At 40.5% G+C, this 57,671-nt stretch carries 52 protein-coding genes, 3 pseudogenes and 1 riboswitch (2 of these 56 running past the window's edge); of the genes and pseudogenes, 17 read left to right on the forward strand and 38 right to left on the reverse strand.

Translation table 11 applies throughout. The features are described from left to right. From uvrA to ACSVDJ_RS16300, 7 genes are all read right to left on the reverse strand, one after another. Positions 1-2,614 carry the 5' portion of an excinuclease ABC subunit UvrA gene (uvrA, locus tag ACSVDJ_RS16270; RefSeq protein WP_439167256.1) on the reverse strand. It extends 233 nt beyond the left edge of the window, so 2,614 of the gene's 2,847 nt are visible here — the first part of the coding sequence; its start codon is at positions 2,612-2,614; the stop codon falls past the left edge of the window. A gap of 7 nt (positions 2,615-2,621) precedes the next feature. Then, complete coding sequence (gene uvrB, locus ACSVDJ_RS16275) at positions 2,622-4,592, reverse strand: excinuclease ABC subunit UvrB (protein WP_439167258.1); 1,971 nt, start codon at positions 4,590-4,592, stop codon at positions 2,622-2,624. A gap of 203 nt (positions 4,593-4,795) precedes the next feature. Next, positions 4,796-5,581 carry a sulfite exporter TauE/SafE family protein gene (locus tag ACSVDJ_RS16280; protein WP_439167260.1) on the reverse strand — a complete coding sequence of 262 codons (786 nt, stop codon included), beginning with the start codon at positions 5,579-5,581 and terminating at the stop codon, positions 4,796-4,798. 27 nt (positions 5,582-5,608) lie between these two features. Further along, on the reverse strand, positions 5,609-5,869 hold the full coding sequence (locus ACSVDJ_RS16285) for a metal-sensitive transcriptional regulator (protein ID WP_439167261.1): 261 nt from the start codon (positions 5,867-5,869) through the stop codon (positions 5,609-5,611). 51 nt (positions 5,870-5,920) lie between these two features. Next, positions 5,921-6,151, reverse strand: coding sequence for a glutaredoxin family protein (locus ACSVDJ_RS16290; protein WP_439167263.1), 231 nt, complete (start codon positions 6,149-6,151; stop codon positions 5,921-5,923). After that, a complete protein-coding gene (locus ACSVDJ_RS16295; RefSeq protein WP_439167265.1) occupies positions 6,148-7,572 on the reverse strand; it encodes an MBL fold metallo-hydrolase in 1,425 nt (474 codons plus the stop codon). Before ACSVDJ_RS16295 ends, ACSVDJ_RS16290 begins: the two co-directional genes overlap by 4 nt. 193 nt (positions 7,573-7,765) lie before the next feature. Next, complete coding sequence (locus ACSVDJ_RS16300) at positions 7,766-8,410, reverse strand: YfbR-like 5'-deoxynucleotidase (protein WP_439167267.1); 645 nt, start codon at positions 8,408-8,410, stop codon at positions 7,766-7,768. A gap of 282 nt (positions 8,411-8,692) precedes the next feature. Here ACSVDJ_RS16300 and ACSVDJ_RS16305 point away from each other — a divergent pair, with 282 nt between their 5' ends. Continuing rightward, the gene (locus ACSVDJ_RS16305; RefSeq protein ID WP_439167269.1) at positions 8,693-9,523 is read left to right on the forward strand and encodes an undecaprenyl-diphosphate phosphatase; all 831 of its coding nucleotides are present in this window, start codon (positions 8,693-8,695) and stop codon (positions 9,521-9,523) included. Positions 9,524-9,551: 28 nt separating this feature from the next. Here ACSVDJ_RS16305 and ACSVDJ_RS16310 read toward each other — a convergent pair whose 3' ends face one another. The 3 genes from ACSVDJ_RS16310 to speG all read right to left on the reverse strand — a co-directional run bounded on the left by ACSVDJ_RS16310 (position 9,552) and on the right by speG (position 12,033). Further along, positions 9,552-10,880, reverse strand: coding sequence for a hemolysin family protein (locus ACSVDJ_RS16310; protein WP_439167902.1), 1,329 nt, complete (start codon positions 10,878-10,880; stop codon positions 9,552-9,554). A 309-nt stretch (positions 10,881-11,189) separates the two neighbouring features. Further along, positions 11,190-11,408 carry an SH3 domain-containing protein gene (locus tag ACSVDJ_RS16315; RefSeq protein WP_439167271.1) on the reverse strand — a complete coding sequence of 73 codons (219 nt, stop codon included), beginning with the start codon at positions 11,406-11,408 and terminating at the stop codon, positions 11,190-11,192. Between the two features lie 109 nt (positions 11,409-11,517). After that, positions 11,518-12,033, reverse strand: coding sequence for a spermidine N1-acetyltransferase (gene speG, locus ACSVDJ_RS16320; protein WP_439167272.1), 516 nt, complete (start codon positions 12,031-12,033; stop codon positions 11,518-11,520). Positions 12,034-12,145: 112 nt separating this feature from the next. Here speG and ACSVDJ_RS16325 point away from each other — a divergent pair, with 112 nt between their 5' ends. Next, complete coding sequence (locus ACSVDJ_RS16325; protein ID WP_439167904.1) at positions 12,146-12,607, forward strand: GNAT family N-acetyltransferase; 462 nt, start codon at positions 12,146-12,148, stop codon at positions 12,605-12,607. Between the two features lie 171 nt (positions 12,608-12,778). Here the strand turns inward: ACSVDJ_RS16325 and ACSVDJ_RS16330 are convergent, their stop codons facing one another. The 19 genes and pseudogenes from ACSVDJ_RS16330 to hpf all read right to left on the reverse strand — a co-directional run bounded on the left by ACSVDJ_RS16330 (position 12,779) and on the right by hpf (position 35,497). After that, a complete protein-coding gene (locus tag ACSVDJ_RS16330; RefSeq protein ID WP_439167274.1) occupies positions 12,779-13,834 on the reverse strand; it encodes an ABC transporter substrate-binding protein in 1,056 nt (351 codons plus the stop codon). Positions 13,835-13,850: 16 nt separating this feature from the next. Beyond that, positions 13,851-14,612 (reverse strand): ABC transporter ATP-binding protein, encoded by a 762-nt coding sequence (locus ACSVDJ_RS16335; RefSeq protein WP_439167275.1) that lies wholly within the window; start codon positions 14,610-14,612, stop codon positions 13,851-13,853. 3 nt (positions 14,613-14,615) lie between these two features. Further along, positions 14,616-15,695: an iron chelate uptake ABC transporter family permease subunit gene (locus ACSVDJ_RS16340; protein ID WP_518619401.1), complete on the reverse strand. Its 1,080-nt coding sequence runs from the start codon at positions 15,693-15,695 to the stop codon at positions 14,616-14,618. Between the two features lie 255 nt (positions 15,696-15,950). Further along, the gene (locus tag ACSVDJ_RS16345) at positions 15,951-18,803 is read right to left on the reverse strand and encodes an ATP-binding protein (RefSeq protein WP_439167277.1); all 2,853 of its coding nucleotides are present in this window, start codon (positions 18,801-18,803) and stop codon (positions 15,951-15,953) included. Next, positions 18,796-19,158 (reverse strand): response regulator transcription factor, encoded by a 363-nt coding sequence (locus ACSVDJ_RS16350; RefSeq protein ID WP_439167279.1) that lies wholly within the window; start codon positions 19,156-19,158, stop codon positions 18,796-18,798. Before ACSVDJ_RS16350 ends, ACSVDJ_RS16345 begins: the two co-directional genes overlap by 8 nt. A gap of 13 nt (positions 19,159-19,171) precedes the next feature. After that, the gene (locus ACSVDJ_RS16355; protein WP_439167281.1) at positions 19,172-20,803 is read right to left on the reverse strand and encodes a GGDEF domain-containing response regulator; all 1,632 of its coding nucleotides are present in this window, start codon (positions 20,801-20,803) and stop codon (positions 19,172-19,174) included. 235 nt (positions 20,804-21,038) lie between these two features. Continuing rightward, complete coding sequence (locus tag ACSVDJ_RS16360; protein ID WP_439167283.1) at positions 21,039-22,223, reverse strand: PDZ domain-containing protein; 1,185 nt, start codon at positions 22,221-22,223, stop codon at positions 21,039-21,041. A gap of 95 nt (positions 22,224-22,318) precedes the next feature. After that, entirely contained in the window at positions 22,319-23,746 is a 1,428-nt protein-coding gene (locus ACSVDJ_RS16365) for a S41 family peptidase (protein WP_439167285.1), read from the reverse strand. Between the two features lie 587 nt (positions 23,747-24,333). Further along, a complete protein-coding gene (locus tag ACSVDJ_RS16370; RefSeq protein WP_439167286.1) occupies positions 24,334-24,915 on the reverse strand; it encodes a peroxiredoxin family protein in 582 nt (193 codons plus the stop codon). After that, on the reverse strand, positions 24,908-25,492 hold the full coding sequence (locus ACSVDJ_RS16375; protein ID WP_439167287.1) for a hypothetical protein: 585 nt from the start codon (positions 25,490-25,492) through the stop codon (positions 24,908-24,910). Before ACSVDJ_RS16375 ends, ACSVDJ_RS16370 begins: the two co-directional genes overlap by 8 nt. Positions 25,493-25,887: 395 nt before the next feature. Next, a pseudogene (locus tag ACSVDJ_RS16380) lies at positions 25,888-25,977 on the reverse strand (YjcZ family sporulation protein); the annotation flags it as partial. A 167-nt stretch (positions 25,978-26,144) separates the two neighbouring features. Then, positions 26,145-27,476 carry a murein hydrolase activator EnvC family protein gene (locus ACSVDJ_RS16385; protein ID WP_439167288.1) on the reverse strand — a complete coding sequence of 444 codons (1,332 nt, stop codon included), beginning with the start codon at positions 27,474-27,476 and terminating at the stop codon, positions 26,145-26,147. A gap of 20 nt (positions 27,477-27,496) precedes the next feature. After that, positions 27,497-28,381, reverse strand: a complete 885-nt coding sequence (gene ftsX, locus ACSVDJ_RS16390) for a permease-like cell division protein FtsX (RefSeq protein ID WP_439167290.1) — start codon at positions 28,379-28,381, stop codon at positions 27,497-27,499. Then, complete coding sequence (ftsE, locus tag ACSVDJ_RS16395; protein WP_439167292.1) at positions 28,371-29,057, reverse strand: cell division ATP-binding protein FtsE; 687 nt, start codon at positions 29,055-29,057, stop codon at positions 28,371-28,373. Before ftsE ends, ftsX begins: the two co-directional genes overlap by 11 nt. Positions 29,058-29,303: 246 nt before the next feature. Then, positions 29,304-29,630, reverse strand: a complete 327-nt coding sequence (gene cccB / locus ACSVDJ_RS16400) for a cytochrome c551 (RefSeq protein ID WP_439167906.1) — start codon at positions 29,628-29,630, stop codon at positions 29,304-29,306. Positions 29,631-29,843: 213 nt separating this feature from the next. Then, positions 29,844-30,942, reverse strand: a protein-coding gene (gene prfB, locus ACSVDJ_RS16405) for a peptide chain release factor 2 (protein WP_439167293.1) whose coding sequence is annotated in 2 segments (ribosomal slippage) — positions 29,844-30,869 and positions 30,871-30,942 — 1,098 coding nt in all. Because the reading frame shifts where the segments join, the coding sequence is not laid out codon by codon here. Positions 30,943-31,087: 145 nt separating this feature from the next. Then, on the reverse strand, positions 31,088-33,601 hold the full coding sequence (secA, locus tag ACSVDJ_RS16410) for a preprotein translocase subunit SecA (RefSeq protein ID WP_439167295.1): 2,514 nt from the start codon (positions 33,599-33,601) through the stop codon (positions 31,088-31,090). Between the two features lie 151 nt (positions 33,602-33,752). Further along, on the reverse strand, positions 33,753-34,802 hold the full coding sequence (locus tag ACSVDJ_RS16415; RefSeq protein WP_439167296.1) for an SEC-C metal-binding domain-containing protein: 1,050 nt from the start codon (positions 34,800-34,802) through the stop codon (positions 33,753-33,755). 134 nt (positions 34,803-34,936) lie between these two features. Beyond that, positions 34,937-35,497 (reverse strand): ribosome hibernation-promoting factor, HPF/YfiA family, encoded by a 561-nt coding sequence (gene hpf / locus ACSVDJ_RS16420; RefSeq protein ID WP_439167297.1) that lies wholly within the window; start codon positions 35,495-35,497, stop codon positions 34,937-34,939. A 215-nt stretch (positions 35,498-35,712) separates the two neighbouring features. Between hpf and ACSVDJ_RS16425 the strand changes: the two genes are divergently transcribed. Beyond that, on the forward strand, positions 35,713-35,892 hold the full coding sequence (locus tag ACSVDJ_RS16425; protein WP_439167299.1) for a hypothetical protein: 180 nt from the start codon (positions 35,713-35,715) through the stop codon (positions 35,890-35,892). A 66-nt stretch (positions 35,893-35,958) separates the two neighbouring features. Here the strand turns inward: ACSVDJ_RS16425 and ACSVDJ_RS16430 are convergent, their stop codons facing one another. Next, positions 35,959-36,357, reverse strand: coding sequence for a flagellar export chaperone FliS (locus ACSVDJ_RS16430; protein WP_439167300.1), 399 nt, complete (start codon positions 36,355-36,357; stop codon positions 35,959-35,961). A gap of 130 nt (positions 36,358-36,487) precedes the next feature. On the opposite strand from ACSVDJ_RS16430, the gene ACSVDJ_RS16435 reads away from it, so the two are divergent. Beyond that, positions 36,488-37,300, forward strand: a complete 813-nt coding sequence (locus tag ACSVDJ_RS16435; protein WP_439167301.1) for a flagellin N-terminal helical domain-containing protein — start codon at positions 36,488-36,490, stop codon at positions 37,298-37,300. 62 nt (positions 37,301-37,362) lie between these two features. Here the strand turns inward: ACSVDJ_RS16435 and fliT are convergent, their stop codons facing one another. The 5 genes from fliT to ACSVDJ_RS16460 form a co-directional block, all read right to left on the reverse strand. Then, positions 37,363-37,707, reverse strand: a complete 345-nt coding sequence (fliT, locus tag ACSVDJ_RS16440; protein ID WP_439167302.1) for a flagellar protein FliT — start codon at positions 37,705-37,707, stop codon at positions 37,363-37,365. Continuing rightward, positions 37,707-38,111, reverse strand: a complete 405-nt coding sequence (fliS, locus tag ACSVDJ_RS16445) for a flagellar export chaperone FliS (protein ID WP_439167304.1) — start codon at positions 38,109-38,111, stop codon at positions 37,707-37,709. Before fliS ends, fliT begins: the two co-directional genes overlap by 1 nt. Positions 38,112-38,136: 25 nt before the next feature. Further along, positions 38,137-39,630, reverse strand: a complete 1,494-nt coding sequence (locus tag ACSVDJ_RS16450) for a flagellar hook-associated protein 2 (protein WP_439167305.1) — start codon at positions 39,628-39,630, stop codon at positions 38,137-38,139. A 12-nt stretch (positions 39,631-39,642) separates the two neighbouring features. Then, positions 39,643-39,975: a flagellar protein FlaG gene (flaG, locus tag ACSVDJ_RS16455; protein ID WP_439167307.1), complete on the reverse strand. Its 333-nt coding sequence runs from the start codon at positions 39,973-39,975 to the stop codon at positions 39,643-39,645. 179 nt (positions 39,976-40,154) lie between these two features. Beyond that, the gene (locus ACSVDJ_RS16460; protein WP_439167308.1) at positions 40,155-40,346 is read right to left on the reverse strand and encodes a YwbE family protein; all 192 of its coding nucleotides are present in this window, start codon (positions 40,344-40,346) and stop codon (positions 40,155-40,157) included. A gap of 131 nt (positions 40,347-40,477) precedes the next feature. On the opposite strand from ACSVDJ_RS16460, the gene ACSVDJ_RS16465 reads away from it, so the two are divergent. Further along, a complete protein-coding gene (locus ACSVDJ_RS16465) occupies positions 40,478-41,026 on the forward strand; it encodes a glutathione peroxidase (RefSeq protein ID WP_439167309.1) in 549 nt (182 codons plus the stop codon). Between the two features lie 278 nt (positions 41,027-41,304). On the opposite strand, the gene ACSVDJ_RS16470 is transcribed toward ACSVDJ_RS16465, so the two are convergent. The 3 genes from ACSVDJ_RS16470 to ACSVDJ_RS16480 form a co-directional block, all read right to left on the reverse strand. Beyond that, positions 41,305-43,098 carry a methyl-accepting chemotaxis protein gene (locus ACSVDJ_RS16470; protein WP_518619418.1) on the reverse strand — a complete coding sequence of 598 codons (1,794 nt, stop codon included), beginning with the start codon at positions 43,096-43,098 and terminating at the stop codon, positions 41,305-41,307. Between the two features lie 119 nt (positions 43,099-43,217). Beyond that, positions 43,218-45,683: a bifunctional 2',3'-cyclic-nucleotide 2'-phosphodiesterase/3'-nucleotidase gene (locus ACSVDJ_RS16475; RefSeq protein WP_439167907.1), complete on the reverse strand. Its 2,466-nt coding sequence runs from the start codon at positions 45,681-45,683 to the stop codon at positions 43,218-43,220. 220 nt (positions 45,684-45,903) lie between these two features. Further along, a complete protein-coding gene (locus tag ACSVDJ_RS16480) occupies positions 45,904-46,884 on the reverse strand; it encodes a methyl-accepting chemotaxis protein (RefSeq protein WP_439167312.1) in 981 nt (326 codons plus the stop codon). A gap of 311 nt (positions 46,885-47,195) precedes the next feature. Here ACSVDJ_RS16480 and ACSVDJ_RS16485 point away from each other — a divergent pair, with 311 nt between their 5' ends. The 12 genes and pseudogenes from ACSVDJ_RS16485 to ACSVDJ_RS16540 form a co-directional block, all read left to right on the forward strand. Further along, the gene (locus tag ACSVDJ_RS16485; protein WP_439167313.1) at positions 47,196-47,516 is read left to right on the forward strand and encodes a YbjQ family protein; all 321 of its coding nucleotides are present in this window, start codon (positions 47,196-47,198) and stop codon (positions 47,514-47,516) included. A gap of 4 nt (positions 47,517-47,520) precedes the next feature. Continuing rightward, entirely contained in the window at positions 47,521-47,745 is a 225-nt protein-coding gene (locus ACSVDJ_RS16490) for a hypothetical protein (protein ID WP_439167315.1), read from the forward strand. A 383-nt stretch (positions 47,746-48,128) separates the two neighbouring features. Continuing rightward, positions 48,129-48,713: pseudogene (locus ACSVDJ_RS16495) on the forward strand (cache domain-containing protein); the annotation flags it as partial. A gap of 303 nt (positions 48,714-49,016) precedes the next feature. Then, positions 49,017-49,655, forward strand: a pseudogene (locus ACSVDJ_RS16500) (methyl-accepting chemotaxis protein); the annotation flags it as partial. 218 nt (positions 49,656-49,873) lie between these two features. Further along, complete coding sequence (locus ACSVDJ_RS16505) at positions 49,874-50,476, forward strand: glycerol-3-phosphate responsive antiterminator (RefSeq protein ID WP_439167317.1); 603 nt, start codon at positions 49,874-49,876, stop codon at positions 50,474-50,476. Between the two features lie 262 nt (positions 50,477-50,738). After that, entirely contained in the window at positions 50,739-52,040 is a 1,302-nt protein-coding gene (locus ACSVDJ_RS16510; protein WP_439167320.1) for an ABC transporter substrate-binding protein, read from the forward strand. 166 nt (positions 52,041-52,206) lie between these two features. Beyond that, on the forward strand, positions 52,207-53,106 hold the full coding sequence (locus ACSVDJ_RS16515) for an ABC transporter permease subunit (protein ID WP_518619424.1): 900 nt from the start codon (positions 52,207-52,209) through the stop codon (positions 53,104-53,106). After that, the gene (locus ACSVDJ_RS16520; RefSeq protein WP_439167324.1) at positions 53,096-53,920 is read left to right on the forward strand and encodes a carbohydrate ABC transporter permease; all 825 of its coding nucleotides are present in this window, start codon (positions 53,096-53,098) and stop codon (positions 53,918-53,920) included. Before ACSVDJ_RS16515 ends, ACSVDJ_RS16520 begins: the two co-directional genes overlap by 11 nt. Before the next feature lie 12 nt (positions 53,921-53,932). Continuing rightward, positions 53,933-55,033: an ABC transporter ATP-binding protein gene (locus ACSVDJ_RS16525; protein WP_439167325.1), complete on the forward strand. Its 1,101-nt coding sequence runs from the start codon at positions 53,933-53,935 to the stop codon at positions 55,031-55,033. A 3-nt stretch (positions 55,034-55,036) separates the two neighbouring features. After that, complete coding sequence (locus ACSVDJ_RS16530; RefSeq protein WP_439167326.1) at positions 55,037-55,837, forward strand: sugar phosphate isomerase/epimerase family protein; 801 nt, start codon at positions 55,037-55,039, stop codon at positions 55,835-55,837. A 17-nt stretch (positions 55,838-55,854) separates the two neighbouring features. Further along, positions 55,855-56,646: an HAD-IIA family hydrolase gene (locus ACSVDJ_RS16535; protein WP_439167328.1), complete on the forward strand. Its 792-nt coding sequence runs from the start codon at positions 55,855-55,857 to the stop codon at positions 56,644-56,646. 339 nt (positions 56,647-56,985) lie between these two features. Continuing rightward, a riboswitch (cyclic di-GMP riboswitch) is annotated at positions 56,986-57,076 on the forward strand. 98 nt (positions 57,077-57,174) lie between these two features. Beyond that, a protein-coding gene (locus tag ACSVDJ_RS16540; protein ID WP_439167330.1) for a helix-turn-helix domain-containing protein crosses the window boundary here: on the forward strand, positions 57,175-57,671 show its 5' portion. 91 nt of this gene lie beyond the right edge of the window; only the first 497 of its 588 coding nucleotides appear in the window; the start codon lies at positions 57,175-57,177; the stop codon falls past the right edge of the window.

A 57,671-nucleotide genomic window follows, 5' to 3' on the forward strand; every position in this document is an offset into this window, starting at 1 on the left:
CATGAAGCAAACGAGAAATGTCATCTACATGCAAGCCGGTCGTTGGTTCATCTAAAATGTAGAAAGAGCGTCCATTCGAGCGGCGGTGCAATTCAGATGCCAGTTTCACACGCTGAGCCTCTCCACCAGAAAGAGTCGTCGCCGGTTGGCCTAAAGTAATATAATCTAATCCCACATCGGCAATCGTCTGAAGCTTGCGTTTAATTTTCGGGATGTTTTCAAAAAATTGCAGCGCATCTTCTACCGTCATCGCTAACACATCGGAAATATTTTTTCCTTTATACTTCACTTCAAGCGTCTCACGGTTGTAGCGTTTCCCATGACACACTTCACACGGCACATACACATCCGGTAAAAAGTGCATTTCAATTTTGATAATGCCATCTCCGCGGCAAGCTTCACAGCGTCCGCCCTTCACATTAAAGCTAAAGCGCCCTTTCTTGTAGCCGCGAACTTTCGCTTCATTCGTTGTCGCAAATACATCGCGAATATCATCAAACACTCCTGTATATGTCGCTGGATTGGACCTTGGTGTTCGGCCAATCGGAGACTGATCAATGTCGATCACTTTTTCAAGATGTTCGATTCCTTTCACTTCGCGGTGTTGTCCTGGCTTGCTTTTCGCATTATGTAGCTTTTGCGCCAATGATTTATGAAGAATTTCATTGATCAACGTACTTTTTCCGGAACCCGATACCCCTGTCACCGCAGTAAACAGACCGAGTGGAAACTTTGCTTTAACGTTTTTTAAGTTATTTTCCTTTGCCCCCATCACTTCAATCCAGCGACCATCTGGCTGACGGCGCTCCTTCGGCAATGGAATGTATTTTTTTCCTGATAAATATTGACCTGTCAATGAAACGGGGTCATTCATCACTTGTTCAGGTGTTCCGGCAGAGACGATTTCTCCCCCATGAATGCCTGCCCCTGGCCCCACATCGATTAAATAATCAGCCGCAAGCATCGTGTCTTCGTCATGCTCAACAACGATCAACGTGTTACCGATATCGCGCATCTCTTTCATCGTATGAATTAAGCGATCATTATCTCGTTGATGCAAACCGATGGATGGCTCATCCAAAATATAAAGCACTCCAGTTAACCGCGAGCCAATTTGCGTCGCTAACCGAATGCGCTGCGCCTCTCCACCAGACAATGTTCCCGCTGATCGACTGAGCATTAAATAATCTAAGCCAACATTAATTAAGAAGCCGAGCCGCTCATGAATTTCTCGTAAAATTAAATGAGCAATTTTCATTTCTTTTTCCGTTAACGTCAGCGAGGCAAAGAACTTCTCCGCTTCCTCAATCGAATCATTCGTCACTTCACTAATGTGACGGTCGTTAATTTTGACGGCGAGACTTTCTTTTTTCAAGCGATAGCCTTTACATGTCGGACATTTTTGCTGCGCCATATATTTCTCCATCATCTCGCGAATATAATCGGAGCCCGTTTCGCGGTAACGGCGCTCAATATTGCCGATGACACCTTCAAATGCTACATGATTTTCGCGGATTTGCCCGAAATCATTTTCGTAACGGAAGTACACTTTTTCATTGCCCGATCCGTACAAAATTTTATCCATTTGTTCCTTCGGTAAATCTTTCACCGGCGTATCCATATCGATGCCATAGTGAGTACAAACTGACTCTAGAAGCTGTGGATAATATTGCGAGCTGGTCGATTCCCACGGGGCAATCGCATGTTCTTTTAAGGTTAACTCCCAATTCGGCACGACGAGATCGACATCGACCTTCAGCTTCGATCCTAAACCATCACATGTTGGACAAGCACCATAAGGGCTGTTAAAAGAAAACATGCGCGGCTCTAATTCCCCAATCGAAAACCCACAATGAGGACAAGCATGATGTTCACTGAACAGTAATTCTTCTTGGCCGATGACATCGATGACGACATTTCCTTCTCCCAATTTGAGAGCCGCTTCTAATGAATCGGCTAACCGCGCTTCGACCCCTTCTTTGATGACGATTCGGTCAATGACGACTTCAATCGAATGCTTTTTATTTTTTTCTAGTTCAATCTCATCTTCTATTTCGTACATTTCGCCGTCTACACGCACGCGAACATAGCCTTGACGCTTAATATCTTCAAACACCTTCACATGTGTTCCTTTTCGACCAGAAACGATCGGCGATAGCACTTGCAGCTTTGTGCGCTCCTCGTATTGCATAATGCGATCGACCATTTGTTCAATCGTTTGCGACGTAATTTCAATGCCATGAACGGGACAAACAGGACGGCCAATACGTGCAAACAATAGCCGCAAGTAATCATAGATTTCCGTCACCGTTCCAACCGTTGAACGCGGATTACGGCTCGTCGTTTTCTGATCAATCGAAATCGCTGGCGATAGTCCTTCAATCGCATCTACGTCTGGCTTATCCATTTGCCCTAAAAACTGGCGGGCATAGGCGGACAGCGATTCGACATAGCGTCGCTGACCCTCGGCATAAATCGTGTCAAAGGCGAGTGATGATTTCCCTGATCCCGATAAACCCGTCAGCACGACTAATTGATCGCGCGGAATGGTGATGTCGATATTTTTGAGATTATGTGCTCTAGCGCCTTTTACTGTAATTTTATCTATTCCCATAAAAAAGTCATCCTTCCGATTTCAACTCTAACCAGACATCGCGAAGCTCAGCCGCCTTCTCAAAATCAAGCGCTTTTGCCGCTTCCTTCATTTCACTCTCAAGACTTTGCAGTAAATGATTTCTTTCTGTTTTCGACAATTTTTTCGGTGTTTCGTACACTTCTGTTTCTTCGGCTGCATGGGTCGCTCGAATCACATCACGAACTTCTTTTTGAATAGTCATCGGTGTAATGCCATGCGTTTCATTATACTGTTCCTGAATCGAGCGACGACGCTTCGTTTCCTCGAGCGCTTTTGCCATTGAATCCGTGATTTTATCGGCATACATAATGACATGTCCCGCTGCATTTCGGGCAGCACGGCCCATCGTCTGAATCAATGAACGCTCGGAGCGCAAGAAGCCTTCCTTATCAGCATCTAAAATCGTCACAAGCGACACCTCTGGAATATCAAGCCCTTCTCTCAGCAAGTTAATACCGACAAGAACATCGTATTTACCAAGGCGGAGATCACGAATAATTTCAATCCGTTCGAGCGTTTTAATTTCCGAGTGCAAATACTGTACTTTAATGCCGATATCCTTTAAATAATCGGTTAAGTCTTCAGACATTTTCTTCGTTAATGTCGTCACTAATACGCGTTCGTTCTTCTCAATCCGTTCCTGTATTTCACCAAGGAGGTCATCGATTTGACCCTCACTCGGACGAACATCGACCGTTGGATCAAGCAGGCCGGTCGGTCGAATAATTTGTTCCGTCATATGTGGGGTATGTTCGATTTCATAAGGACCTGGTGTCGCTGAAACGTAAACCGCTTGATGAACATGCTCCTCAAACTCTTGGAACATGAGCGGACGATTATCCTTCGCAGACGGCAGGCGGAAACCGTGATCCACTAGCACTTGCTTGCGTGCCTGGTCGCCATTGTACATCCCGCGCACTTGTGGAAGGGTCACATGCGACTCATCAATGACGAGCAAGAAATCTTTCGGAAAATAATCCAATAGTGTGTATGGCGTTGAGCCTGATGGTCGCAACGTTAGATGGCGCGAATAGTTTTCAATCCCTGAACAAAATCCCATCTCCCGCATCATTTCTAAATCATAGCGCGTCCGCTGCTCCAATCGCTGCGCTTCTAGCAATTTATTGTCTTCACGTAATATAGCCAGTTGTTCCTCTAGCTCTTTTTCAATATTCCCAATCGCAATCTTCATTTTCTCTTCTCGGGTAACGAAGTGGGAAGCTGGAAAAATAGCGACGTGATCGCGGTCGCCAAGGATTTCACCTGTTAACGCATCGACTTCACGAATCCGATCAATTTCATCGCCGAAAAATTCCACCCGCATACAATGCTCATCACGAGAAGCTGGGAAAATCTCAACGACATCGCCGCGCACGCGAAACGTTCCGCGCTTAAAGTCAATATCATTCCGTTCATACTGGACATCCACGAGGCGACGCAACAGCTGATTGCGCTCTAGCTCCATGCCTGCGCGCAACGAAATCACAAGCTCACGATATTCTTCCGGAGAACCTAAGCCATAAATACAAGAAACACTGGCGATCACGATCACGTCATTGCGCTCAAATAACGCCGATGTTGCCGAGTGGCGTAGCTTATCAATTTCATCATTAATGCTCGCATCTTTCTCAATAAACGTATCCGTTTGCGGCACGTACGCTTCCGGCTGATAATAATCGTAGTAGCTGACGAAATATTCTACTGCATTATTCGGGAAAAACTCTTTAAATTCGCTATATAGCTGCCCCGCCAATGTTTTATTATGAGCGATTACAAGCGTCGGTTTATTCACTTCTTTAATGACGTTAGAAACCGTAAATGTCTTTCCTGTTCCTGTTGCTCCAAGCAGGGTTTGATGCTTCTTTCCTTGCTCAATGCCTGCCACTAGTTCGGCAATCGCGGTAGGCTGATCACCTTGTGGACTATATTTAGACACTATTTCAAATTGATTGACCACACTCTATCCCCCCTGCTAACCTTTTTCTTCTATCATACTCTTTCATCTACTATTATTTCCATTTGGAAGGTCTTCGATTTCGATACTTATCATATTGCCCATTTTATCACAAATAAAACAAAGAAAGCTAGTTTTTAACGCACGTATGTTCGTTTTAAATCTTGACATAACAAAAAAGCAGGAGCATCATGCCCCCACTGTTTTCACGATAAAATATCGACCCAAATCTTCACGGCTGTCGCTGCAATTAAGATAGCTAGTAGCCATTGAAGAATCTTTGTATTCATTTTTTGCCCAGCTTTGGCACCGAGTGGAGAAGCGATGATACTAGCAATAACCATAATCAGTGCCGGTAAAAACAATACTTGACCAGTCATGAGCTTTCCTGCGGTGGAACCGATCGATGAAATAAAAGTAATCGCTAGCGAGCTGGCAATTGTCATTCTTGTTGGGATTTTTAAGACAACGAGCATGATCGGCACGAGTAAAAATGCTCCGGCCGCACCGACAATTCCTGCGCCTAATCCGACAATGAAAGCAAGTACAGCCGCTAGCCATTTATTAAACGTAATTTCTTCAAGTGGGCGATCATCAAGATTTTTCTTCGGAATAAACATCATGATCGCAGCTAAAGCGGCTAAAATACCATAAATAACGTTCACAGTCGCTTCCGACATATTTTCAGAGCCGAAGCCACCAATAAAGCTACCTATTAATACAGCCGCCCCCATATAGATGATTAATGTTTTATTCAAGTAATCACTTTTACGATACGCCCAAACGCCGGCGATCGTCGCAAAAAAGACTTGAACCGCACTAATGCCGGACACTTCATGAGCAGAAAAGGCAGCGAATCCTAACAGTGGTGGGATGTATAATAACATCGGGTATTTAATAATCGAGCCACCGATTCCAACCATTCCCGAAATAAACGAGCCGATAAAACCAATAAGAAATATGGTGACGATAAAACCTATGGACCAATCCATTCTCTACTCACACCTTCCGCTCCTTTACTAACGGCTTTTCATTAATAATTCAACCGCTTCTTTCACCATTTCATCTGTTTCTTCACCGTTTTCCACATTGTGGCGAATACATTGCTCTAGATTTTTGCTGACCACTACGCCAATTGTCCGATTGATTGCTCCTTGAATAGCACTTAGTTGCATGACAATGTCGGCGCAATCTTTTTCTTCCTCCATCATTCGTAAAACACCTCGTACTTGTCCTTCAATTCGCTTCAGCCGGTTGCGTACATTTTTATCGTATGTCATCGTGGTCACCTCCGATCAGAAAGAGCCAGGCGTAAAGCCCGGCTCATGAAATTACTTCAACAAAGACATAACAGCTTGTGGATCATAGCCTAGCACCCATTGTCCGTTAACTTCTGTTTGTGGAACGCCCATTTGACCTGTCGTTGCCACTAATTTTTGTGCTGCTTGTTGATCTTGTTGAACGTTCACTTCTTTATATGAAATCCCTTGTTCATTTAAAAAATTTTTCATCATTGTGCAATAAGGGCATGTGTTAGTTGAATATACGGTTACTTTATTCATGATTCATTCTCTCCTTTTGTTATTTCTTCGCCAGCGATTTTCCATGCTGCAAAGCCGCCTACTACGTTTTCAATATTTTTAAAGCCTGCTGCTTGTAGCACGCTCGTTCCGATAGCTGAGCGAGCACCTGATTGACAGTGGACGATGATTTTCTTATCTTTCGGCAGATCCGCCAATTGATCTTGTAAATAACCAAGCATATGATGGTGCGCTCCTGGAATATGGCCTGCATTCCACTCCGCTTGCTGACGGATATCTACTACATACACATCTTCATGTTGATATTGCGCTTTCAACGCTTCAATATCAATGTTTGAATATTGCTCTAGCTCATCCGCTTCGCTTATAGCTTTCGGATCAGCGAAAGCGACAATGCGATCTAGCCCGATGGACTCCAATGCTAGTTGAATGTCTTTCGCTTGCTCTTTGTCAGCAATTAAGACAAGATTTTGTTCATAGCCTAACATCCAGCCTGCCCAGTTAGTGAAAATCTTCGAGAATGGAAGATTGATCGTTCCTGCAATATGACCATTCGCAAATTCCATACCGCCTCTAGTATCTACACCGACTGTATTATCTTTATTTAAAAGCTCTTGTAACTCTTTATACGTCTCTGCATAAGGCACTTTCTCATTCGTTAATACTTTCGGGCCTACTTTATTCACCGTTTTCATCATCGCAAAGTATTTTGGTGGCTCTGGTTGGTCTTTCAGTAATTCTTTTTGGAATTCTTCTTTATCTTCAATTTGTAGCGCCCAGTTGTTCACTTTTTCGTAACCGACTGTTGAAAGTGGAACCGCTCCAAGCGATTTTCCACAAGCACTGCCGGCTCCATGTGCTGGCCACACTAATAAATAGTCTGGAAGCTGTTTAAAGCGTTGAACCGAATCAAACATTTGCAATGCTCCAGCATCTGCCGTTCCTTTCACACCTGCTGCTTTTTCTAATAAATCCGGACGACCGATATCGCCAACAAATACGAAGTCTCCTGTGAAAATGCCCATCGGTACATCGGAGCCGCCACCTTTATCGGTCACGATAAAAGAAATACTTTCAGGGGTATGACCTGGCGTATGCATCACTTTAAATTCAATATTTCCGACCGTAAATACGTCTCCATCCTTCACAAGTGTTGCGGACAATCCATCTACATATTGATACTTCCAGTTTTCATCGCCTTCATCCGATACATATAATGTAGAACCGTGATCATGAGCTAGCTGACGAGCCCCTGACACGAAATCCGCATGAATATGAGTTTCTGTTGCTGCTGTTAAATGAAAACCTTCTTTTTTTGCTGTTTCCACATAAGGAGTAATATCACGAGCAGGATCAACGACAATCGCCTCACCTGTTTTTTGACAACCGACCATATAAGAATATTGAGCTAATTTTTCATCAAAGTAAGAACGAAAGAACATAATATGCTTCCTCCTTTTATTTTACCCCATTGGGTATACATCATCTTAATTCTTATAATACCCCATACCCTATAAAAAAGCAAGGCGGAAAGTTGATTTTTTTAGCTTCCTTACTGCGCCAAAAAAACACGGTCTCCCGCTGATGGAAGCCGTGTTGCTAATTATTCAATTTCATACTTTTCATCATGTGGTTTTACTTGTCCGCATATTTTTGCACGATCATTTCAGTGACATAATTTAATTCATTATGAGGGATAAATTCTTCCGACAACATATCTGGTAATATATGCTCGATAAAATATTGCACGCAATTCATCTCATGGAATTTCATAATCGTCGATAAGGCCTCTTGGTAGATTTCAAGAAATAACGGTTCTGGATTGCGCTTCAGTATTTCTCCAAACGATTCATAGAGAAGATCAATTTTATCCGCCACTGATAAAATGCGGCCTTCGAGTGTGTCGTCTTTGCCTTCTTTAAAGCGTTCTATATAAACAGCTTGCAATTCTGTCGGGAACTCCTGCTCAACAAACTTCTTTGCCATTTGCTCCTCTACTTGTGAAAATAGCGCATTTAATTCGTTAGAAGCATATTTAACAGGAGTTTTAATGTCACCAGTGAACAGCTCCGCATAGTCATGATTCAATGCTTTTTCATACAGTGAACGCCAATCGACTGACTCCCCCGCCATTTCTTCAATCGTTCCTAAAAATTGGGCAATCTTTGTCACCTTAAATGAATGAGCCGCTACCGTATGTGTTTGATATTTGAACTTCCCCGGTAATCGAAATAAATGCTCTAAATCCGATAAACTTTTAAAATAATTATGCACGCCCATCCAACCACTCCTCCCAAATACTTAACCTCTTTAAAATAACAATTGTAGAAAGTCGGAGAAAAGTCAAGTAAAACAATAAGAATGCCATCACAAATGATACCGGTTCGATCGAACTTACGAAGAATGAAATGTGATACGAAATTGACTTCGTTCATACTATAAGCGTGTGACATTGTTGTCACATGCTTTCCTTTTTTGTTCGGTCATTCGAAGGAGAAACGTATTCGACCCTTTTATAATAAAGAAGAACATAAACAATCTTTCAAAAGGAGTGTGAAAAAAGTGGATTTATGGGAATTGTTCGTCGCTTTTATTTTAGGCTTAGTTGAAGGAGCGACGGAATTTGCTCCTGTTTCTTCAACAGGCCATATGATTATTGTTGATGATATGTTATTGAAATCGAAAGACATGTTTTCTCAGCCAGTGGCGAATACGTTCAAAGTAGTCATCCAGCTCGGCTCGATTTTAGCAGTCGTCATCGTGTTTAAAGATCGACTTCTTCACTTGCTTGGATTGAAAAAAAGAACAACGACTGATCATCAAGATCTGTCTCAATTGAAATTAAGTGTGGTGATCGTTGGTCTACTGCCAGCGACCGTTCTCGGCTTATTGTTTGAAGACTATATCGATGAACATCTTTTTTCCGTCCATACAGTACTGATCGGCCTAGTGGTCGGGGCTATTTTGATGTTGCTTGCTGATAAATTAGCACCAAAATATGTCCAAGCGGAAACAGTGGATGACGTCACTTATAAACAAGCCTTTTTAGTGGGGTTATTTCAATGTTTCGCACTTTGGCCAGGGTTTTCTCGTTCCGGTTCAACTATTTCCGGAGGCGTGCTGCTCGGTATGAGTCATCGGGCCGCTGCCGACTTTACGTTTATTATGGCTATTCCCATCATGGCGGGTGCCAGTACGTTATCGCTCATCAAAAACTGGGAATACTTCACGCTAGATGTTTTGCCATTTTTCGTTGTTGGATTTGTTAGTGCCTTTATCTTCGCCTTAGTGTCGATTCGCTTCTTCTTAGCACTCATCAATAAAATCAAGCTAACACCGTTTGCTATTTATCGAATCATCTTAGCTGCTGTCATTTATTTTGTGTTTTTATAAGAAAAAAAGCCTGGTTCGCATAAGCGAATCAGGCTTCTTGTATCGTTTCGTCTCGAAGGTCATTCTCTACTTCGGTAAGAACCATTACCTTTTTTGAAACTTCGATAAATTTAATATGGTATCCTTCCATTTCGATCACTTTAAAGGTGTAGTTGCCACGTTCAATGGTGTCGCCTTCTTGAACTTCAAATTTTTCGGTTAACACCCAACCGCCGACGGTATCGATATCCTCATCATCAATGTCGAGTCCGAAAAGATCGTTCACTTCGCTAATGAGCACTTTACCATCTAGAATGACTTGATGCTCATTGATTCGTTTAATCATCGGTGTTTCATCTTGGTCAAATTCATCGCGAATTTCACCGACGATTTCTTCAATGATATCTTCTACAGTGACAAGTCCCGCTGTTCCACCATACTCATCAATTAAAATCGCCATTTGAATGCGGTCTTTTTGCATTTTGACGAGTAAATCATGAATAGCAATCGATTCGATCACTTGGATAACCGGACGAATGTAATGTTCGATGCTCACCGTTTTCTTGCTTTCGTCTCTAATAACGTCGGTCAATACTTCTTTAATATTGACCATACCGATAATGCGGTCTTTATCCCCATCCGTCACCGGGTAACGAGTGTAATTCTCATCTAATACCATGGCAATACAATCTTGTGCCGTCTCCGATTTATCGATCGCGATGATCTCTGTTCGCGGCACCATAATTTCTTTCGCTATACGATCATCAAATTCGAATATATTATTTACATATTTATATTCCGACTGGTTGATTTCCCCGCTTTTCAAACTTTCCGATAAGATCATTCGCAATTCTTCTTCCGAGTGGGCCATTTCATGCTCAGCTACAGGCTTCAATCCAAATAAACTAACGACCAATCGAGAAGTCCCGTTCAACGTTTTAATAAACGGGTACATAAGACGGTAAAACATAATCATTGGTTTTGCAAACAACAAGGTGACCGCTTCTGCTTTTTGAATAGCTACCGTTTTCGGCGCCAACTCCCCAATTACGACATGTAAAAAGGTGATCGTAGTAAAGGCAATCACAAACGATAATGCACTCACAACGGAAGCCGAAAGCTCCAATTGCTCAAATAATGGCCTCAATAAATCAGCAACTGTCCGTTCACCAAGCCATCCTAGCCCTAAGGCCGTTACCGTAATTCCGAGTTGACAGGCCGATAAATACTCATCCAAATTCGTAATTACCTTTTTGGCTGCTAGCGCGTTTTTGTTTCCTTCCGCTGCCAGTTGGTCAATCCTTGTGCTTCGAACCTTTACAATCGCAAATTCGGTCGCTACGAAAAAACCAGTTAATGCGATTAAAAGGGTAACCATGATTAAATTAAATATGTCGTCCAAATAACATCCTTACTGACATCTCTAGTCAGCAAGGAATTACACCTCCTGCTATAATTAAAATGAATATCTCTATTCAACCGTCCTCTTTTTTGTGCGCTGAGGCTTGTTCTGGCCTATTGGCATACAAAATTCAGTTCGGTTGTTTCGTGAAAATGCCATCATGCTTACTGCCTTCCCAATACCCTCACCTCACTTTTTTTCAGTTACTTCTACTTTAAAACAACTGCTTCATGTAGTCAATGTTAACGAGTTAAAGACTGGTCTAAAAGTTAGATACTGGAGCCATCATGCTTGCGCTCGCGGATGAGCCACAATAATAAAGTCGGCTTCATTCGTCATCGATAAGCGGATGCGTCCTCCCCAATAGCCTGTAGGATCATCGATCACCACCGTAATCGTATCTTCTACCATTGCCTCAATCGGATAGAGCTTTCCTTTAATAAACTCAAATGTCTGTTTTTCCGTTTTCACATCAAAGTTTCGAGTCACCTTCATGTACAACATGGGGAAAACCTCCTTCAAGTATTTTTGCCAACCACATACCCTACTAACAGCTTATTCACTCTCAATCAAAAAAAATTCTGTGCAGCTTTATTTTCTGCACAGAATTTTTTTAATTTCTTTTAAAATATTCATCTTGAAACATGCACATGCGGATCGCATCATGGTAGCTTCCAGCAACGAAAAATTCATCTCTCAATTCTCCTTCGACTTGAAAACCAACCTTCTCGTATACATGAATCGCTTTTTCATTCACTTTATCCACAATTAAATATAACTTATGCATGTTCAATACAGCAAAAGCATAATGCATCGCTAACTTTGTTGCCTTCACTGAGTAACCACGCCCCTGATGCTGGGGATGAATAATAATTTGGAACTCTGCTCGCCGGTGAATGTAATCAATTTCAACTAACTCCACAAGACCGAGCATTTCTCCCTCTCGTTCAACGATAAAACGACGCTCACTTTGAACATGGATATGTTTATCGTACAAATCTTGTAGCTCTACAAATGATTCATACGGCTCTTCAAACCAGTAAGACATAATTTTCGCGTTATTGTTCAGCTTATGAACAAACTTCAAATCTTCTCGCTCTAACGGACGCAACTTGACGTCGGCACTCATCTTCTTCCAGCCTCCGAATTCCAATGAATATTATTTATCACTTACCCACTTTTAGTATAAAATGAAAAATGGAATCAGTCTAATTTATTGTCACAGAAAGCGAGATGGAATTATGAACCTCTTCATTAAAGAGGTATGCGCTGATAATTGGAAAGCAATCGCTCTATTATCAGTAACTGAAGATCAACAACCGTTTATTGAAAGCAACGCCTATTCAATCGCTCAATCAATATTTGAGCCTGAGTGGAAATCAGTCGGGTTGTACGACGGCGACACGCTCGTCGGTTACGCCATGTATGGACGAGAACAATCGACCAAACAAATTTGGCTGGATCGCTTCATGATTGACCAAAGTCAGCAAGGACAAGGCTATGCGACTCGTTTCTTAAAAATCTTGCTCAAGCAAATAACAGAAACGTATAAAAACGACCAAATTTTCTTAAGCATCTTTGCCGAAAATAAGGTCGCTCAACGATTATATGAAAAATTCGGCTTCCGCCTAAATGGCGAAATGGATACCACTTCAAAAGTGGTAGGGTTAGTGATGGAGCTAAACTTACAAAACAGAACATAATCATAAAAGGTGTCCCAACAGTCGACTGTTGAGACACCTTTTTTCTATCGACTAGGGCGATTGGGCGGAAACTCGCTGTTTTTAGTCGGGAATGGCTGCAAATCGGGCGCGAATTTGCTCGAATTGGGCGCAAATCATGACGAATCGGGCGCCCTCCCCTTAACAGGTTATTTACTTAAATACATCTGGATAAATTTCTTTAGCTAACGCTTCCATTCCGTCAATCGCGTTGTAGCCATAGCCGAATAAGTAGTTGAATTCAACCGCAAAAATTTGCTTGTCTTTAATAGCTTTCATACTTGAAAGTTTTGGATTTGAATAGAGTGCTTTCATCACTTCATCTTTCTTCTCAAAGCTAGGAATGATAAGGACATCTGGGTCTGCTTCGATTAGTGCTTCAACAGCTACTTCTCCTGTTGCATCCTTAAACACATTTTCAAGATTGATCATGTTAAAAACGTCATTAAAGAATGTTTCATCGCTTGCTGGATAAATACTGATTTCTTTCGGATCATTCATATGCAAATAAGCGAATGTCTTATTTTCTTTAATATTAGCGAATTTAGAAGTGACCGAATTTTGTTTTTCTTTTATTTGCTTGATGAAGCTTTCTGCTTTGTCCTCTACGTTAAAGATTTTACCTAAATTTTCAATATCTTTATAGATTGATTCATACGTTCCATTAGTAATGGATGATTCTAATACAAATGTATTAATGCCCATATCATTTAGTGAATCAACTGTTCCTACTCCCCATTCAGCGTTTGAAAACAATCCGCCTCGGCCGTAAATGAAATCTGGGTTAGGTCCGAGCGCCACCTCTTTACTAATGTACTCCTCGCTTAGTATGTTCAATTTAGCATATTCTTCTTCTACTTCTTTATCTGGTATTCCGAAGCTTGCGCCGACACCAACAATTTTATCACCAAGTCCTAAATGTAATAGTATCTCTGCAGCAGGTCGTGTGTTAGCTAGAATTCGTTCAGGAGCTTTGTCAAAAGTTTGTTCGTTCTCTTTCCACTCTTTACCGCCCTCTGGCAACTTATAGTTTTTAATGGTTACAGGATAATGAGAGTCTCCTTCTGAATCTTTTTCTTTACTATTATCTTTTGTTTCTTCTGTTTTTGCCTCTCCTGCCTTTGTTTCTTCTTTCGAATCATTGTTACCACAAGCAGCTAAGATTAAAATTAGCATCAAGCTAACGATGAATAATAAGTTCTTCTTCATTTCTCCATCTCCTATTCTATACACCATAAGCAAATGCTAACCCATTAGTTATTGGGTTAATATATGTTTGGCATTTTATTTGATATAATACTTCAATGGTTTCAGGTGTTAATACTTCTTCTGGTGTCCCATATGCATAAATTTCACCATCTTTGATTGCATAAAGATAGTCACAGTAATGGGAAGCAATTTCTAAGTCATGAAGCGCCGCTAACACCCCGACATTTAATTCCTTTACGCATGTTAAAATTTCGAGCTGATAACGTATATCTAAATGATTCGTTGGCTCATCTAAAATTAAAAACTGTGGTTGTTGCGCAATCGTTCTTGCTAAAATAACCCGTTGCTTTTCACCACCCGAAAGTGACAAATAACTACGATTTTGATAATCAAGAAGGTTTGTACGAGCCAATGCTTGCTCAACGATGATTTCATCTTCTTGTTTGTCAGGTTCAAGCATTTTTTTATGTGGCGTTCTACCGAGCATCACCATCTGTTTAACAGACAGATCGAAGCTCATTTCATTGAATTGACCTACAACACCTAACCGTTGAGAAACCTTCTTTTCTGGGGATTTTAATACATCCAACTCATTTAAAAAAACGGTTCCTTTATGCGGCACTAAGCTTTTATAAATGCTTTTCAATAATGTTGATTTTCCACAACCATTCGGACCAATTAGACCAACGAATTGTTTTTTCTTTACGAAAATGGAGCAGTTTTTGATGATGTCTTTTTTTCCAAACTTCATGCTTACATCATTTGCAGTTAATTCCATTTTTCACCCTCCGAACTTATAGCCTTTTTTCGCAATCATATAGATGAATAATGGTGAACCAATAACAGATGTAATGATTCCGATTGGCAGTTCAACATTATTAATCAATGTCCTTGAAAGAATGTCTGCCCAAATTAAAAACAAACCACCTAATAATAAGGTTCCAAGTGTAAGACGCTTATGATCCGAACCGAATATTCCTCTTGCGATATGAGGAATGACAAGACCAACAAAGCCAATCATGCCCGAATAGGCAACCATTGTCCCTGTAACTAAAGCAGCAAAAATCATATACAACTTACGATAAGCACTTAAGTTGATTCCTAGTGTAATGGCCGCTTCATCTCCAATTAACATTGTATTGAGGATTCGATACTGCAACAGAAACAAAATACTGCCGATCAATATGATAATAGCTAAAATCGGCACTTCATCCCAACTTGCTGAAGCTAGACTTCCCATAGACCAAAAAGTAATCGTTTTAATTCCTTCGGCGTCATTGGCAAAAAAGATAATCAAACTTGAAAAGGAACTTACTAATGCACCTACGACAACCCCAGATAAAACAAGTTTTACCGATGTTGCTTTTCCACCGATACTCGATAAAAAGAGTACAGCAATTGACGTAATCATCGCTCCAATGAATGCACCGGTGGTTATCCCTAACTGGGAAAGGAGTGTTCCGCTACCAAATCCAACAAGAATTGCAAAGGTTGCACCGAGAGAAGCACCGGATGAAATACCTAAAATGTACGGATCAGCGAGTGGGTTTTGGACGACTGCTTGCATGACAACGCCACACAATGTAAGTCCCATCCCTATAAGCAGAGCAAAGATTACCCGCGGTATTCGAATTTCATAAACGATATTGTAATAGGATGAACTATCGACATTTTCCAATAATCCAAATCGACCATTTGTGATCGTATGTAACAAGATCTCCATCGATTGCTTAAAGGGAATCGTTACTTGCCCAATCGATATAGAATAAACCGCTGATAACAGGATCGCCCCTATAAGTAATAGAATGACAACGTAATATAAACTTGAAGTTTCTAATTTTCTTGCAGAATTGTTGTTCAATTGTTCACATCCTTCGATCTCTATAATCATTTGTGATGACTTGCTGGTATTTCTTCAAATTCCAAAGGGGGGAGGAATCACACACTTTTTAAATGAGAGTGATTATCGTTATTGATTATAAATGGTGTGTTTAAAAAAATCAATGGGTCGTCTATTTAATTTTGTCGTTTTTTTTAGAATTTTTGATGATTGAAAAACTGGAACACGAAAAAAACCGTTCTGTGCGCACCGATTACGCACAGAACGGTTTTCATGTTACTCTTTACCTGGAAACATAACGCTCCCATTGCTTGATTCAGATAATAAAAATCCCGTCAATACATTAGAAAGTTCTTCTGGTGGATAAGGCTTCGTTAAATATTTCTCAATCTGATATTGCTCCACTTTCTCTTTCACTTTATCAAGTGCTGAGGAAATGACGATCGGAATGTTGCTCGTTTTATCTGTTTCTTTCAACTTTTGCACTAAGTCCCAGCCGTCCATTTCTTCTCCGAGCATGATGTCAATGACGATACCGAGAAGTGGAGTGCGAAGAGCATCCTCAAACGCACGCTTAGGGTCGTTATGATAAATGACTGTAAACCCCTTGCTCTTTAATTCTTCAGATAAAAGCAGACCTAAGCTCAAATCATCCTCTACGATCATGACTTGCTGGCCCTTTTGCTCGGCAACTAGTTCTGCTGTTTTTTTCGTTTGTTCAGAAAGGCGTTTACTCACGAGTGGGAGCTGAAAGTACACCGTTGTTCCACGTCCTTCTTCCGACTCAATCCAAATCTCACCACCATGTTTAGCGACAATTTCTTTACTAATGGCTAGACCTAGCCCGGTACCACCAATTTTGCGACTGGAGCTATTATCAATTCGCTTAAACTTTTGAAACAGCTTTGTCAGAGCATTCGCTGGGATGCCAATGCCTTCATCTTTTATACTAACTTGCAGGGCATCATTCACATTTTCAAGCGTAATTAACACATCTCCGCCATCCGGTGAAAACTTGATCGCATTTCCGACTACATTCGTTAACAGCTGTATGATTCGCTCTTGATCTACCTTCACATCGACAAATCTTGCTTTATCAACTAAGTGAACGTGATGGTTCTTTTCATGTCGGAAACGATTGACAATTTCAATCGCCAATTCATCGAACGATAGTGTTTGCATCGAATATTGCTGCTTGCCCGACTCCATCCGCTGTAAATCAAGAAAATCATTGATGAGGTTCGTCAGGCGTTTCGCTTCCTTATGGATCGTCTCGATATATTTTTTCTGGCGCTCCGGCTTGACCGTTTTCGTCAATAGAAGCTCGGTAAAGCCGAGCACACTGGAGAGCGGTGTGCGCAGTTCATGACTCACCGTACTTACAAGCTCGGACTTCATTTGATCGACTTCGTATTCTCTCGTAATGTCACGATGAACAAATACGGTTCCTACCTTTTCCGCTTCTTCATATACACTTGCTGCATAGACTTCAATGAAGCTCGGTACTTCATGAGAGATTTTGTAACGAATTTTTCTCGTTTCCTTGAAATCATCCGTGATCGCCTGCTCTAAGAAGCTCGTCAGTTCTTCCGGTTGATCGCAAAGTGACCTAAAATGCTCCAGCCAAGCTTGCTTTACAATCTTCCTTCCATCTAACCAATCTTGACACTGAACAAGATGACATAGCGATTCATTCACTTGAATGACATCCCCTGATAAGGAGACAAACTGAATCCCTTCATTCACATTGTCAATAATATCTTGATTCAGCTGACGAGATCGCTCTACTTCTTCGTACATTAAGATCCGTTCAAAAGCAATCGAAACACGGTTCATCAATCCGTTAATATCCTCTAAATCTTGAGCAGAGAATGGATGCCCTTCTCTTGTCGCCATCATAACCGCCACAAGCTTGCCACTAGAATCCAATACAGATGAATATAAGTCATAGCAATCATAAGGATCGGTAGCAATTCCTTGGGCTTCCGGCGTTACGGTTCGTGTGATGACAAATGATTTTTCTTCCTCTAATCGTACTCGTTTGTCCTCGTTAAGCATTCCAACAACTTGTTGAATCGATTGCTCAGATAACCCTTTAGAAGCATACTCATTTCCTTCCCATAAATACATTAAACTTCTATCGAATTTATTCAATTCATCTAAGTATTTATGGACAACCGTCACTAACTTTTGTTTATCTAACGTAAACGTTAATGCATGGTTGAGCTGATTATATTTTTGCAGCTGATTAAGCGACCGTTGCAACTGCTCCTGATTCTCTTGTAAGGCGATTTGTTGGGCAGTCAGTTCTTCATTTTGAGCCATCAATTCTTCTTCTTTTTCTAAAATAGATTTTGACATAAACTGAAATGAACTAGACAGTACCCCTAGTTCATCTTGGCGCCCAACTAGTGGCCCAAGCTCAAAAGAATCACCTGCCGCTATTGCATTAGTGGCTGTCGTTAATTGTTCAACTGGACGGATAAGATTATGGAGAACTCTCCACATCATCATAGCCATGAACAGTAAAATAAGTCCGCTTAACATAAAGGCCAACAGCGTAAATTGCTGTGCTTGTTCAATCGTTTCCTGAAAAATATCATTTAACTCTTCATCTGTTTTATATTTATAGTCTTTTGCATAAATAACAAATTGATTGACGAGATCATTCGTCCCACTGCTAGAAAGTTTTCGTAATGCCTCATAGTCATTCGCTTCCACATAACTGATCGCTTTCGGAAAGATTTCCTGCTTATAGTTCACGTGAAAATCAACTAAACTTTTATATAATTCACGCTCTTTGCTCGTTAAATCCAACTTAGAAAACTGTTCTAATAAGCGCTCAAATTCTGCTAAGTCCTCATAAAGCAATTGAAGCTCTTCGTCATTTTGAAATGCATAGTATCCTCTAGCTCGAAAAAAGATTCCATTGAAATTTTCTTCGAGCTTGTCCACAATCACCGCTTTCTCGCGAATCGTTTCCCGCTCTACTTTTAAACGTTCATTAACCGAATCCGCATAAAGAAAAAACGCAATAACTATGGATAAAATAACCATAATCAATATAAAAATCATTCTTAAAAAACGATTGCGGATACTTTTCTCTAGCAAAGGCAGAGGCTTAAACATTCAAAATTTCCTCCACGACATGGGCTAAATCCATTGGACTAAAAGGCTTAGACATAAAATAATCAGCACCTTTCTCTAACACCGCTTGCCGATCCGTTTCTTGAGCCTTCGCCGTTAACATAAGAACGGGCAATGCTTGTTTAACCTCGTTCGGAAGTTGTTCAATCACTTCAATCCCCGTTATATTCGGCATCATATAATCTAAAATCATTAAATCATACGATTGCTCACTCACTTTTCTCAGTGCTTCTTCTCCATCTTCCGCTTCCTCTATCTCGTAGCCTAAATCCTCCAGCGTGTCACAAATCAACATGCGCAAAATTTCTTCATCATCTACTACTAAAATTCTTTTCATCGCTTCTACTCCTTTAAATTAGCACTCTCTTAATTAAACGTACGATTCGTTGTGACACCTCTTGAATATCAAACGGCTTCACAATATAATCATCCGCTCCACATTCTAATGCGCGAATAACATCTTGCTCACTGCTCCGCCCCGTCAGCATCGAAACAAGCACATTGTTTGCTGGATAACGCTCTCTTAACTGCTTAAGCACATCAAATCCATCTAGGTCTGGCATCTTTCCATCTAATAAAACGATATATTTCCCGCCAGGTGTATACCAATTGGCTTGTAAAAAGCTTACGCCATCGCTAAACTCTAGCACGTCGATCTCATATTTATCATTCGGCTCCCACGTAGAGAAATGCTTAGAAACCATCTCTCGAACAATAAACACATCATCCACGATAATCATCGTAATTTTCATTCGCTGTTGGACATCTTCTACATGTGATCCGAAAATAATCGTCTGATTTCTTCCAGACTGCTTCGCATGATAAAGAGCTTGATCGGCTTCTTCTAACAATTTCTTCGGATGCAAATTCGCCCTTGTAGCCTCTACTACTCCAGCCGAGAACGTCACCTGAAAGTTGACACCATTAGCTGAAAATACTTTTTTCGCCATCGATTTTCGAAGTCGCTCAAGCAAGACATAAGCATCATCAGCTGTACTGTTAGGCATTAACAGAGCAAACTCCTCTCCCCCATAGCGACAAGCAATATCCTGTTCACGCTTCTCCTGTTTCACTAACGCAGCAAAGCCTTGCAATACTTCATCTCCAACAAGGTGACCGTATGTATCATTGACCTTTTTAAAAAAGTCTAAGTCTAGCAGCGCAACAGCAAACGGCTCTTCCTCTCTATTAAACTGTTGAATAAGCTGTTGGAAACGATCATTCATGTATTTCCGATTAAACATCTTCGTCAGTTCATCCATCACAATCGACTGCTCTAATTCATTTTTGTAATTTATCCGATTGGTCACATAGGAAATCAAAATCCCTTGATCAATCGGTTTAGCAATAAAGTCGAGCGCCCCCATCTCATAAGCACGGATTCGATTTTTCGGGCTACCATCCGCACTCATCATAGTTATAATAATGTGCTCTTTTTTCACTTTCTTTAAAATATCTTCTAAAATCGTGAAGCCGTTTGTATCTGGAAGCTTAATATCTAAAAACACCATAGCTGGCTTCACTTCATACAATAACTCTAATCCGCGCTGGCCATTGTGGGCGATGAGAACGGAATAGCCTTCTTTTTCTAAGAGATCCTTAATAAATGTAATAAATACGATATCATCATCGATAACTAGAATAAATTCTTTTTCTGATTTAATGCCATCCTTATACTCATTCTTTAGCTCTCCAGCAGTGATCGCATTCTTCTCATAAAAATATAGCCCTTCAATCATCGGAGCTAAATAATTTTTCCAGTCCGCTGTTAGCCATTGTTGTTGCCCATCTTCTTCAAGTGTTGCTATTTTTTCATTAGAAATGACACTTAATTCAGTTAATCCAACCGTTCCTGCCGTTCCTTTCAAACTATGTAAAAATAGATACAGCTCTTTCTCTGTAATAAATTCGCGTTCTTCCCATGTGCGAAAATCTTCCTGCATTCGCTCATAAATCATTTTTTGATACTTCTCTATGACCATTTTGATCTCTCCATTTTTTATTATTAACGACCACTTAACATTCTGTTTTTGAATTTTGGAAATGCACTTTCTTCTCTTTTTATGTAAATTATACTATTATCTTGGATGTACTTTCATTGATTTCACGATAATTTTTGCCTTTTTGATGAACCTTTTGACTTAATCAACATGAAAAGGCTTCAAAGTAAGTACATCTTACTTTGAAGCCTTTTATTTGTAACTGTTCGCCGACACATCACATCTCGGCTTCTGCTAAGTACGGCTCATCTTCTGTTGCTAAAATGAGACCAAGCTCGTAATGCTCTCCTTGATAAAGCGAGCCTTGAACGAAGCGAATTTCTCCTCTGATATCAATGACTTCTAGCTTGCAATAAGCAGCATTCTTTTGTAAAGCCGCGTAAAATTCGGTTTCTGTATTCACTTCGACCCCGTTCGCCTTATAGACGATTTCTCCAATTTTCAGCTTCATTTTTTTTGCTGGGGACAGCGGGAGGATGCCTAAAATCATCACACCTCTTGGCTGTGGAGTAAAGAAATAATGACGGTTTTTCTCATATGAATAATGACGCCAAGCAATCCAAAGTCGAACGAGTGCCGCGAATATAATCGCCACGATAGCAAACATTGGTTTCCAATAAGCAGCAATGGAGAATGCCAACGTAAATAAGCCGGCTGCGATGATGTTTTTCCCTGTGACTTTGACTGCAAGCTCTGGTAGCGTGCTTTTCACCCATTGAACAAAGCCGATTAAAAAGGGATAAAGGATGAGCGCATAATTTTCAGCGCCAATCGAAATCACTGGCCACCACGAAAATGGAGCGGATAAGTCACCGACTGGCATGACGAGAAAGACAGGAACTAACCATAAACGCTGAGCGACATGCACACCGACTTTTAAGCCTCGTGGACTTTGAATGAGTCGCGGCGATGTTCCTTGCCAGCCTCTTTTTAAGATAAGCACCCCTTCTGTGATCATCAGCAAGCTAGTAATGATCGCAAGCGTCAGCAACAGCTGGCCGAATGATAAGCCCTCATAGGAAATAAATGACCAACCGAATTGCTCCGATGCGACAAAGATGATAAAGGCAAGTCCAATCGTCCATGCCGGTGACAATAAACGAAAGCCGCTTACACTTAAAATAATCGTAACCACTGCAATAAAATTCAATAATTCAAGCGGAAGCGTAAGCCCCGCTGTGATCGTGACAACCGATACGATCAAACCAATCAATAAACTTGAAGGCAATATGTAGCGCACCTCATCGTACAGATCATACACGCGTGTATCGAAGTCTTTTCTTTCTCGATTGACTCGAAACATTCCGACCGCAATTGCTAGCAGAAATGAAAAATAAAAGATCGGATGAATAAATAACCTTCCGATTCCGACCAATAACTCAAGTAACCATTCTTGTACCATGGCGTCACCAACCTTATCTTCTTATCCATTTACTTATCATTGTACCAAAAAAAAGCTTAACGATGGCGTTGAACGCTAAGCTTTTTTCTGTATAGCTATTTATCTCTTAAATACCCAAGGGCGGTTTGGAGTTGACGATCATTCTTTTCTTTCTTCATTTCTTCTATCCATTTTCCTTCTAAATAGTCGGCCGTTTCTTGATCGATCATCCCCGTTTGTTCAAGGTCTGCTTGGAGCTGCAAAGCACGTACCGATTTTGCCGTTTCTTTATTAAAATAACCATCCGTTCGCCCAGGGCCATATCCTAATCCTTCGAGCATCATTTGCGCACTTTTCACGCTATCATTGTTCATTTCTCGCTTCAGCGGCTTCTCGATTTGTAATGGATGAGCATAGAAATAGTCTGGTTGCCGCACTTCAATATCTGGGCGAATCCCTTTTTGATGAATCCAATGCCCCTTTGGCGTTAACCATTTATGGGTCGTTAATTTTAAGTTACTTCCATCTCCGAGCGGAACTGGCTGCTGGACCGTTCCTTTTCCGAAAGTCGTTTCTCCGATAATTTTATAACTTTCTGCTTCCTGCAGGGCACCAGCGAGAATTTCAGAAGCGGAAGCACTACCTTGATCGGTTAACACAGCGATCGGGTACGGCTTTATTTTTTCCTTTTTTGAGAAATACGGGATTTTGCGACCACTTCGATCTTCAATCTGTACATACGGTCGATTTTCGGTGACGAATTCTTTTAAAATCTCTTCTACACTAATTAAGAAGCCGCCTGGATTGCCACGCACATCAATTAAAAGCCCCTCGATGTTTTTATCCTCTAGCTTGTGTAATTCTCGCTTAAATTCCTTTGCGGTTTCTTCCGAAAAGGAAGTAATTTCAATGATACCAATCGACTGCCCACGCTTTTTGTTCATTTTAGCAGTGACCGTTTGTAATGGGATTTCATTGCGCTTCACTTTCACTTCAAGCGGTTTGGACATCCCTTGTCGAACGATGCCAACCATCACGCTTGTCCCTTTTTTGCCGCGAATTTTTTTCGTTGCTTCAAAAATCGTTAAACCGCTCACCGACTTCCCATCAATCGAGACGATTTGATCCTTTGGCTTCAATCCTGCTTTTTCAGCCGGAGAGTCTTTAAATGGTGCAACAATGATCAGCTTCCCATCCTCGACGGTGATCTCAGCCCCAATTCCTTCAAAGGAGGAGTCTAACGATTCTTCAAACTGCTTCACCGTTTCAGCATCCATATAGACCGAATACGGATCTTGTAGCGAAGCCACCATCCCATCGATCGCCCCTTCAATTAGCTCGGCTCGATCAACTTTTGCGACATACTTATCCCCAATCATTTCATAAGCCGTCTGCACTTTATACAGCTCATCCGGCAATTTATACGACGGTGACGGCTCTGCCTGTTCTTCTTTTACCCCCCAAGCAGATAGCCCCGCATACATCCCCCCCGCTCCCGAAAAAAAAGAAGCCACTATCATCACAATAACCCACTTCCTCTTCACGCTCTCGCCTCCTCCAATATGGAAAGCTTCCAAAAGCTGTCCTCACTACGGGACAACCTCTCTACCCTACCCTATGAAAAAAGCAGCCAAAATATGAATACGGGGGATGTCCAGAAAAGTCGAAGAAATGATAGAACGTCGAAGAAATCGCTTGTAAGGTCAAAGAAACGGATAGAAAGTCGAAGAAGTCACTTGTAAGGTTAAAGAAAACGATAGAAAGTCGAAGAACCTGTTCGCAAGGTCAAAGAAAATGATAGAAAGTCGAAGAAGTCGCTTATAAGGTCAAAGAAACGGATAGAAAGTCGAACAAATCGCTTGTAAGGTTAAAGAAAACGATAGAAAGTCGAACAAATCGCTTGTAAGGTTAAAGAAAACGATAGAAAGTCGAAGAACCTGTTCGCAAGGTCAAAGAAAACGATAGAAAGTCGAAGAAACCGCTTGTAAGGTCAAAGAAGCCGATAGAAAGTCGAAGAAGTCACTTGTAAGGTCAAAGAAGCCGATAGAAAGTCGAAGAAGTCACTTGTAAGGTCAAAGAAGCCGATAGAAAGTCAGTTTTCACTGATTTTCTATCGGCTTCTTATTGTTGATTATTTTAATTCACTCACCAGTTGCTGCATCATCTGTTCGTCCATTGGACCGACGATTTTTTGGTGGACGGTGCCATCGGTGTTGAGCACGTACGTCGTTGGGATCGTGAAGGCCTCGTATTGCTTGCCAAGCGTGCCTTCTTCATCTAGTAAGATCGGAAAAGTGAGCTCGTATTGTTTCGCAAAGTCAGCCACCGCTTCTTTTCCTTTGTCGTTTTTCGTTAAGTTCACCGCAAGAATTTCTACGTTATTTTTTTCGGCTTCTTTGTCATAATAGCTTTGCATATGAGGCATTTCTGCTTTACATGGCGGACACCAAGTCGCCCAAAAGTTTAAAATTACCTTCTGCCCCTCGTAATCTGATAAAGATACTTCCTCTCCTGCAATCGTCTTTACAGTAAAATCCGGTGCCTTTTCCCCAAGGCCAATCCCCGTTTGCATAGCCGATGGAGCTTGAGAATCCGTCGCTTTCATCCCCAGATTTTCAATTTCGGTTACTTCCTCTCGATCCTTGAGCACATTCACAACTGCGATTCCGATTAACAGAATGAGCAGTAATAACCCAAACCATTTTTTAGCCAACTGCCTCTCGCCTCCTTATCAATATGAAGCCTATGGCGACTCCTATATACAATAATCCATTCGCTGAAAATACGGCCTCTTCCCACGACTCAAATAGCAATTGCCAAAGAGTAAATAGCAGTAGCACTTGTAACGGAGATTTCATGAAAAATGATACAGCCAAGACTCCACCCGTCAAGCGAAGGATATCAAATAGCTCTACTTGTCCACTCAATATCGCTACAAGCAGTTCAAATAACGTGATCACGATCAGCCAAAGCTTGATCGCTTCATGCCGCTCGTATATCGGCCATTTCCATGCTATATAGATGAACGCCACAATCACTGCGAGCCAAAAGCCTCGATCCCCACCGTTAAAATAGAGCAAAGACATCGGTGCTTCAATCACTAGCGAAAAACTAAACAGAGCGATACTAAATTTCCAAACGAGAATGAACAAAAGAACGGTATTTCCATATACATCTAACAAGTCTTTCTCTTTCTTCCACCAAAGATAGAGAGCAATTAATAAAAAAGCAAGTCCAAGAGCGAGCTGAGAAACCGGCACCGTAAGTGACCCTATCGTATACCATTTCATTCTATACTATTCCTTCATATCCAAATCATTATTATTTAATCCATTTAGTGACATCTGAACCGTCCCTCCAATACCTTATTAGGTATTATCTTATAATAAAGTGAAACTTCAATCAATGGGGGTTTCCTTCATCCCCCATTGATGAAAAAGGGAACAAAGGCTAACATCGCAACGTCCTGTTGCAACGCCTTTGTAACCTGCATCGTGCAGGCCCGAACCAATCGGGCTTTTACGGGCTATTGATCCCCCACCTGCATATCTACGCTTCTTTCTGCCATGTTGAGGAAAGGGAGCTTACAGCCCGTTAATGCGGGATAAAGCACACCTCTCGTCCACTATGTAGAAAGTGAGCGCCCTCTCACTAGGACGCTCACTACGTTCACAAATATTTTCTGTTAGCACCAGCCAATATAAGCAGACCCAACGATAATTAACAAAATGAACAATACAACGATTAACGCGAAGCCGCCTCCGTATCCGTATCCGCCACTCATTTGCTACACCTCCCCTTTCACTTACAATTACAATTTATTCAAAAGGGGAAACTTTGCGTGGGCATTTGCCTAATATTCATTTCTGGTCTTACAAATTCATCTGACAGCTATGTAAAAAAACTGCCTGCCAATACAACGTTGGCAGACAGCTTTCTCAATTAAAAGCTAACATATTTTCGCGGGTCCACTGCATGTGCTTTCGATTGTGTCCACGGACCCTCGTGAATTTCAAAGTGTAAATGCTGCCCGAAAGAACGGCCAGTGTTCCCCATATATCCAATCGTTTGACCTTTTGATACATGACCACCTTGGACGAGACGCTCAGACATATGAGCATAAACCGTTGTTAACACTTTCCCATTGATTGAATGAGAAATGAAAATCACATTTCCGTATGTAGAAGAATAATACGAGCGGCTAACGACTCCATCTGCAGCCGCGACGATTGGCACGCTCACACTATTGGCAATATCCATTCCTTTATGGTTACCTAAACTACGATGACCAAACTCTGAAGAAACATGCCCTTGTGCTGGTCTCATAAATGAACCTGATGATACGGCTGGTGTATCGTTTGAACGATCAGGTGTAGGTGTAGTCGTAGCCGTCGAGCTATTTGATGAAGCTTGTGGCTGTGACTGCTCCTGCTCTTTTTTTAGTTGCTCTTGTCTTAATTGTTCTTTTCGTCTTTCCTCTTCTTCTTTCGCTATCCTTGTTTTCTCAGCCGCGATTGCTTGTTTAATCGCTTCATCTTGAGACGATAAAATTTCTTGCTCTTCTTCTAGACTTAGTTTGTCGTTATGCATCTCATCTTCTTCTGAAGCTAACTTTTGCATCACACGATCTTTAGCTGCTTGTTTCTGTTCTAGCTCAGCTTTCAACGATTGTAAACTAGCAAGCATTTCTTCAAGGTTCGCTAACTTCGCCTTAACTTGCTTCTCATTCTCTTCTAGCTGTGCTTTATCTTTTTCTTGATCTTCAAGAATTTGTTTATCCGCATTCACTAATTTCGTGACAGTTGTTGCTCGATCGACGAAATCACCGAAGCTTTCCGCCCCAAGAATGACATCAAGGTACTTCGCTGACCCTCCGTTTTTTTGAAGTGCGCGCGCACGATCATCCAATACGAGATTGCGCTTCTCGATTCTTTTCTTTAGCTCTTCGATTTCTTTTTTTAGTTTTTCAATTTCTTTTTTCGTTTGAGCGATCTTCTCTTGCTTATCGCGAATGTTCGATTCCGTTTTGGAAACCTCTGAATCTAGCTTTTTAATTTCAACCGACAGTTGATCCTGTTGCCCTTGTAGCTCATTAATTTTCTTATCTTTCTCACTGATGCTTTTCTCAAGGTTCGATTGTTTATTTTCAATTTGATTTTGACGGCTTTCAAGATCAGATAAATTAGAAGCAAATGCTTCATTCGTCCATCCAAAGGCGCCGCTAACACCTAAAGATGTAACTAATGCAACCGTAAGACCTACACGTTTCTTCACGCCAAATTCTCCTCTATCTTTTATATTTTCAAAAATTTACGCACCGACATCACACTTCCCCACATGCCGATAAATGCTCCAATGAGTAAAACAATGCTGCTCACCTGAAGGACAAATGGAAAATAATCTAACATTTGCACAAGCTGTCCTTGCATTCGCGCAGTAAATTCCTTCGCTGCATAATGATAACCGACAGCTATGACAGCAACTGGCAGTATCGAACCAAATAGTCCAATCCACAAACCTTCTAATAAAAATGGCCAACGGATAAACCAGTGCGTCGCTCCTACTAATTTCATAATCTCAATTTCTTTACGACGAGCAAAAATCGTCATTTTAATAGTATTCGAGATTAAAAACATCGCCGTGAACAACAAGCCAATAATTAATACAAGCCCAATATTGCGACCCGTCTTTAACACACTAAATAGCTTTTCGACTTTCTTCTCACCGTACACAGCGGATTCAATCGAATCAAATGTTTCGACTTTCTTAGCGATCTTAGGTGTATCTACCGGTCGCTTCGCTTTGACAATATAAACATCATAAAGGGGATTTCGTTGTTCATATAGCGCAAAGTCATCTCCTAAGTCTTCAATTAAATTATCTAGCTCTTGTTCCTTCGAAGAGTAGGTAATACTTTCGACTTCAGGTAACTGTTGAATCTCTTCCTTCAATAGTTGTTTGTCCACTTCCGTTGCATCTAGCTCTATGTGGACACGAACTTCTACATCCTGCTCAATATCTGTCGCGATCTTGTTCATATTCAGAATGACAACAAGAAACACCGCCACTAACAATAGCGTCACCGTGACCGCAGAGATGGCAGCGAAGGTCATCCAACCATTTCTGCTAAGGTTCTTAAAGCTTTCTCTAAAATGACGTCGAAGTGTACTAGGCTTCATACCCATAATCACCTCGCTGTTCATCGCGGACAATTCGCCCTTTATCAATCGCAATCACGCGGTGGCGAATTTTATTAACAATCTCTTTATTGTGAGTCGCCATCACAACCGTCGTTCCTTTTCCATTGATCTCCTGAAAAATACTCATAATATCCCAGGCAGTATCAGGGTCAAGATTACCTGTCGGCTCATCAGCTATCAATACTTTCGGCTGATTCACAAAAGCACGAGCAATCGACACACGCTGCTGCTCTCCTCCCGACAACTCGTTCGGAAGCATTCTCGCTTTATTCTTTAAGCCAACTAGTTGCAGTACTTCCGTAACTCGTTTCTTAATCTTCTCTGGACTTTCCTCAATCACTTCTAAGGCAAAAGCGACATTTTCATATACCGTTAACGTCGGTAGCAGTTTAAAGTCTTGAAAGACGACACCGACTTGACGTCGAAAATAAGGAACACTGCTCTCTTTTAATACAGACAAATTCATCCCGTTGACGACAATTTTCCCGCTCGTTGGTCGTTCTTCACGATACATCATCTTAATGAACGTCGACTTCCCGGCTCCACTTGGTCCAACAACATACACAAACTCGCCTTGTTTAATCGCAACATCAATCCCATGTATAGCTGTTACTCCATTAGGATATTTTTTTGTCACGCCTTTCATATCTATCATACAATCACCTATTTATTCTTTGAACTGTTGTAAATCCAGACTTATTATAACACTGAATTAAGCTTTATTCAGGTTCATTTGTATTACATTTTCTTTTCGCCTGTAATAAAATTGAGCATTTTTTCCTCATTTTCATTTCAAAAAACAGGATAAGAATTGGATATGAAAGCTTTTCTTTCTCATGAAATATTCGACATAATTGCTCAAAAAAAACACCAACTCATCAGCCGGTGTTTTCTCATTTTCTTATTTTTGACTTGCTAACCAGCTCGCCACTGCTTCGGCATCTGCACCTTCAGTAATATTTGGTGGCATACCGCCTTGACCATTTTTAATCACGTTTAAAATGTCTTCTTCACTAAGCTTCGATCCAATTTTATCAAGCGCTGGGCCTGCTCCACCTTCAAGGTTTTGACCGTGACAGCTTAAGCAGCTTTGCTTGTACACTTGCTCACCGTCAACAGCTGCTGTGTCTCCACCTGTTTCTTTCTCTGGCTCCGCTTCTTCTCCCCCACCACAAGCGGCTAGAGCAACAGATGATCCTAATAAAAGAGCTAATAATGATTTTTTCATTTTCATGTTATCTCCTCCTAAGGAAAAATGTGATGCACCTCTTCATTATAGCAGACTTACCTAGGTTTAAAACCTGCCATAACGACTTGCTCCACCGCAATGAACGGTCAATTGTTGATAATTTGTGAACATCTATGTTGATCTATTTTAACGAGTTTCAAAAGGACTAAATCATAACGAAAAGCCCGCTTGCTAAACAAACGGGCCTCTCTCTTAAATACGTGAACGCAAGTACGCATTAATAAATGGAGTAATCTCTCCATCCATTACGCCTTGGACGTTTCCGCTCTCTTCACTTGTTCGGTGATCTTTCACCATAGAATATGGGTGGAACACGTAAGAGCGAATTTGGCTTCCCCAGCCAATATCCTTTTGCTCTCCACGAATTTCAGCCAGCTCGGCTTCTTGCTCTTCTAATTTCTTTTGATATAATTTCGCTTTCAACATTTTCATCGCTTGGTCACGGTTTTTAATTTGTGAACGCTCAGACTGACAAGTAACAACAACATTTGTCGGTACATGCGTAATCCGCACCGCTGAATCCGTCGTATTAATATGCTGTCCACCCGCACCACTTGCTCGATACGTATCGATTTTAAGATCTTCCGTACGAATGTCAATTTCAATCTCTTCATTGAATTCCGGCATCACTTCACAAGAAACGAACGACGTATGACGGCGACCCGAAGAATCAAACGGCGAAATCCGCACTAAACGATGCACACCTTTTTCTGCTTTTAAATAGCCGTAAGCATTATGGCCTTTAATTAAAAGCGTGACACTCTTAATTCCAGCTTCGTCTCCCGGAAGATAATCAAGTGTCTCGACTTTAAAGCCTTGCTTTTCTGCCCAGCGTGTATACATGCGAAGAAGCATTGAGCCCCAATCTTGTGACTCGGTTCCACCAGCACCTGGATGTAGTTCTAAAATCGCATTATTTTTATCATGTGGCTCACTTAATAGTAATTGCAGTTCAAAATCGTTAATGCGCTGCATAAACTCTTCCATCTCTGCTTCAAGGTCGGCTTGAAGTTCTGCATCCGGCTCCTCTTTCACTAACTCATGTGTCAGCTCCAGATTCTCCTGTGCTTCAAGCAAGCCGTTATACTCGTTCACAATTTCCTTTAAGCCATTGGACTCATTAATCACTGCTTGCGCTGCTTGCTGATCATTCCAAAAATCAGGATGCAACATTTCATCCTCTAACGCAGCAATCCGCTCCTCTTTGTGTTCTAAGTCAAAGAGACCCCCTGAAGTCCGCTAATTTCTTAGCTGTTCTATCTAACTCATTACGAATCTCAAATAATTCCATATAAACACCTCATCAATTATTGGTCATTAAACAGGAAAAAAGACGGTGTCTACACACAGTCATCTTTTTTCCTGTCATTATATTACGTTGATCTAAGAAATGACAACTTCATTATGCCCGTTTATGTGACTTTCACGAAAACACTTTATTTCCCGGCACCACAGCAGCTTTTGTATTTTTTGCCGCTGCCACATGGACATGGTTCGTTACGACCAACTTCTGGTGCTTTACGAACTGGCTTTTTCTTTGTTGTTTTGCCTTCGTCCTCTTTCGGATGAACCGCTTGACCTTTGGCAACTTCTTGGCGCTCTAGGTTATTGCGAATTTCAGCTTTCATCACATATTTAGCCGCTTCTTCGTTAATTGAAGCAACCATATTTTCAAACATCGCAAAGCCTTCATTTTGGTATTCACGAAGCGGATCGATTTGACCGTACGCGCGCAAATGAATACCTTGACGCAACTGGTCCATCGCATCGATATGATGAATCCATTTAGAATCAACAGCACGCAGGAGTACGACTTTTTCAAATTCACGCGTTTGCTCCTCGCCCATTTGCTCTTCTCTTTCATCATAACGCTCTTTCACTTTAGCAAAAATTAGCTGAACGATCTCATCAGCCTCTTTCCCTTGCAAATCAGCAACCTCTACTTCACCATCTTGCAACAAGTTCCCATTCACGTAGTCCACAAGCCCTTGTAAATTCGACTGTTCTTCCGTTTCAACAGGGTTGATATGGAGACTCACAACTTGTCGAATGACCGTTTCAATCATGCCTTCCATAATTTCACGAAGGTTTTCTGATTCTAACACGTCATCTCGTTGCTTATAAATAATTTCACGTTGCTGACGTAACACATCATCGTATTCAAGCAAACGTTTACGAGCATCGAAGTTGTTTCCTTCCACTCGTTTTTGCGCCGATTCGACGGCACGAGTAACCATTTTACTTTGGATCGGCTGGCTATCATCCATGCCGAGCTTTGCCATCATCGATTTCATATTGTCTGAACCGAAGCGACGCATTAACTCATCTTCCATCGATAAATAAAATTGTGTGACCCCTGGGTCTCCTTGACGTCCAGAACGTCCACGAAGCTGATTATCAATTCGGCGTGATTCATGGCGCTCAGTACCGATAACAGCTAGTCCACCAAGCTCTTTCACACCTTCGCCAAGCTTAATATCCGTTCCACGTCCGGCCATGTTTGTCGCAATCGTTATCGCACCAGGCTGACCCGCTTCCATAATAATTTCCGCTTCTCGTCCGTGGTTTTTCGCATTCAAGACGTTATGAGGTACGCCTCGTTTTTCCAGTAAGCTTGAAATCAACTCAGACGTTTCAATCGCAACAGTACCGACAAGCACCGGCTGTTTTAGTTGATAACGCTGATAAATATCCTCCACGACCGCACGGAACTTCCCTTCCATCGTCGCATAAATTAAATCAGCACGATCATCACGGGCAATTGGACGGTTCGTCGGAATCGCGATGACGCGCATATTATAAATATTGCGGAATTCCTCTTCTTCCGTTTTCGCTGTACCCGTCATCCCGGACAGCTTTTCATACATACGGAAGTAGTTTTGGAACGTAATCGTCGCCATCGTCATGCTTTCATTTTGAATTGGGACGCCTTCTTTCGCTTCAATCGCTTGGTGAAGCCCGTCACTGTAACGGCGACCTTTCATGAGACGACCCGTAAACTGGTCAACGATGACAACTTCTTCTTCCTGCACGACGTAATCCACATCGCGTTGCATCGTCACATGAGCCTTTAATGCTTGATTAATATGATGGTTCAATGTGACATGCTTTAAGTCAAACAAGTTTTCAATGCTAAACGCTTTTTCCGCTTTGTTAATACCTTCTTCAGTAAGTAACACACCTTTTGTTTTCACATCATACGTGTAGTCATCTTCTTGCTTTAACGTGCGGACAAAGCTGTTCGCATGAATGTATAGCTGCGTTGATTTTTGCGCTTGACCAGAAATAATCAATGGCGTTCTCGCTTCATCGATCAAAATCGAATCGACCTCATCGATAACGGAGTAATGAAGCGGACGCATCACTTTATGCTCTTTATAAAGCACCATGTTATCGCGCAAATAATCAAAGCCGAACTCATTGTTTGTTCCATACGTAATATCGGCCGCATACGCTTGGCTTTTCTCTTCTTTCGTCAAGCTGTTTAAGTTCAAGCCGACAGATAGGCCTAAATAATTATACAGCTCGCCCATTTCCGCCGCATCACGTGAAGCCAAGTATTCGTTGACGGTGATGACGTGCACACCTTTCCCGGAAAGGGCATTTAGATAGACCGGTAGCGTTGCTGTTAACGTTTTACCTTCCCCGGTTTTCATCTCAGAAATATTACCTTCATGAAGAGCAATTCCCCCCATGATCTGCACGCGATACGGAAACATACCAAGCACTCGGCGCGCTCCTTCACGTACAACAGCAAACGCTTCTGGTAATAAATCATCTAACGATTCACCGTTACGATACCGCTCTTGAAATTCAGCTGTTTTCCCACGCAATTCCTCTTCCGATAGTGCTTCCGTCGCGCTTGCTAACGCTTCGACCTTTGTCGCCATATGTTCCAAACGTTTCACTTCACGTTTATTTGCATCAAATAATTTATTTAACAAACCCATAAAAACGCTCCTTTTACTCTTAACAAGTTAATATATGAGCCTAAAAATCACAAAATTCCTACTTAATCTTAACATTAACCCCCATTTGAAACAACTGAACGGCCTAAGTGAAAAAAGAAAAAAACGCCCATAAGAGCGTTCTTTTTCTAAATTACTGTTGAGCGACTAACCGTTCTTGAAGAACCGCTTCCATTTCTTTCGCTCGCTTCGATAAGCTTGCGGCAGTTGTGCCTAAACGTTTAGCTAAAGCGGCGTTCGAATCTTTCGCTTCAATAATGCTATACGATTGTAAAAGCGACACAAGGGCACCGACATAAATTTCCGGTTTACGGATCGTCGGATTTTCCTTCTGACAGTATAGATTCCATAGAAGAACCGCTGTTTGTTGATGTAGCTCCTCGATTCCTTCTTCTTGTAAAAATTCACGCAGGACATCAGCCGTTTTCGCTTGGGACTCTTTCTCCCATGTTAACTCGCTATAATCAAATGCTTCTTCAGACGCATCTGGCTGTTCCATCTCATTGTAAATATTGAATAAACCATCTAATACGGATAAGAAATTATTCGCAACAAAGGCTGAGCGATCTTCCACTTGTTCACATTGAGCTAACACCCACTTCTCCATGCGCGAAGCCATTTCTTTTTCAAAATGGAAGTCGATCATAAAGAACGTGTACTCTTGTTCAAACGGCAATAATGCACCAATAATAAACACTTCGTCTAAATCTACCTTTTGACGAGCGCGGATCGCCACTTTTTCACCGGAAAGTATGTCGCTAACTTCATATACATGATCACTAATGACACCTAATTGACCAGCAATGAACTTCGTTTGCGGCCACATTTTAAACACTTGCTTCGTCCGTTCACGTTCGATCGTATTCACTCGACGATCAACAAACTTCTCTAATACTGTCCGTCCATCTTTCAACGGATAATTTAAAATAAACCAAATTTCAAAAGCAACTAAAAATACTTGTGGATCTTTGCGAAGCACTTCGTATTTATGTAGAAGCGTTTGAAACTCTTTCTTCATCGTGTGTGAATAATTGCTCATCGCATAGTCAATTAATTCTCGCTGTAAGCTTTCTAGCTCCTCAAGCATGATTCCATGAATCGCTGAGCCTTCTACTTTCCCACAGCATTTCTTATACTTTTTCCCACTTCCACATGGACATGGTTCGTTCCGTCCAACTGACATGAATGCCACTCCTCCTCGTAAATCACAAAACTTAACACTTGTTCTATCTTAACATGCTTTGTCAACTCGATACAGATAATCAGCACTAGAACAACAAAACGCTTGCAAAGTACATCTTTGCAAGCGTTTCTCTGTTAATTCGTTTCAATTAAACCATATTTTCCATCTTTACGTTTATAGACGATGTTTGTTCCGTTGCTCTCAGCATCTGTATAGATAAAGAAGCTATGACCAAGCAAGTTCATTTGTAAAACCGCTTCTTCAGAATCCATCGGCTTTAAGTCAAATTGCTTTGTACGAACGATTGCCAACTCATCTGTCTCTTCTTCTACTTCAGCAGCTGCCGCTTCGTTCATTGCGATCGCAAAGTATTCTTGCGGCTCTCCTTTTTCACGGAACTTACGATTAACTTTCGTTTTATGCTTACGGATTTGACGCTCTAGTTTATCAACAATTAAGTCGATACCTGCATACATATCTGCGTTGCGCTCCTCTGCACGAAGCACAAGATTTTTCATTGGAATTGTTACTTCCACTTTTGAATTTTTATCAGAATATACTTTCAAGTTTACATGCACAGTAGCATTTGGTGTTTCGTTAAAATAACGCTCTAACTTCCCAATCTTTTTCTCGACGTATTCACGAATCGCCGGAGTTACTTCAATGTTTTCACCACGAATGTTGTAATCCATCATGCGAACTCCTCCTTAACTTGTAGCTATGTATATATATTTCTTCATCTCTTGAAAAATACCTGCTAAATTCCGAAAAAATATATGTCGAATTTTTGACATTAACAGATAAATTTGTCTATTCAAGAAAAATACATTAACATATTCTCCCTAATTGCCGATAGTAAGAATACAGACGATGTAACAAAGAAATGATTATTTCGAGAGGAGAGAACTATATGAGTGCCATTAGTGGAGCAGGGCAAGGACCAGTATCTCAATTTGTCCTAACAAATAAACAAATGACTGAGCAAGTCATCACCGAAAAAATAAGAGAAGCAACGAATGATCCTGCTAAAAGAATTCGCGAGTTGCAACAGCCGTCACCATTCTCACAATTTATTGATATTAAAGCTTAGTTTAAAAGAATCGCATCAAAAAAGCTGTCTATTCAGGCCCTGATACCTGAACAGACAGCTTTTTCACTAGATAAAATCCCCTACATATTTTTTGCGCCGATTGCTTAATGCCACTTTCCAATCCTCTCTTAACCGAAGCAACAACTCCTCTACCTCTTGCAATAACATACCATCACTTTCGAGATTCGCACGAATTAACAGCCGATTCACATAACCGTACAGAGAAATAATCCGTTCTCCTTCTACTGTCTGACCATCGACAAAGGGAATCAACGAAAGTACACACGCCTGCGCTTGGACAAGACTTTCATTCCGTTCTGCCCTATCTCCACAATCGATAGCGATGTTTCCTTTTTGAATTTGCTTAATTGCCTCTTGTAACAAGGAAATCACCTGTTCTTCAGGTGCCGCTGTTTGCTCACTCGTTTGCCGGTATTGTTGATGAGCTTTTTGTTGGTTCTTCATCGATTCCCCTGCCTTTCTTATGTTTGATATCGGTTTTTTTTTATAAATTTCAACTTTCCTCATCAAATCTTAGTAAAAAAGGACGATATAAAGAGAGAAAATGATTAGCATTAGGAAAGAGGTGAAATGAATGAAAATCCATAACCAAGCGATGGTCACATTTTCTATGACTCGTTATCAAAAAAATGATCGACTAATGGAAAAAACTATCGACAAGCTCTCTACCGGTAATGCGATTCGTCGCGCTAGCAGTAATGCTGCTGGGTTAGCTATCTCTGAAACAATGCGTGCACAAGTGAGAGGATTATCACAAGCTCAGCGCAATATGCAAGATGGATTATCTGTATTAGACGCAGCGAATGAAGGGCTTAATAACGTCAACGGCTTATTGCAAAGAGGACGAGAGCTAGGTGTGATGAGCGCAAATGATACGTTAACAGACGCCGATCGAAAAGCAAGCCAAGAAGAACTGGATCAATTAATGCAAAGTATTAATGACACAGCTGATAAGCTAGAGTTCAATACGAAGAAAATTTTAGGTGAAAATGCACCACTCATATTAATGGTAGGAGCTAATCCTGGTCAACAAATCACAATTGATCTTGTAGACACAAGTACAACCGCCTTAAACTTGGACGATGCTTCTTTATTGACGCGTGACAATGCTGAACAGTTAATTAAACAAATCGATGAAGCCATCGCACAAACAACAGGAAACTTAACAAAAATAGGTTCCTATTATGAAGCTATTGAACACCATATCGCAAATACGATGGTGAATGAATCCAACCTAACATCTGCTCTATCACAAATTGCTGATACCAACATGGCAAAAGAAATGATGAGTTTTGTCAGTCTTGACATTCGTCAAAACAGTGACCAATTCATGGTTTCTCGCATCAATCAATCGTCTACAGAGGCACTTCAGCTAGTTAAAAAATAAGAAAGAGCCGCAGTTATTAAGCGGCTCTTTTTGTATACGTATAAAGTTTAGCAAGAACGATACTAGTTTTTCTTATCATAAAATGCCGCATTAACACCTAGCGACGCATATGGATTCACATATTTATTAGCAGAGCTTTTTTTCTTTGATAGTTGCTGCATATCTTTTTGAATCTCTTCTTTCAGCTTTTTTAACCGAGTGTCAATGATCGCATTTTTTTCGATAATTTGCTTACCAAGCTCTTCTTCCTCTGCACTAAAAGGTGCACGAATGTTTGCTAATAACGATTGACGTTGTTCAAGTAGCTTTTCAATGGCTTCCACCAAGCCGTCTCGATCTTCATCTGGCGGTTGTACTAATTGAAACAGCTCTTCTGTGATTTTGTAACAAGCTTGAACGGCTGACATTATACTTGGCCACCTGCCCTAGCATGCTGAAGCTGGCGGTTTTTCTGAATCACTTCTTTCCATGTATCACGAAACTCAGTAACAAACCCTTCGACTTCCTCCAAAATGGCTGTATCATTTTTCACATTCGCTTCAATTAGACGGCGGTTTAAATAATCATAAAGCGACAACAAATTCTCTGATACAGCTGCCTCCATATTAAGAGTAACCATCAACTCTTGAATAATCGCCTGCGCCTTTTGAATATTTGTATTTTTCGTTTGAATATCCTTTTCATCTATCGCTTTTTTTGCTTTAGCAATAAATTTTAAACACCCATTATATAACATCAATGTCAACTCACCAGGCGAAGCGGTTGTGACAGAGTTATTGGAATACGTTTGATAAGGGTTTTTCATAGACAAGTCCATACATCACCTTTCATACTTATTAACCAAATTGGTTCATAAGAAACATCGATTGCTCATTAGAACGCTGAATCGCTTTTTCCATCGCTGTAAATTGACGCCAATAGCGATCTTCTATTTGAATTAATTTACGTTCAAAACTTGTAATTCGATCATCTATACCATCCAATGTTTTTCCTAATGCATACTCGTTCCCTACGTCAAAAGATTTACCTGCTTTTTTCTCAACGAGTTCCATCGTTCCTTTGAGCGTTTCTCTCAGCCTTCTAGCTAGTCCCATTTCTTCAACGTTCGGCTTTTCTTTGCCTGATCCATCGGTTATTGGCTTTGGATCATTCGCAAATAACTTATAAATCGCATTCGGGTCTTTCGCAATTGCTTCTTTTAATTTCTTGTCATCAATCACAAGCTTCCCTTTGTCTAAATAGTTTTTAGACGTCGTAATACCGATATCCGACAATTGATTAAGCTCTGTCGGAAGATCTTTTACAGGGGTAGATAAATCAAAGCGCATTTTATTAACTCCTGATCGCAATACAGCGTCTCCTCGTAATGTCCCACTACGAGCTTTCTCTTCCCATAGCTCTACTTCTTTATCAGACATCGCTTCTCGTTGCTCTTTCGTTAATGGCTGATAGCTACGATAGCGCTTCTCATCTGTTTCTCCATTAACTTTAGCGATTAATTCATTATATTGATCGACAAAACTCTTAATCGTGTCATACACTTTATCCACATCGGTTGTGGAAGTGAAGTTCGTTTTCCCTACAGCTTTTAGAGAGTATTCGACGCCGCCGATGGTGAAGGTGTTAGAGGAGCGTTGAGTTTCCAATCCGTTTAGGATGAACTTAGCATTGGCACCTTCTGTATATGATGCGACACCTTTACCTAATTCCAATTTAGAAACCAAATCGTCAGCACCACTTAAGCTAATCTCATCTTTCCCAAAAACATCACCTGAGTGCTTAGCTGTCATAGAAATCTGCTGTGAATAGCTATCATAAAACATCGTGACACCCGTTTGTTCATTGACCTTCTTCATAAAACTGTCTAGTGTTTCATCTGGGTCAATCTTCACTTCAATCCCTTTATCTAATTCACCATCTTTATTAATGGCCTGAACTGTAAAAGAGGTGCTACTTGTAATCTCACTCATCTTCATTGTTGGGTCTATCCCTGTTGTCTTACTACCAATAATTGTCGCTGACTTTGCTAATTCTTTTACTTCAATCGTCCCTGAAAAATCAGTCGTTGAACCATTATTCCGCACAGATGCTACGGATTCATCTGATAAATCGACCTTTTTTTGCAGGTAACTCTTCTGCATCATGACACCCTCAAAAATTTGATCTCTGAATTTAAGCATCGACGAGTTCATACTGCGATAATCATCACGTTGCCACTCTAAAAACTGTTTTCGTTGATGGAGCTTATCTACCTTCATTCTTTCTGCTTTCATTAAGTCGCCAACCATTTTTTCGATATCCATGCCACTCGCTAATCCACCGATTCGCATAGTAATGCCTCCTTAAATTTTTTTATCTACTAAAACCCCTAAGTATCTAGTCATTGCTGCATACATATCTAATATCTTTCTCGACGGAATTTCTCGAATGACCTCCTGTGTCACATTATCGACCATCGTCACGTAATACTCTTCTAATTCATCATGGAACTCAAATTTCACATGCCAATTGGAGGGCTTTAAAAAATCATTCATTCCTTGAACAACCTTTTCCATCTCCACTTTTGAAGGCTGTTTCTGAACTTCCTCTATTTTTCTAGTTGTGTCTATTTCCTGTTGTACGGGAGGAGTCACAGGCTTGGCCACTTGATTTAATGCACCTAACTTATCAAGCATCTCCATCGCTCCCTTTAGTAAATCATCTCTAATTCTTATATCGGAAGGCGAACGATGATATTAACAGACAAAACGAAAACAGTTGATTTTTTTGTAAAATCCATGTTGAAACTTTATCACTCTTTAACAAAAACATGCGTTGGCTCAAGCTTGCCAACGCATGTTTTCTATATTTCCACTCATAAAATATCCTGCACTCGCCCGACTTGTCCATCCTCTATCCGCACTTTAATACCGTGCGGATGAAAGCTGGAGTTCGTCAAAATGTCCTTAACGATTCCTCTTGTTTTCTTCCCTGTTCGCTGGTCTTTTTTTAACACGATATTGACCTCAAGCCCCGGTTGAATATCTTTGCGGTTTTGTCCGTTCATTTGTTTTCACTCCTTCTTATTTCAATCTATTTTACTCGAAAAAACGAAGGTAGGGTATTTTATTAGACAAATGATCTAATCTTATTTATAATAATTATTAAATAATAATGAAATTAACAGAGGTGCTCCCTATGAATATTTTTGATTTTAAAGCGAAAAAAACAAATGGAGAGATCGTTTCTCTTGAAGAGTACAAAGGAAAGGTGTTGCTCGTCGTCAATACAGCAAGTAAGTGTACGTTCACTCCACAGTTTGAAGACTTGCAGAAGCTTTATCTTACATATCAAGAAGCTGGACTTGAAATACTAGGCTTTCCTTGCAATCAATTCGCTGGCCAAGAGCCAGGTACGAGCGAAGATGCCTCCTCTTTTTGCCGATTGAACTACGGTGTCACGTTCCCGATCTTTTCAAAGGTGGACGTCAACGGAGAAAATGAAGCCCCATTATTTCAATTTTTAAAAGAGGCGGCGCCATTTCGTGGATTTGATGAATCTAATGTCAGTGAAAAACTATTAAAGCTGATGATCTCAGACAAAAAACCCGAATTTCTCCTTGGCGATTCAATCAAATGGAACTTCACTAAATTCCTCATCGACCAAGAAGGCAATGTGATTAACCGCTTTGAGCCATCCGATGAGCCCGCTTCCTTTGCGAAAGAAATTGAGAAATTGCTCGGTTAAGATCGAAGTTGTAGGAGGTGTCGAAAAGTCTTCGCAAATAGACTTTTTCGACACCTTTTTCTTATTGAATTGCGGAATGAGTCCGCTCTTTTACTGAATCACACCCAGGATTTACTGACTCACGCTTGCTTTTTAATGAATGCCTACTTTTTACGTATTCCACTCGCACTTTTACTAAATCTGGTTCCTTTTTTACTGAAATACACCGCTGATTTCCGGAATCAAGCCGCTTTTTTGCTGACAAAGACACAAAAAAGAATGGGGCACGCCCCATCCTTTTACAATTTATATCGATTAATCATCGCTGACAACGTTTCGCTTAGTTGTGATAATTGATCTGCTGAGTGACTGACTGTCGAAATGGCTTTTGATTGCTCATCGACAGAAGCAGAGATTTCTTCAACAGCGGCAGAGGTTTCTTGAGAAACGGCTGAAATGTTTTGAATAGCTCCTTGAATTTCATGACTTTGGTCAGTAACCGTCATGATTTCCTTACTTAACACATCGATCGCTTGGATCGTTTCTTTGACAGCTCTGGAAATTTCATTGAATTCCGTTTCGGTTTCGTGAACGGCGCTATTTAGCTGTGTCGAAAATAATACGGTTTCCTCCATCATTGAAACGGTTGTGGCCGTTTCTTGGTGAATGCCGGTGATCATCTCTTGAATTTGCTTAGTCGCTTGATTGGATTCCTCGGCAAGCTTTCTCACTTCCTCCGCAACAACGGCAAAGCCTTTACCGTGTTCGCCGGCTCTCGCTGCCTCGATGCTCGCATTTAGAGCAAGGAGATTCGTTTGTGCGGTAATGTGATTAATTGTCGTTGTAATGTGCGAGATATTTTGAATTTGATTCGTTAAATTCGTAATACTTGCTTTAATCTTTTCGGAAGCAGCTAACGATTGATCATTCGAACTTTTCAGCACTTGGACGATTTCTTTTCCATGATCAGTCGCTTTTGCCGTTACGACCGTAATGTCTCGAATCGCTTGATTTTCCTGATTCATTTGCGTAATTGCATCGGAAAGACGATCGACTGTTCTGCTCATATCATCAATATCCGAAGCTTGTGATACCGCTCCGCTAGAGATTTCATTCATCGCCCGAGCAATTTCTTGGCTGCTTGCCGATGTTTCCTCAGACACAGCAGATAAATCGGTCGCCGAGTGAAGCAGGTCGTTGCTCGCCCCTTGAAGCTTGCCAATCAACCCTCTTAATTCACTAGACATTTTGTTAAATGATTGATTCAACTGCCCGACTTCATCTGACGTTTCTTTAAGCTGTGGCGCATCTAACTCGCCATCTGCAATTTTTAAAGAAATCGCCGCTGCTTGCTTTAATAAATCTAACTTTCTCTTCGCAAACAAAAACATAGTAGCTAAGCTTAAAATCGCAACCAATACGGTGATGATGATTATATAAACCTTAATGGACTGTAACGCTTGATAAAATTCATATTCATAGGCTCCGATCCCTATGTTCCAATCCCACGGTTCGAAATAAATCATATAAGCCATTTTCGGTTGTTCGTTCGCTTCTCCAGGATTCTTCCAAGCATATGTATAAAAGTGATCTTCGGGATTGCTTGCTTGAGCCCTTTCTACGAGTTCACGCTGCACATACATTCCTTCACTGTTTTTTGTATCTGACTTATCTTCACCAATTGGAATGGCCGGGTGTAACTGCGTTTTGTAATTAGAGTCATAGGCATACAAATACCCATTTTCTTTATACAGATAATTAGACTGTTGGTAGTCATATCCACCCGTCCCCTGCTTAGGACCATTTAATATGATTCTAGCTTTCTCCTGCGCTTCTTCTAACGTAATGTTCCCTTCATTCACCTCTTCATTGAGCATTTCAAGCACGGGCATAGCCGTTTGAGCAATGCTTCTTAATTCCTCTTTCCCAGCATTAACTAACTCTTTTTTTGCTAAATAATAGCTAGAAATTCCAATTGCACTGCTAATCGTTAAAATAACTACTGTGACAACTAAAAGTAACTGAACGGAAATTCTGTTGAAAAAAGATACATTCGTGTTCATTGGCTTCCTTCTTTCAATTAAATTCGTCATTTTTCATTATTTTATCAGACGAAATTCTACATAAAAAGACCTTTACATATAATTAATAATTTAATTTTTCTCAATAAAAGCAACCTGAGTCCATATAAGACTCAGGTTGCTTCGCTCCATTATTTATATTGATCGAGCTTGTAAATCACCTTCGCAGCTTCGGCTCTTGTTGATGATTTTTTCGGCATGAATTTTTGGTTGTTGTAGCCGGAAATAATGTTTTGCTCAACTGCTACATCGATCTCGTCTTTAAATTCTTGACGAATTTGCTTGTTATCTTTGAAATTAGCTGGCTTAGAGGCTGTGAACTGCTTGCCTGCTTTGACTTCGAGAGCTCTTACCGTCATGGTAGCCATTTGTTCTCTCGTCACTGGCTTATATGGAGCAAACTGATCTTTGCTCATGCCAGAAATAATTCCCGCTTCATACACAGCTGCAATTTCTTTTTCCATATTCTTTGGTACATCTTTGAAAGGAGCTTTTCCGTTTGACTTCAAATCAAGCGCTCGAGCGATGAAGAGAGCAAATTCCCCTCTTTTTACGCTAGCATTTGGTGCAAATGTTCCATCCGTTTTTCCAAGGATGATTCCTTTGCTCGTCAAGCTTTGAATATATTTGTAAGCCCAATGATTTGTCGGTACATCTTTAAAGTCTTTTTCTCCTGTCCCTGTCTCTTGACCCTTCATATCAATCGAAAATTGAGCAAACCCGCTATCAAGTTGTTTCACGTATTTAAATTTATCCGAGCCTTCCGTGTACTTTTTCGCACTTGGTGATGTTTCAAACGTGACATTGACATTGTCGTTGATCGAAGCAAAGCCCCAGTTCTTATCAGCAGATGGGTTGATTTCTTTCATTTCCATCATGTAATCGATCACGATGCCACGGCTTTCATCCGGTGTTTCAATCGCTAATGTTTCTGCGCTGATGCCAGGAAAGTTTCCTCCCCCGCCTGCACGATAGTTATTCGTAGCGACAAGGAATTTTTGTTTAGGATCAATGTTTTTGCCATTGAACTTTAAGTTCTTAATACGGTTAGCGTTCGGATTAACGACTTTGCCATCGATGCCGTATTTAACAGGTTCGGTGACGTCGATATCATACGTTACACCTTCAATCACATCGAAATTATACGTTGGAAACACCGGATTCACGAGCGCTTGTTCTTTCGCACCTGCTTTTGGATCAATTTGGTTAAACTGACCAGCCGACATTTCTAGCCATTCCTTTACGCCTGCTCCATCTACAAGGACCGCACTTAACGTATTCGGATATAAATAAAGGTCAGACACGTTTTTAATCGCAATATCTCCCGCTGGAATGTCCGTGTAATAGTCTGGTCCCATGCGTGCTCCTGCTTTAAATGGAGCTGCCGCAGATAGAACAGGTACGTTTTCATACTCGGTTCCTTTAATTTTATTCTCTAAATACCATTTTTGAGCGTTAGCAACAATTTGCACAGACGGATCATCTTGAACGAGAGCGAAATAACTATTAATTGGTGCTGTTGTTGTCCCAACTGCACTTCTGACCCATTCTAGCGTTCCTTCATGCTCATGTTTCACAGCATCGACAATAGCTGGGTCTGATTCAACAGTCGGTTTTCCATCCGCCGTCGTAATGCTTCTCGTTTCAGATCGACCGTCCACAACTTGCCATTTGCCATTTTCGTTTTTCAGTTCAAGATCGACAATACCTAGGTGACTGCCCCAGAAACCAGGCATAACAGAAGCAATACCGTTAACTGTTCCCTTTTCAATGTCCGCACCTGGAATATCTTTATACTGTTCACTTGGGAACACTCCGTGAGAATGACCGAAAAGAACAGCGTCAATTCCGTCGACTTTCGTTAAATCGGATGTGGCGTTCTCCTTCATCTTGCCTTCCTCAATCGTGCCGAGTCCAGAGTGAGGGATCGCGACGATGACATCCGCCCCTTTTGCTTTCATTTCAGGAACAAATTTCTCCGCGGATTCAACGATATCCTTGGCGATCACTTTTCCTTCTAAATGTGCCTTATCCCAATTCATAATTTGCGGTGGAACAAAACCGATCACACCGACTTTAATCGTGTGCTCCTCACCATCTTGATCCTTCACTTTTTTGTCGATGATCAAGTATGGATCAAAATAATTTTTATCATTAGTTGGATCATTATCTTTATCATCTATGTATACGTTTGCACTAACGTAAGGGAAATCCGAACCTTTTAACGTCTTCTCAAGGAAATCCAATCCATAATTGAATTCATGATTCCCGATATTCCCTACATCATATTGCATTAAGTTCATCGCTTTATAAACAGGATGCGTTTCTCCGTCCTCTAATCCTTTAACTTTAGCGACATAATCACCAAGTGGATTCCCTTGAATTAAATCGCCATTATCAAATAACATTGAGTTTTCGTTTTCTGCACGCGCCGCTTTCACGAGAGATGCCGTACGAGCAAGGCCATACTTATCCACCGCTTTATCTTGATAGTAATCATAATTCACCAAGTTCACATGAATATCTGTCGTCTCTAATAGACGAAGCTTGACGATATCTTCATTTAAAGCATTTACATAAGTTGGTTTTTCCATCATCACCGGAACTACTACACTAAAAGCTAAAGCTGAAGCCAGTACAGTTTTCTTAATCTTATTTTTTGGCAAAGGTTTCTCCTCCTGTAAATAAACTTCATTCCTGACTTAAATGGTAACATGATCATATAGAGATATTTCTTTATTTTCGTTAAGTTATTGTAAAAGATTCTTTATCAAAAAAAGACAACCCTCATTTACAATCAAGGTTGTCTGTTATGTTTCAAAAAGTTAACTGCTTCATTCCGTGATCTAACTGTTGCTCTACTTCTTTAGCATCTTGAATATGTTCGTTAATCATTTGATCAGCGTTGTTAAATAGTTCTTTTGCTTCGGCTAGTTCTTTCTTCATTTGCGATGATAATCGCTTTTGTTCGTCAATCATTTTTTGCATTTCATTAATATCTAATTGACTATTCTCAATCGCCGCTAAAATCCGATCGATTTTGTCCGCTGTGTTCATGCTCACTTCGATACCTTTTTCCACAAGTTCTTTACTTTTTCTGGTAGCTTCAAGGGCATGTTCAATTTCACTTCCTAAAGTCGTCGTTAACGATTGGATGTTCGCTGTGCTATCAGACGTACTCTCAGCTAGCTTACGTACTTCCTGTGCAACGACCGCAAAGCCTTTGCCGTATTCACCGGCACGAGCCGCTTCAATCGATGCATTTAACGCCAACAAGTTCGTCTGCGCCGCAATGCCTTCAATGACGCCGACAATCGAATGGATTTCCACGGAACGTTCACTTAAAGATGCCATATTGTCTTCAGACGTTTGAATTTTGTCCCCTAATTCTTTAATGATATCCGCTGTACGATTGACTTCTGCCGTCCCTTGCTGTGCATCAGAAACAATTTGGTCGGAATGCTGCTTCACCGAACTGCCTTTTTCGTATAGATGGATCGATTGCTGTGAAGTTTGCTCACTTAAAGAAGCCACGTTGTTAAATCTTCGCTCGATTTGCCCGACTGCGTCTCCAATCACACGATGTTGGTCATTGATTTTTCCATTTTGATTGACCGCGGCAGCTATTTCCGACCTTACATGAGTCAGACGGCTCTTTTCTTCCTGTTCTTTCGCTTCAAATGAGGCCTTTAACGCTGTCATTTCTTGCTGTAGCTGCTGCTGGGGATATTGGTCGTTTTTTTTCGATCTAAACATGTATACGTCTCCTTTTCTCGGTGCGAACAGATTCACTTTCATCGTTGCCCATCACCTAACAATTATGAATGATTTCTGAATAATAAATAGCGTTACAACTTGTACTTCTGAATTGTATGATTTAATCATTTCTTGAATCTTAATGGTTTCTCTTTAAGCTTCTTTTTTAAAATAAGAAAGCAACCCGTTGACTACTCATAGGTCTCCTTTCCTATGAACATTAGTTATATTTAATATCGGTTCAGTTGTTAAAATTTTAATAAAATTCTCCCTCCATATTTTAAAGGAAATCTCTTCCTAGTGTAGAATTATGTTGAAAGAGTAGTTTTTGAACTATAAAAGGAGGGAAAATTATGATCATTGTAACAACTGAAAATATTACAAATTATAAAATCACCGAAATAAAAGGACCTGTCTTCGGCTTAACGGTTCGCGCTAGAGGAATTGGAAAAGATATTGTCGCTTCCTTCAAGGGCTTAGTCGGCGGAGAAATTAATCAATATACAGAAATGTTAGAGGATGCGAGAAAGCAAGCGATCGATCGAATGGTGAAAAACGCGCAAGCTATGGGGGCGAATGCTATCATAATGATGCGATTTGATTCGGGAGAGATCGGTCAAAATATGAGCGAAATTGTCGCCTACGGAACAGCTGTGATCGCTGAAAAGGAATAAGGGAATGAAATGGATCATTAGCTTTTACGGCGTGCAACTTCTCCTCCTTCTCGTCTTAATTTTTGGCTCTTGGTTTATTTGGGATCGTCGCTTTAAAACGAAGCACGGCAAAGATGTACCACAAGGCTTTGTTCGAACAGAAGAAGTCTCCATCGATCCGACGACAGGAAAAAAGATGGTCGTCTACTTTAACCGAGAGACTGGTGAGCGATTTTATAAGGAAGAATAGAAGAAGATTCCCCGTGTGTTCATAAATCAACACACGGGTTTTTTAGTACGCTCTTTCACACACAGTAAGTATTAAATTGTAAATATTACATATTTTTTACCTATCCCTCATTTAATTCTCCTCTAAGACACATTATAATAGACCTACCACTTTACAAAATACAACAAATTTTGAGGAGTGACAGGCACCTATAAAGGGGGATTTAACTATTGGCGCAGCAATCGATTAGAAGTAAGCTTTTGTTTATGGCTTTCATTATGTTGACTTGTGCTTTTTTGGTGACAGGATTTTTGCAAATGAATACGATCCAAAGTGTGATTGAAGGGGAAGCACTGGAAAAGGCCCAATCTGATTTACGTACGAGTTATGCACTCATTGATGAAATGTATCCCGGTGAGTGGCGCGCAGAGGACGATACCTTGTATAAAGGCGAGCAAGTGATGAACAATAACCTAGAAATTGTAGACGTAGTCGGTGAGCTTACGAATGGTGATACTGCTACTTTATTTTTAGGTGATACGAGTATTACATCAAACGTCATGGTCGATGGCGAACGCGGAATTGGCACAAAAGTAATTGATCAAGTAGCCGATAAAGTATTAAAAAACGGCGAAATCTTTTTAGAACAAGCGGATGTATTAGGACATACATATCAAACAGCTTACATGCCGATTAAAAATGGAAGCAACGAAATTATCGGAATGTGGTACATCGGTGCCCCAGATGCCTCTGAGCGAATTCAAAACATCACGCAAAAGGCCAATTGGAAAATGATCTTATTGGCTGTCATTATCATCATCGTTTCGCTGTTCCTATTTTATCTTTTAACAAAAGGTATGTTGAAACGAATTCAAGTGGCATCGACTTACCTATCACAAGTAGCAAATGGCGATCTTTCCGGAGAGTTATTACATACCGACGTGAAAGACGAAACCGGACAGCTAATTGAATCGGTCAATAAAATGGCGACACAGCTCCGCTCAATTTTAAAACAAATGAAAGAAGCATCTTTGCATATCGCTAGTTCATCTGAACAATTAACAGCGAGTGCCGATCAAAGCACAGAGGCGGCGAAACAAGTAGCGGAAGCGACGGAGCAATTGGCCTGCGGGTCCGAGGAACAAAAAACGAGTGTCGGTGAAACGATCAATGTCATCAATGTCTTATCCACCCAAATGGATGAGGCCGTCTACCGTACAGAAGAAGCAACAAAATTATCGGAGAACGCCTCTAAAGCGACAGCTGAAGGCACAGAAGAAATCCAAGCTGTTATTTCATCGATCACCGCCATTCATCAAAAGGTGAAAGATACAGCGATCATCATTGAAAAATTAGATCAACGCTCTCAAGAAATTAACAACATTATCGCAATGATTACGAACATTGCTGAACAAACGAATTTACTTGCCTTAAATGCAGCGATTGAATCGGCACGCGCGGGTGAATCCGGCAAAGGTTTTGCTGTTGTGGCTGAAGAAGTACGAAAGCTAGCCGAACAATCCGCTCAATCTTCTGGACAAATCGCTTCTTTAATCATTGAAATTCAACAAGAAACGAAAGAAGCGGTCGCATCGATGACAGAGGGTACTAATCAAGTAGAAGCCGGCATCAAAAAAACAACTCACATTAACGACGTATTTACCCACCTAGAGAACTCGATTACAACCGTCACCGAAAAAATACTTGAAGTGGAAGAAAACATTAAATCGACCTCTTCAAGCAGTCAGCAAATGGTCCGCGTCATCAACTCTGTTGGCGAAAGAGCTGACGAAGGAGCAGCAGCTAGCATACATAATTCCGCAGCTGCGGAAGAACAACTAGCGACCATTCAAGAAATTGCAGTAGCTGCGAATAGCCTGGCAAAATTATCAGAAGAGATGAACAGTATTTTTGACCAGTTTAAATTTTAACAAGAAAAGGTGTGTTATAAGTTGATACTTCGGCTTATAACACACCTTTTTTATCGAATAGAAAACTAGTTAAGGAAACGTCAAAAATATAAAAAAATCAGCGATGAATTTATAAAAGCCGATCACTAAGCACCCCTAATTAGTCATCACTCTTTCCAATCCATCACAAAAACTATACACTAACGGTACAATAAACCTGAATGGAAAGGAACGAGAACATGAAGCATCCTCATGCAGGAACGATACTACAAGAAAGATTAAAAACACATAAAATGGTCGCTGCGGTGAAAGAGCCTAAGTATATTGAAAAAGCGATTAAGTACAAGGATAACTTGAGCGCGGTCTTATTAATGACAGGAACGATTTTAACAGTAAAAAAATATGTAGATTTCGTTCAATCTCACGGTTTACCCGTTATTTTGCATGTTGAAAAGATTGGTGGATTAGAAATGGATCGAGATGGGATTGAGTTTGTCAAAAGAAATGTACAGCCACATGCAATCGTAACGACTAGAAATGGCATTATTAAAAAAGCAAAATCTAGCGGACTCGTTGTTGTTCAACGAATCTTCTTAATCGATACGGAGGTTTATACGAACTTAGTAAAAGATATTGAGCGCATTCAAGCAGATGTCATCGAAATTATGCCATGTCGCGTGCCTGACTTTTTGAACAAAATATCAAAAATCTCCCCAGTACCGACGATCACAGGCGGACTACTCAATTCACCAGAGCACGCAAAACAAGCATTAGAAAATGGTGCACTCGCAGTAACTACCTCCAATCCTGACATGTGGAAAATCAATTTAAATGAATTGTAAATGAAAATTTTACATTATATTAATACTAACCTAACAATCACTCGTTATTGTATGAGCATAAAGTGAATAAAAAACGGTGCGAACAGAGAGACCTCAAATTTGATGTATAGCGATGCGTATACATTTTATTTGAGGTCTCTTTTTGTTTTTCCCACCATTCAAGGAGGTGAACCAATTAGAGAAACAACTTCTACTATATATAACGACCGTCCGAAACCATAGTTAATTCTCATAATACTAATTTACAAAGGAGACTAATGAAATGAAGTCATTTTTAAAATTATTTAGCTCACTTTCATTCATCTTAGTGCTAGCCGCCTGTGGAAAATCGGGTGACACAGCGTCCAATGATTCAGCGAAAAATGGTGAAAAAACAGTCATTGAATATTGGCATGTCAATGCAGAAACTCAAGGTGGAAAAGCGGTAGAAGCATTGGTTAAAGAGTTCAATGAGCAAAGTGAAACGACGGAAGTCATCGCCAAATACAACCCGGATATGTATAAAGGGTTAATGCAAAACTTACAAGCTGAAGCGGCATCTGGAAAATCACCGGCCGTTGTACAAGTCGGATGGTCTTTCTTAGACTATTTCTCTAATAACTTTAGCTACATATCACCACAGGAAGTAATCGATCAACACTTCCCAGACGATCAAACCTTCTTAAAAGATCACTTTTTAGATAATGTTATGGACTTAGCCAAAAATTCAGAAGGTACACAAGTCGGTATTCCTTATTCATTAAGTACGCCCGTTCTATACATCAACAAAGATCTATTAAAAGAAGCAGGTCTTGATGAAAACGGACCAAAAACTTGGCAAGAAGTTCAACAATTCTCAAAAGTCATTAAAGAGAAAACTGGCAAGCACGGATTTTATATGCAAGAACCTGCTGATAACTGGGCAACACAAGCTTTATTAGAAAGTAACGGCGCTCGTATGTTAACGGACGGAAAAGCGACTTTCGCTTCTAAAGAAGGAATCGAAGCTTATCAATTAATGACGGACATGATTGTAAAAGACAAAACCGCTCTTCACCTTCCTTGGGATCAAGGTGTCCAAAGCTTTATCGATGGAAATGTAGCGATGGCATACACAACGATTGCTCGCCGTTCACAAATCCAAGAAAATGCAAAATTTGACGCAGCTGCTGTAAAATCACCAGCTTGGGAAGGAAAAGATGTACGTTTACCAGCGGGTGGTGCGATGTTAGCTATCACTGCTCAAGAAGAAGCACAACAAAAATCCGCTTGGGAATTTATGAGCTATTTATACAGTGTAGAATCTATGGCGAAATGGACGGAAGGCACAGGTTATGTTCCTCCACGTAAAGATGTAGCAGAAGCTGAAAATGGCCTTAAAACTTTCCTAGAAGAAAATGAAATGATGAAAGCAGCAGTAGAACAGATGGATGGTGTCGTGTCTTGGACTTCTTTCCCTGGCGATGCTGGACTACAAGCTGAGCAAAAGCTATTAGACGTCCGCGATCAAATCCTTGGTGGCCAAGTCGATGTCAAAGAAGGCTTAACATCCACAGAAAAAGAAATCAATGAATTATTGAAGTAACTTTCTATTCACAAGGTTGTCTCATAAGAAGAAGGATTCCGTTCCGAACAAATCTCTACACGAGAATATTCCCCCTCTCAATAGAGACATTCAGGTCGCACTCCCCTTTTATGGGGCAACCCTGTGAATAAAGCAAATGCGGGAGGAAAGCAAATACATGCAAGCTATGAAATCTTCAAAAATCAAGTTAACGAAAGACCACTGGAAAGCTTACGGCTTACTCATTCCCTCCTTACTCATTTTCATCTTCTTTATGTTTTGGCCGTTTGTATACACGATCTATTTAAGCTTTTTTGATTGGAATATGGTGAAGCCAACGAAGGAGTTTGTCGGTCTTCAAAATTATAAGGATGTTTTATCTGATCCAACTACATACAAAGTGTTCGGTAATACATTACTCTATATCGTTTTATTATTAGCGATCAACCTGATCGTTCCTTATATTTTCGCTTTTGTTCTTGATACCGTTTTAAAACGATTCAATAACTTTTATAAAGGAGCCATCTTTTTACCTTCCGTTATTTCCTTAGTGGTCGGATCGATTCTTTTCACTTGGTTATTAAATCCTGTTTCAGGTCCAGCCGCCATTATTCTTAGATGGTTCGGAATAGAGATGCCGATTTGGAGCAAATTAGATGGCTGGGTCATCGTCGTCCTAAGCTTAATCACTTCTTGGAAAGTATTCGGATACAACTTTATCGTTCTCTACGCCTCCGTCAATGGCGTTTCACGAGAAGTGATCGAAGCCGCCCGTTTAGATGGCGTTCCTTTATGGAAAATATTCATTCATATTGTGTTACCGATGAGTAGTGCGACCGGAATCTATGTCTTAATCATCACGATTGTTCAAGGACTTCAATACGTATTTACGCCGATTAAAGTCATTACACAAGGCGGGCCGAATTATGCTAGTTCCAATGCCATCTATCACGCTTATCATGAAGCCTTTGTCTTGTATCGAACAGGACACTCCGCTGCTTTATCGATTTTAACGATGGCGATCTTTATTATTTTACTTCTGATCGAATTCAAGTTTGTAGAAAGAGGTATCCATTATGAAAACTAGTCGCTTCGTATCGATACCTTGGCATATTGTGTTTATGGTGGCGATTGCGATCCTCACCTTTCCGATTATCTTTGCGATCGGTATTTCGTTCAAACCGTTAGAAGAGGCGTACAATAATGCCTTAAATTTCATCCCGATACAACCAACTTTAGAAAACTACGAAACATTTTTCGAAAGCTTAAATGTATTAAAGATTGTTGGAAATACGTTTATTATCGCAACGACCGTTACTTTATTTAAAGTATTCACTTCTTTTCTAGCGGCGTATGCGTTTGTGTTCTTTGATTTCAAAGGAAAAAACGTCTTGTACTTTCTGTTAATTAGTACAATCTTTATTCCTTTTTCAGTCACAATGATTCCCAATTATTTAGTCATCTCTGACCTTGGATTAGCTGATAGCGTCTGGGGTGTCATTCTGCCACAGCTTGCTGATGCCATCGGAATTTTCTTACTTCATCAATCAATGAAGACCATTCCGATGTCCTTAATTGAAGTGGCAAGACTAGACAACTTAGGGCATGCACGCATCATGAAAGATATCGTGCTACCGCTCGTCAAACCTGCAATCACATCAACAGGGATTTGGTTCTTTATTTTATCGTGGAATGAATACGTGTGGCCGGTGCTCATTTTGAAAACAGTCGACAATTATACATTGCCGTTAGCGCTACAAATGTATATTAGCTCAGAAGGTGGAACGAATTTCACTGTCGCGATGGCTGTTGCCGTGATCACGATGACCATACCATTAACACTATATTTACTGTTCCAAAAGTATATTATTGGGACATTTACTTCTTCAGGAATTAAGTAAAGGCGGGATATTGTGAAGGAAATTCGATTTGAAAATGTATATAAATCTTACGGAAAAACAGAAGTCGTAAAAAATCTCAACTTAACGATTAAAGAGGGCGAGCGATTAATCCTCCTTGGCCCCTCTGGATGTGGTAAATCTACTACGTTACGAATGATTGCCGGATTAGAGGATGTCACTTCAGGCTCGTTATATATGGATCATCAAAAAGTCAATGATCTTCCGAGTGGCAAACGAAACGTTGCGATGGTTTTTCAAAATTACGCTCTCTATCCCCATATGAATGTCATCAATAACATCACATACGGCTTAAAAGTTCAAAAAGTGCCAACGGATGAAATCCATCGCCGCACCGAGGCCGCTTTAAAGATGCTTCAGCTAGAAGAGTATAAAGAGCGCTTACCGAAAGATTTATCAGGCGGGCAAAGACAACGGGTCGCTTTAGCGAGAGCGGTCGTGAAACAAGGCGATTATTTTTTACTAGATGAACCGTTATCCAATTTAGACGCTCAATTACGTGTGTCGGCCCGAAAAGAATTAGTCAAAATCCACGAAACGTATAAACAAACACTCGTTTATGTCACCCACGATCAAGTAGAAGCGATGACAGTGGCTGATCGGATTGCCTTAATGTACAAAGGAGAACTACAAATGGTAGATACGCCTGATAATGTGTATCACCGACCAGCTAATATTTTCACAGCCAAGTTCATTGGCTCTCCTCCGATGAACGTCATCGATATCGACGTCCGGCAAGGCCAAGTAATTCTGGTCAATCAAGCAATAGAGTTAAGCGCTGAGTGGAACGACTATATCCAGCAAACGGGTGAAAAAGAGCTTGCATTCGGCATCCGTCCAGAACATATCCACCTATCAAAAACTTTGGTAGCAAACGGATGGAAAGGTCATGTTAAATACGTAGAAAACCACGGAGATAACTATGGCATCTATATTGATGTAGAAGGAAACGAACTTATCGCTATGAGCGAATCAAAAAAATGGTCACCTAATGAACTCGTCTATGTAGAACCAAGAATGGACAAAATCCACCTGTTCAACAAGCAAACAACGAATTCCATCGGTTACCCAAAATCATTAAATAACGGAGAGTGAACAATGATGAAAAAACAAATTTGTTATTCTGACTTAGCTTTATTATCAAACGACCTATTCGACAACATCAATCAATTAATCGAGTACGGTGCAGATAAAGTTGAATTATTAATGGATGGACAAGAATGGAACGAGATGGAAGACCTATTTGAAACGCTCGTACAAAAGCTTCAATCGCTCCCTATTGACTATACGATCCATCCACCCGCTTGGGATATTAATTTAACAAGTGAAAACCGGGCAACGAGAGAAACTGCTTTTTCCGAATATAAAAAAGCGATTGAGTTTGCTAGCATGATCGGAGCAAGCCATATCGTGATCCATCCAGGCTTTTGCTTTTCTCCAGTGTTTAATAAACAAACAGCTCAACAGCGCGCCTCTCATTACATTAATGAATTATGCCAAGTTGCCAAGCCATTAAATGTGAAACTTGCCATTGAAAACGTTGGATACAATGGCAGTTCACTTTTCACCCAAGAAGAATATACGAATTTCTTACATGCTATTGACGAAACAGCTGGCTTTTTAATTGATACTGGTCATGCCAATTTAAACAATTGGGACATTCCACGATTAATTCAAGAAACGAAAGATCGCCTGCTTGCCTTACATATTCATGATAACGATGGAACAGGAGACGACCATTTAGCCATCGGGGAAGGCACTATCGACTGGAAGTCTGTTTTTGCAGCTATTAACGAATACGCATCACATTGTGAATTAATTCTTGAGTACGCTCCAAACACACCATTAGAGAAATTACAAGCAGGAAAGGATCTTCTACTGAGTAAGATTCAAAACTAACGACACAGGAGTTAAACATGATACATATTGACGACTTTGAAGCCTATTGTTTTGATTTAGATGGAACAATCTATGTCGGGAAGCAACTTCTCCCCGGCGTCAAAAAAATGATAGATACATTAAAAAAGCACAATAAAAAAATCTTATTCATTACTAATGCCCCCACGCACACAAGAGAATATTGTCAGCAACTTCTCTGTTCATTAGGGATCGCAACAGAGCTAGAGGAAGTCATCACGGCTTCCTCGCTGTCTGCTATTTATTTTTTAGAAAACGCACCTAATGCCTCTATTTATATCGTCGGGGAGCAAGCAATTACCGAAGAATTTAATCATTATCCATTAAAGGTGACAGAAGATCCATTACAAGCCACTCATGTGCTCGTTGGATTAGATCGTGCCTTCACTTATGACAAGCTCAACTTGGCAATGACAGCCGTGCGTAATGGCGCTAAACTGATCGTAACGAATCCTGATCCTGCTTGCCCTGTCCCAGGTGGTTACATTGCAGACACACTCGCAATTGCTAAAGCTATTGAAGTCGCTGCGGGACAAAGCATTGATCAAGTCATCGGCAAACCATCGGCCTATTACATTCATAAAGTCCAAGAAAAGTTAAACATCCCAAAAGACAGATGCTTAATCATCGGTGACCGACTAGAAACGGACATCCTCATGGGGAGAAATAATGGAATCTCCACCTGCCTCGTATTAACCGGTGTGTCGAGCAAAAAAGAGATTGAGCAAACAAAGATTGAACCAGATTACGTAGTTGAAACTTTGGCAGATTTATTTCAGAGTACTAAATAATATCGCCAAAAAACAAGCCGTCTGATGAGCTAGGCGGCTTGTGCCTGTTCGGATGTCGTTACCTTCGCATCGTATCATGTTGAACCTCCTATTAACTTAAGAATAACTGAAACATTTTAAGAGGAAATTTATCATACTTGATTATTTTAAATTAGTATAATAGTATTGCATTTTATTTTTATTTAACAAAATAACCCAAAAAAATAATACTATTATATCAATAGTAATTTTTGGTTTAATCATACGATAATACTGTTTTCCTTTAGGCTTATTGATATGTGTCTCCAATTGATTTACGATGATTCAGTACAAATACACAATTAGAAATTCCTATACAACGGAAGAAAAAGGCAAACTATTCGAAAGGATAGGACGCAAAGCCTAGGGTCTAAGGTTTAACATGTGAAACTACGATCGCCTGGTTGCCAATTTGATAGATTTTTCTATTATAAAATTCTTTGGCTATTCTACCCTGTATAGAATAGTTTTTTTTACTTCCAAATGACAATAAATGAGGTGGAAATAAGAATGAGAAAAGAATGGTGCGCTGATGAAATTGAATACTTAAAAGAATATGCAGGCTTTCAAAAAATTTCGAGTATCGCCAAAAAACTAGATCGCTCCTTTGAATCTGTCCTAGTCAAAATGAGCCGACTAGGATTAGCTAACACAAAATCCCAAACAGGGCTCGTCACGCTCGGAGAACTAGCCAAAATCCTCCAAGTTGACCGCAACACGATCAAATGGTGGATGAAAAAGCATCATTTACCCTTTATTCAAAAAGTAACGAGAAAATCAAAAAACTTCTATTTTATTGACCCTTGTCAATTTTGGAAATGGGCAGAAATACATAAAGAAAAAATCACCTTCTCGAATATTCCCCACCAAGCACTTCTGCCTGAACCAGCGTGGGTGAAAGAAGAAAGAATAAAAGAAAAAGAGAATCAACTATGTAAGAAAAGAACCTACAAATGCTGGACGACAAAAGAAGATCAGCTCCTAATCCAACTACGCCAAGAAGGACT

Source organism: Bacillus sp. Hm123, assembly GCF_051842975.2.
GTDB lineage: Bacteria > Bacillota > Bacilli > Bacillales > Domibacillaceae > Bacillus_CE.

What these genes read in the sequence shown, in the direction of transcription:
- ACSVDJ_RS16280 (WP_439167260.1), bottom strand. Translation starts at nt 5,581, where the DNA reads ATGGATTGGTCCATAGGTTTTATCGTCACCATATTTCTTATTGGTTTT.
- ACSVDJ_RS16285 (WP_439167261.1), bottom strand. Translation starts at nt 5,869, where the DNA reads ATGACATACGATAAAAATGTACGCAACCGGCTGAAGCGAATTGAAGGA.
- ACSVDJ_RS16290 (WP_439167263.1), bottom strand. Translation starts at nt 6,151, where the DNA reads ATGAATAAAGTAACCGTATATTCAACTAACACATGCCCTTATTGCACA.
- ACSVDJ_RS16295 (WP_439167265.1), bottom strand. Translation starts at nt 7,572, where the DNA reads ATGTTCTTTCGTTCTTACTTTGATGAAAAATTAGCTCAATATTCTTAT.
- ACSVDJ_RS16300 (WP_439167267.1), bottom strand. Translation starts at nt 8,410, where the DNA reads ATGGGCGTGCATAATTATTTTAAAAGTTTATCGGATTTAGAGCATTTA.
- ACSVDJ_RS16310 (WP_439167902.1), bottom strand. Translation starts at nt 10,880, where the DNA reads ATGGTTACCCTTTTAATCGCATTAACTGGTTTTTTCGTAGCGACCGAA.
- ACSVDJ_RS16315 (WP_439167271.1), bottom strand. Translation starts at nt 11,408, where the DNA reads ATGTTGTACATGAAGGTGACTCGAAACTTTGATGTGAAAACGGAAAAA.
- speG (WP_439167272.1), bottom strand. Translation starts at nt 12,033, where the DNA reads ATGAGTGCCGACGTCAAGTTGCGTCCGTTAGAGCGAGAAGATTTGAAG.
- ACSVDJ_RS16325 (WP_439167904.1), top strand. Translation starts at nt 12,146, where the DNA reads ATGAACCTCTTCATTAAAGAGGTATGCGCTGATAATTGGAAAGCAATC.
- ACSVDJ_RS16330 (WP_439167274.1), bottom strand. Translation starts at nt 13,834, where the DNA reads ATGAAGAAGAACTTATTATTCATCGTTAGCTTGATGCTAATTTTAATC.
- ACSVDJ_RS16335 (WP_439167275.1), bottom strand. Translation starts at nt 14,612, where the DNA reads ATGGAATTAACTGCAAATGATGTAAGCATGAAGTTTGGAAAAAAAGAC.
- ACSVDJ_RS16345 (WP_439167277.1), bottom strand. Translation starts at nt 18,803, where the DNA reads ATGTTTAAGCCTCTGCCTTTGCTAGAGAAAAGTATCCGCAATCGTTTT.
- ACSVDJ_RS16350 (WP_439167279.1), bottom strand. Translation starts at nt 19,158, where the DNA reads ATGAAAAGAATTTTAGTAGTAGATGATGAAGAAATTTTGCGCATGTTG.
- ACSVDJ_RS16355 (WP_439167281.1), bottom strand. Translation starts at nt 20,803, where the DNA reads ATGGTCATAGAGAAGTATCAAAAAATGATTTATGAGCGAATGCAGGAA.
- ACSVDJ_RS16360 (WP_439167283.1), bottom strand. Translation starts at nt 22,223, where the DNA reads ATGGTACAAGAATGGTTACTTGAGTTATTGGTCGGAATCGGAAGGTTA.
- ACSVDJ_RS16375 (WP_439167287.1), bottom strand. Translation starts at nt 25,492, where the DNA reads ATGAAATGGTATACGATAGGGTCACTTACGGTGCCGGTTTCTCAGCTC.
- ftsX (WP_439167290.1), bottom strand. Translation starts at nt 28,381, where the DNA reads ATGAAGCCTAGTACACTTCGACGTCATTTTAGAGAAAGCTTTAAGAAC.
- ftsE (WP_439167292.1), bottom strand. Translation starts at nt 29,057, where the DNA reads ATGATAGATATGAAAGGCGTGACAAAAAAATATCCTAATGGAGTAACA.
- cccB (WP_439167906.1), bottom strand. Translation starts at nt 29,630, where the DNA reads ATGAAAAAATCATTATTAGCTCTTTTATTAGGATCATCTGTTGCTCTA.
- secA (WP_439167295.1), bottom strand. Translation starts at nt 33,601, where the DNA reads ATGGGTTTGTTAAATAAATTATTTGATGCAAATAAACGTGAAGTGAAA.
- ACSVDJ_RS16415 (WP_439167296.1), bottom strand. Translation starts at nt 34,802, where the DNA reads ATGTCAGTTGGACGGAACGAACCATGTCCATGTGGAAGTGGGAAAAAG.
- hpf (WP_439167297.1), bottom strand. Translation starts at nt 35,497, where the DNA reads ATGATGGATTACAACATTCGTGGTGAAAACATTGAAGTAACTCCGGCG.
- ACSVDJ_RS16425 (WP_439167299.1), top strand. Translation starts at nt 35,713, where the DNA reads ATGAGTGCCATTAGTGGAGCAGGGCAAGGACCAGTATCTCAATTTGTC.
- ACSVDJ_RS16430 (WP_439167300.1), bottom strand. Translation starts at nt 36,357, where the DNA reads ATGAAGAACCAACAAAAAGCTCATCAACAATACCGGCAAACGAGTGAG.
- ACSVDJ_RS16435 (WP_439167301.1), top strand. Translation starts at nt 36,488, where the DNA reads ATGAAAATCCATAACCAAGCGATGGTCACATTTTCTATGACTCGTTAT.
- fliT (WP_439167302.1), bottom strand. Translation starts at nt 37,707, where the DNA reads ATGTCAGCCGTTCAAGCTTGTTACAAAATCACAGAAGAGCTGTTTCAA.
- ACSVDJ_RS16450 (WP_439167305.1), bottom strand. Translation starts at nt 39,630, where the DNA reads ATGCGAATCGGTGGATTAGCGAGTGGCATGGATATCGAAAAAATGGTT.
- flaG (WP_439167307.1), bottom strand. Translation starts at nt 39,975, where the DNA reads ATGCTTGATAAGTTAGGTGCATTAAATCAAGTGGCCAAGCCTGTGACT.
- ACSVDJ_RS16460 (WP_439167308.1), bottom strand. Translation starts at nt 40,346, where the DNA reads ATGAACGGACAAAACCGCAAAGATATTCAACCGGGGCTTGAGGTCAAT.
- ACSVDJ_RS16465 (WP_439167309.1), top strand. Translation starts at nt 40,478, where the DNA reads ATGAATATTTTTGATTTTAAAGCGAAAAAAACAAATGGAGAGATCGTT.
- ACSVDJ_RS16470 (WP_518619418.1), bottom strand. Translation starts at nt 43,098, where the DNA reads ATGACGAATTTAATTGAAAGAAGGAAGCCAATGAACACGAATGTATCT.
- ACSVDJ_RS16475 (WP_439167907.1), bottom strand. Translation starts at nt 45,683, where the DNA reads ATGATGGAAAAACCAACTTATGTAAATGCTTTAAATGAAGATATCGTC.
- ACSVDJ_RS16480 (WP_439167312.1), bottom strand. Translation starts at nt 46,884, where the DNA reads ATGAAAGTGAATCTGTTCGCACCGAGAAAAGGAGACGTATACATGTTT.
- ACSVDJ_RS16485 (WP_439167313.1), top strand. Translation starts at nt 47,196, where the DNA reads ATGATCATTGTAACAACTGAAAATATTACAAATTATAAAATCACCGAA.
- ACSVDJ_RS16490 (WP_439167315.1), top strand. Translation starts at nt 47,521, where the DNA reads ATGAAATGGATCATTAGCTTTTACGGCGTGCAACTTCTCCTCCTTCTC.
- ACSVDJ_RS16505 (WP_439167317.1), top strand. Translation starts at nt 49,874, where the DNA reads ATGAAGCATCCTCATGCAGGAACGATACTACAAGAAAGATTAAAAACA.
- ACSVDJ_RS16510 (WP_439167320.1), top strand. Translation starts at nt 50,739, where the DNA reads ATGAAGTCATTTTTAAAATTATTTAGCTCACTTTCATTCATCTTAGTG.
- ACSVDJ_RS16515 (WP_518619424.1), top strand. Translation starts at nt 52,207, where the DNA reads ATGAAATCTTCAAAAATCAAGTTAACGAAAGACCACTGGAAAGCTTAC.
- ACSVDJ_RS16520 (WP_439167324.1), top strand. Translation starts at nt 53,096, where the DNA reads ATGAAAACTAGTCGCTTCGTATCGATACCTTGGCATATTGTGTTTATG.
- ACSVDJ_RS16530 (WP_439167326.1), top strand. Translation starts at nt 55,037, where the DNA reads ATGATGAAAAAACAAATTTGTTATTCTGACTTAGCTTTATTATCAAAC.
- ACSVDJ_RS16535 (WP_439167328.1), top strand. Translation starts at nt 55,855, where the DNA reads ATGATACATATTGACGACTTTGAAGCCTATTGTTTTGATTTAGATGGA.